This is a genomic window from Serratia sp. A07, assembly GCF_058725505.1.
This window is the reverse complement of the sequence record NZ_JBZXDO010000015.1, coordinates 1-56422: the sequence shown is the minus strand read 5'-3', so window position 1 is coordinate 56422 and position 56422 is coordinate 1. Positions and strand designations below refer to the sequence as shown.

Annotated in this window: 54 protein-coding genes (1 of these 54 cut by a window edge); 32 read left to right on the top strand and 22 right to left on the bottom strand. The window is 59.9% G+C overall.

Annotation, left to right across the window (positions count from 1 at the left end):
- The 6 genes in view from rfaD to AC4PR2_RS15940 are tightly spaced (at most 28 nt apart) and all read left to right on the top strand, a layout consistent with a single transcriptional unit that may run on beyond the window.
- A protein-coding gene (gene rfaD / locus AC4PR2_RS15965) for an ADP-glyceromanno-heptose 6-epimerase (RefSeq protein ID WP_047729609.1) crosses the window boundary here: on the top strand, window positions 1-600 show its 3' portion. Its footprint begins 330 nt before the window's first position; the window shows 600 of its 930 coding nt (coding positions 331-930); its start codon lies beyond the left edge, outside the window; its stop codon occupies window positions 598-600.
- Between the two features lie 22 nt (window positions 601-622).
- Complete coding sequence (rfaF, locus tag AC4PR2_RS15960) at window positions 623-1669, top strand: ADP-heptose--LPS heptosyltransferase RfaF (RefSeq protein ID WP_047729608.1); 1047 nt, start codon at window positions 623-625, stop codon at window positions 1667-1669.
- A gap of 2 nt (window positions 1670-1671) precedes the next feature.
- Window positions 1672-2637 (top strand): lipopolysaccharide heptosyltransferase RfaC, encoded by a 966-nt coding sequence (rfaC, locus tag AC4PR2_RS15955; RefSeq protein ID WP_047729607.1) that lies wholly within the window; start codon window positions 1672-1674, stop codon window positions 2635-2637.
- Window positions 2634-3800, top strand: a complete 1167-nt coding sequence (locus AC4PR2_RS15950; protein WP_492175278.1) for a glycosyltransferase family 4 protein — start codon at window positions 2634-2636, stop codon at window positions 3798-3800. The genes rfaC and AC4PR2_RS15950 overlap by 4 nt, the downstream gene beginning before the upstream one ends.
- A gap of 28 nt (window positions 3801-3828) precedes the next feature.
- A complete protein-coding gene (locus AC4PR2_RS15945; protein ID WP_197803981.1) occupies window positions 3829-5070 on the top strand; it encodes an O-antigen ligase family protein in 1242 nt (413 codons plus the stop codon).
- Window positions 5067-6044 (top strand): glycosyltransferase, encoded by a 978-nt coding sequence (locus AC4PR2_RS15940; protein WP_180547941.1) that lies wholly within the window; start codon window positions 5067-5069, stop codon window positions 6042-6044. Before AC4PR2_RS15945 ends, AC4PR2_RS15940 begins: the two co-directional genes overlap by 4 nt.
- A 36-nt stretch (window positions 6045-6080) precedes the next feature.
- Here AC4PR2_RS15940 and AC4PR2_RS15935 read toward each other — a convergent pair whose 3' ends face one another.
- Window positions 6081-7175, bottom strand: coding sequence for a glycosyltransferase family 9 protein (locus AC4PR2_RS15935; protein ID WP_197803980.1), 1095 nt, complete (start codon window positions 7173-7175; stop codon window positions 6081-6083).
- Window positions 7176-7183: 8 nt separating this feature from the next.
- Window positions 7184-8140, bottom strand: coding sequence for a polysaccharide deacetylase family protein (locus tag AC4PR2_RS15930; RefSeq protein WP_060441451.1), 957 nt, complete (start codon window positions 8138-8140; stop codon window positions 7184-7186).
- A 210-nt stretch (window positions 8141-8350) separates the two neighbouring features.
- On the opposite strand from AC4PR2_RS15930, the gene rfaQ reads away from it, so the two are divergent.
- The 3 genes from rfaQ to AC4PR2_RS15915 are packed head-to-tail and all read left to right on the top strand — an operon-like array spanning window position 8351 to window position 11660.
- Entirely contained in the window at window positions 8351-9433 is a 1083-nt protein-coding gene (gene rfaQ / locus AC4PR2_RS15925) for a putative lipopolysaccharide heptosyltransferase III (RefSeq protein ID WP_060441450.1), read from the top strand.
- Window positions 9430-10557, top strand: a complete 1128-nt coding sequence (locus AC4PR2_RS15920; protein ID WP_049270058.1) for a glycosyltransferase family 4 protein — start codon at window positions 9430-9432, stop codon at window positions 10555-10557. The genes rfaQ and AC4PR2_RS15920 overlap by 4 nt, the downstream gene beginning before the upstream one ends.
- Before the next feature lie 2 nt (window positions 10558-10559).
- Complete coding sequence (locus AC4PR2_RS15915) at window positions 10560-11660, top strand: glycosyltransferase (protein WP_197803978.1); 1101 nt, start codon at window positions 10560-10562, stop codon at window positions 11658-11660.
- 44 nt (window positions 11661-11704) lie between these two features.
- Here AC4PR2_RS15915 and AC4PR2_RS15910 read toward each other — a convergent pair whose 3' ends face one another.
- Window positions 11705-12718 carry a glycosyltransferase family 9 protein gene (locus tag AC4PR2_RS15910; RefSeq protein ID WP_049201837.1) on the bottom strand — a complete coding sequence of 338 codons (1014 nt, stop codon included), beginning with the start codon at window positions 12716-12718 and terminating at the stop codon, window positions 11705-11707.
- A gap of 125 nt (window positions 12719-12843) precedes the next feature.
- On the opposite strand from AC4PR2_RS15910, the gene waaA reads away from it, so the two are divergent.
- Genes waaA through coaD form a run of 3 tightly spaced genes read left to right on the top strand, consistent with a single transcriptional unit; the run spans window position 12844 to window position 15384 of the window.
- Window positions 12844-14121, top strand: a complete 1278-nt coding sequence (gene waaA / locus AC4PR2_RS15905) for a lipid IV(A) 3-deoxy-D-manno-octulosonic acid transferase (RefSeq protein WP_025304695.1) — start codon at window positions 12844-12846, stop codon at window positions 14119-14121.
- The gene (locus AC4PR2_RS15900; RefSeq protein ID WP_038872579.1) at window positions 14122-14895 is read left to right on the top strand and encodes a glycosyltransferase family 2 protein; all 774 of its coding nucleotides are present in this window, start codon (window positions 14122-14124) and stop codon (window positions 14893-14895) included.
- Window positions 14896-14898: 3 nt separating this feature from the next.
- Window positions 14899-15384: a pantetheine-phosphate adenylyltransferase gene (gene coaD, locus AC4PR2_RS15895; protein WP_004931181.1), complete on the top strand. Its 486-nt coding sequence runs from the start codon at window positions 14899-14901 to the stop codon at window positions 15382-15384.
- Window positions 15385-15387: 3 nt separating this feature from the next.
- On the opposite strand, the gene mutM is transcribed toward coaD, so the two are convergent.
- From mutM to radC, 4 genes are all read right to left on the bottom strand, one after another.
- Window positions 15388-16203 carry a bifunctional DNA-formamidopyrimidine glycosylase/DNA-(apurinic or apyrimidinic site) lyase gene (gene mutM, locus AC4PR2_RS15890; protein ID WP_004931185.1) on the bottom strand — a complete coding sequence of 272 codons (816 nt, stop codon included), beginning with the start codon at window positions 16201-16203 and terminating at the stop codon, window positions 15388-15390.
- An 81-nt stretch (window positions 16204-16284) separates the two neighbouring features.
- Entirely contained in the window at window positions 16285-16452 is a 168-nt protein-coding gene (gene rpmG / locus AC4PR2_RS15885) for a 50S ribosomal protein L33 (RefSeq protein ID WP_002442576.1), read from the bottom strand.
- Window positions 16453-16463: 11 nt separating this feature from the next.
- Complete coding sequence (gene rpmB, locus AC4PR2_RS15880; RefSeq protein WP_004931195.1) at window positions 16464-16700, bottom strand: 50S ribosomal protein L28; 237 nt, start codon at window positions 16698-16700, stop codon at window positions 16464-16466.
- A gap of 262 nt (window positions 16701-16962) precedes the next feature.
- Window positions 16963-17646: a RadC family protein gene (gene radC / locus AC4PR2_RS15875; protein ID WP_025304698.1), complete on the bottom strand. Its 684-nt coding sequence runs from the start codon at window positions 17644-17646 to the stop codon at window positions 16963-16965.
- 183 nt (window positions 17647-17829) lie between these two features.
- Here radC and coaBC point away from each other — a divergent pair, with 183 nt between their 5' ends.
- The 3 genes from coaBC (at window position 17830) to slmA (ending at window position 20331) form a co-directional block, all read left to right on the top strand.
- A complete protein-coding gene (gene coaBC / locus AC4PR2_RS15870) occupies window positions 17830-19047 on the top strand; it encodes a bifunctional phosphopantothenoylcysteine decarboxylase/phosphopantothenate--cysteine ligase CoaBC (RefSeq protein WP_049201884.1) in 1218 nt (405 codons plus the stop codon).
- Window positions 19025-19483 carry a dUTP diphosphatase gene (gene dut / locus AC4PR2_RS15865; RefSeq protein WP_016929680.1) on the top strand — a complete coding sequence of 153 codons (459 nt, stop codon included), beginning with the start codon at window positions 19025-19027 and terminating at the stop codon, window positions 19481-19483. The genes coaBC and dut overlap by 23 nt, the downstream gene beginning before the upstream one ends.
- A 251-nt stretch (window positions 19484-19734) precedes the next feature.
- Entirely contained in the window at window positions 19735-20331 is a 597-nt protein-coding gene (gene slmA, locus AC4PR2_RS15860) for a nucleoid occlusion factor SlmA (RefSeq protein ID WP_004931203.1), read from the top strand.
- Window positions 20332-20362: 31 nt separating this feature from the next.
- On the opposite strand, the gene pyrE is transcribed toward slmA, so the two are convergent.
- A complete protein-coding gene (gene pyrE, locus AC4PR2_RS15855; RefSeq protein WP_004931204.1) occupies window positions 20363-21004 on the bottom strand; it encodes an orotate phosphoribosyltransferase in 642 nt (213 codons plus the stop codon).
- 96 nt (window positions 21005-21100) lie between these two features.
- The gene (gene rph, locus AC4PR2_RS15850; protein WP_025160305.1) at window positions 21101-21817 is read right to left on the bottom strand and encodes a ribonuclease PH; all 717 of its coding nucleotides are present in this window, start codon (window positions 21815-21817) and stop codon (window positions 21101-21103) included.
- A gap of 126 nt (window positions 21818-21943) precedes the next feature.
- On the opposite strand from rph, the gene AC4PR2_RS15845 reads away from it, so the two are divergent.
- Window positions 21944-22807: a YicC/YloC family endoribonuclease gene (locus tag AC4PR2_RS15845; protein WP_015379441.1), complete on the top strand. Its 864-nt coding sequence runs from the start codon at window positions 21944-21946 to the stop codon at window positions 22805-22807.
- A gap of 55 nt (window positions 22808-22862) precedes the next feature.
- Here the strand turns inward: AC4PR2_RS15845 and AC4PR2_RS15840 are convergent, their stop codons facing one another.
- On the bottom strand, window positions 22863-23252 hold the full coding sequence (locus AC4PR2_RS15840) for a hypothetical protein (RefSeq protein WP_197803977.1): 390 nt from the start codon (window positions 23250-23252) through the stop codon (window positions 22863-22865).
- A 360-nt stretch (window positions 23253-23612) separates the two neighbouring features.
- On the opposite strand from AC4PR2_RS15840, the gene AC4PR2_RS15835 reads away from it, so the two are divergent.
- Complete coding sequence (locus AC4PR2_RS15835; protein ID WP_004931212.1) at window positions 23613-24797, top strand: NupC/NupG family nucleoside CNT transporter; 1185 nt, start codon at window positions 23613-23615, stop codon at window positions 24795-24797.
- Between the two features lie 34 nt (window positions 24798-24831).
- On the opposite strand, the gene AC4PR2_RS15830 is transcribed toward AC4PR2_RS15835, so the two are convergent.
- Window positions 24832-25266, bottom strand: a complete 435-nt coding sequence (locus AC4PR2_RS15830) for a DUF3574 domain-containing protein (protein ID WP_055317175.1) — start codon at window positions 25264-25266, stop codon at window positions 24832-24834.
- 253 nt (window positions 25267-25519) lie between these two features.
- Between AC4PR2_RS15830 and AC4PR2_RS15825 the strand changes: the two genes are divergently transcribed.
- Window positions 25520-26137 (top strand): TRIC cation channel family protein, encoded by a 618-nt coding sequence (locus AC4PR2_RS15825; RefSeq protein ID WP_197803976.1) that lies wholly within the window; start codon window positions 25520-25522, stop codon window positions 26135-26137.
- Here the strand turns inward: AC4PR2_RS15825 and AC4PR2_RS15820 are convergent.
- Entirely contained in the window at window positions 26131-27027 is an 897-nt protein-coding gene (locus AC4PR2_RS15820; RefSeq protein ID WP_197803975.1) for a LysR substrate-binding domain-containing protein, read from the bottom strand. The genes AC4PR2_RS15825 and AC4PR2_RS15820 overlap by 7 nt on opposite strands.
- Before the next feature lie 115 nt (window positions 27028-27142).
- Here AC4PR2_RS15820 and AC4PR2_RS15815 point away from each other — a divergent pair, with 115 nt between their 5' ends.
- The 6 genes from AC4PR2_RS15815 to recG are packed head-to-tail and all read left to right on the top strand — an operon-like array spanning window position 27143 to window position 34734.
- A complete protein-coding gene (locus AC4PR2_RS15815; RefSeq protein WP_337046961.1) occupies window positions 27143-28921 on the top strand; it encodes an MFS transporter in 1779 nt (592 codons plus the stop codon).
- Window positions 28872-29495: a guanylate kinase gene (gene gmk / locus AC4PR2_RS15810; RefSeq protein ID WP_004931218.1), complete on the top strand. Its 624-nt coding sequence runs from the start codon at window positions 28872-28874 to the stop codon at window positions 29493-29495. The genes AC4PR2_RS15815 and gmk overlap by 50 nt, the downstream gene beginning before the upstream one ends.
- 54 nt (window positions 29496-29549) lie before the next feature.
- Window positions 29550-29825 carry a DNA-directed RNA polymerase subunit omega gene (gene rpoZ / locus AC4PR2_RS15805; RefSeq protein WP_004931221.1) on the top strand — a complete coding sequence of 92 codons (276 nt, stop codon included), beginning with the start codon at window positions 29550-29552 and terminating at the stop codon, window positions 29823-29825.
- A gap of 18 nt (window positions 29826-29843) precedes the next feature.
- Entirely contained in the window at window positions 29844-31955 is a 2112-nt protein-coding gene (gene spoT, locus AC4PR2_RS15800; protein ID WP_019452189.1) for a bifunctional GTP diphosphokinase/guanosine-3',5'-bis pyrophosphate 3'-pyrophosphohydrolase, read from the top strand.
- Between the two features lie 5 nt (window positions 31956-31960).
- Window positions 31961-32656 (top strand): tRNA (guanosine(18)-2'-O)-methyltransferase TrmH, encoded by a 696-nt coding sequence (gene trmH, locus AC4PR2_RS15795; protein ID WP_197803974.1) that lies wholly within the window; start codon window positions 31961-31963, stop codon window positions 32654-32656.
- Complete coding sequence (gene recG / locus AC4PR2_RS15790; protein ID WP_060441442.1) at window positions 32653-34734, top strand: ATP-dependent DNA helicase RecG; 2082 nt, start codon at window positions 32653-32655, stop codon at window positions 34732-34734. Before trmH ends, recG begins: the two co-directional genes overlap by 4 nt.
- 42 nt (window positions 34735-34776) lie before the next feature.
- Here recG and gltS read toward each other — a convergent pair whose 3' ends face one another.
- Window positions 34777-35988 (bottom strand): sodium/glutamate symporter, encoded by a 1212-nt coding sequence (gene gltS, locus AC4PR2_RS15785; RefSeq protein WP_038872558.1) that lies wholly within the window; start codon window positions 35986-35988, stop codon window positions 34777-34779.
- Window positions 35989-36228: 240 nt separating this feature from the next.
- On the opposite strand from gltS, the gene AC4PR2_RS15780 reads away from it, so the two are divergent.
- Both AC4PR2_RS15780 and AC4PR2_RS15775 read left to right on the top strand, forming a co-directional pair.
- Entirely contained in the window at window positions 36229-37629 is a 1401-nt protein-coding gene (locus tag AC4PR2_RS15780) for a nucleobase:cation symporter-2 family protein (protein ID WP_019452186.1), read from the top strand.
- A 128-nt stretch (window positions 37630-37757) separates the two neighbouring features.
- Complete coding sequence (locus AC4PR2_RS15775; RefSeq protein WP_197803973.1) at window positions 37758-39419, top strand: AsmA family protein; 1662 nt, start codon at window positions 37758-37760, stop codon at window positions 39417-39419.
- 38 nt (window positions 39420-39457) lie between these two features.
- On the opposite strand, the gene fabY is transcribed toward AC4PR2_RS15775, so the two are convergent.
- From fabY to typA, 5 genes are all read right to left on the bottom strand, one after another.
- Entirely contained in the window at window positions 39458-40405 is a 948-nt protein-coding gene (gene fabY / locus AC4PR2_RS15770) for a fatty acid biosynthesis protein FabY (RefSeq protein WP_492175277.1), read from the bottom strand.
- 21 nt (window positions 40406-40426) lie between these two features.
- On the bottom strand, window positions 40427-40864 hold the full coding sequence (gene dtd, locus AC4PR2_RS15765; protein WP_025304712.1) for a D-aminoacyl-tRNA deacylase: 438 nt from the start codon (window positions 40862-40864) through the stop codon (window positions 40427-40429).
- On the bottom strand, window positions 40861-41754 hold the full coding sequence (locus AC4PR2_RS15760) for a virulence factor BrkB family protein (RefSeq protein ID WP_049201866.1): 894 nt from the start codon (window positions 41752-41754) through the stop codon (window positions 40861-40863). Before AC4PR2_RS15760 ends, dtd begins: the two co-directional genes overlap by 4 nt.
- 51 nt (window positions 41755-41805) lie before the next feature.
- Complete coding sequence (yihX, locus tag AC4PR2_RS15755; protein ID WP_060425015.1) at window positions 41806-42396, bottom strand: glucose-1-phosphatase; 591 nt, start codon at window positions 42394-42396, stop codon at window positions 41806-41808.
- A gap of 166 nt (window positions 42397-42562) precedes the next feature.
- Window positions 42563-44386: a ribosome-dependent GTPase TypA gene (gene typA / locus AC4PR2_RS15750; RefSeq protein ID WP_004931243.1), complete on the bottom strand. Its 1824-nt coding sequence runs from the start codon at window positions 44384-44386 to the stop codon at window positions 42563-42565.
- Window positions 44387-44755: 369 nt separating this feature from the next.
- Between typA and glnA the strand changes: the two genes are divergently transcribed.
- The 4 genes from glnA (at window position 44756) to AC4PR2_RS15730 (ending at window position 49064) form a co-directional block, all read left to right on the top strand.
- Window positions 44756-46165 (top strand): glutamate--ammonia ligase, encoded by a 1410-nt coding sequence (gene glnA / locus AC4PR2_RS15745; protein ID WP_019452181.1) that lies wholly within the window; start codon window positions 44756-44758, stop codon window positions 46163-46165.
- Between the two features lie 193 nt (window positions 46166-46358).
- A complete protein-coding gene (gene glnL / locus AC4PR2_RS15740; protein WP_004931246.1) occupies window positions 46359-47408 on the top strand; it encodes a nitrogen regulation protein NR(II) in 1050 nt (349 codons plus the stop codon).
- Window positions 47409-47416: 8 nt separating this feature from the next.
- The gene (gene glnG / locus AC4PR2_RS15735; protein ID WP_015379452.1) at window positions 47417-48829 is read left to right on the top strand and encodes a nitrogen regulation protein NR(I); all 1413 of its coding nucleotides are present in this window, start codon (window positions 47417-47419) and stop codon (window positions 48827-48829) included.
- Between the two features lie 112 nt (window positions 48830-48941).
- Entirely contained in the window at window positions 48942-49064 is a 123-nt protein-coding gene (locus AC4PR2_RS15730) for a YshB family small membrane protein (RefSeq protein ID WP_197803971.1), read from the top strand.
- A 34-nt stretch (window positions 49065-49098) separates the two neighbouring features.
- On the opposite strand, the gene hemN is transcribed toward AC4PR2_RS15730, so the two are convergent.
- The gene (hemN, locus tag AC4PR2_RS15725) at window positions 49099-50472 is read right to left on the bottom strand and encodes an oxygen-independent coproporphyrinogen III oxidase (protein ID WP_492175276.1); all 1374 of its coding nucleotides are present in this window, start codon (window positions 50470-50472) and stop codon (window positions 49099-49101) included.
- Between the two features lie 182 nt (window positions 50473-50654).
- Complete coding sequence (gene yihI, locus AC4PR2_RS15720; protein WP_071890410.1) at window positions 50655-51194, bottom strand: Der GTPase-activating protein YihI; 540 nt, start codon at window positions 51192-51194, stop codon at window positions 50655-50657.
- A gap of 148 nt (window positions 51195-51342) precedes the next feature.
- Here yihI and AC4PR2_RS15715 point away from each other — a divergent pair, with 148 nt between their 5' ends.
- Window positions 51343-51732 (top strand): hypothetical protein, encoded by a 390-nt coding sequence (locus AC4PR2_RS15715; protein ID WP_492175275.1) that lies wholly within the window; start codon window positions 51343-51345, stop codon window positions 51730-51732.
- A gap of 196 nt (window positions 51733-51928) precedes the next feature.
- Entirely contained in the window at window positions 51929-52573 is a 645-nt protein-coding gene (yihA, locus tag AC4PR2_RS15710) for a ribosome biogenesis GTP-binding protein YihA/YsxC (RefSeq protein WP_019452177.1), read from the top strand.
- Window positions 52574-52849: 276 nt separating this feature from the next.
- On the opposite strand, the gene spfP is transcribed toward yihA, so the two are convergent.
- Window positions 52850-52897 carry a small protein SpfP gene (gene spfP, locus AC4PR2_RS15705; protein WP_071892919.1) on the bottom strand — a complete coding sequence of 16 codons (48 nt, stop codon included), beginning with the start codon at window positions 52895-52897 and terminating at the stop codon, window positions 52850-52852.
- A 191-nt stretch (window positions 52898-53088) separates the two neighbouring features.
- The gene (gene polA / locus AC4PR2_RS15700) at window positions 53089-55887 is read right to left on the bottom strand and encodes a DNA polymerase I (RefSeq protein ID WP_164268752.1); all 2799 of its coding nucleotides are present in this window, start codon (window positions 55885-55887) and stop codon (window positions 53089-53091) included.
- Between the last annotated feature and the right edge of the window lie 535 nt (window positions 55888-56422).

The following is a 56422-nucleotide window of genomic DNA, read 5'->3' as shown; positions in this document are numbered from 1 at the left end:
TTCCTGTACGCCTCCTCCGCCGCCACTTACGGCGGCCGCGAAGAGTTCATCGAAGAGCGGGAGTATGAAGCGCCGCTCAACGTGTACGGCTACTCCAAATTCCTGTTCGACCAGTACGTGCGCGAGATTCTGCCGGAAGCGGACTCGCAGATCTGTGGCTTCCGCTACTTCAACGTTTACGGCCCGCGCGAAGGCCACAAAGGCAGCATGGCCAGCGTCGCCTTCCACCTGAATACCCAGATCAACCGCGGCGAAAACCCGAAGCTGTTCGCCGGCAGCGAAAACTTCAAGCGTGACTTCATCTACGTCGGCGACGTAGCGGCGGTTAACCTGTGGTTCTGGGAAACCGGCAAATCCGGCATCTTCAACTGCGGCACCGGCCGGGCGGAAACCTTCCAGGCGGTGGCCGACGCGGTGGTGGACTTCCACCAGAAGGGCGCGGTGGAATACATCGAGTTCCCGGAGAAGCTGAAGGGCCGCTATCAGGCTTACACCCAGGCCGATCTGACCAAGCTGCGCGCCGCCGGCTACGACGCACCGTTCAAAACGGTCGCCGAAGGCGTGAAAGAGTACATGGCCTGGTTGAACCGCACCGCATAAGCTGAAGGAATTAACGCTGGGTATGAAAATACTGGTTATCGGCCCTTCTTGGGTTGGCGACATGATGATGTCGCAAAGTCTCTATCGCACCCTGAAGGCCGAATACCCGTCGGCGGAGATCGATGTGATGGCGCCGGCCTGGTGCCGCCCGCTGCTGGCGCGCATGCCGGAAGTCAATCAGGCGCTGGCGATGCCGCTGGGCCACGGCGCGCTGGGGCTCGGCGAGCGTCGCCGCCTGGGGCGGGCCCTGCGCGCCAACCGTTACGATCGCGCTTACGTTCTACCCAACTCGTTCAAATCCGCGCTGGTGCCTTTCTTTGCCGATATCCCGCAGCGTACCGGCTGGCGGGGCGAAATGCGTTACGGCCTGCTGAACGACGTCCGCGTGCTCGACAAGGCGGCCTTCCCGCTGATGGTGCAGCGCTACGTGGCGCTGGCCTATGATAAAGGCCGCATTCAGCGCGCCGACGATCTGCCGCAGCCGCTGCTGTGGCCGCAGCTGCAGGTGAGCGACGAAGAAATCGCCGACACCACCGCAGCGTTCAACCTGACCGGCAGCCGACCGATCGTCGGCTTCTGCCCGGGCGCAGAGTTCGGCCCCGCCAAACGCTGGCCGCACTATCACTACGCGGCACTGGCTCAGCGGCTGATCGAGAGCGGCTATCAAATAGCGCTGTTCGGTTCGGCGAAAGACCACGAGGCCGGCGAACAGATCCGCGCCGCGCTGCAGGAAGACGCGCGCGATTTCTGCCTTAACCTGGCCGGAAAAACCCAGCTGGAGCAGGCGGTGATCCTGATCGCGGCCTGCCGGGCAGTGGTCAGCAACGACTCGGGCTTAATGCACGTTGCCGCAGCGTTGAACAAACCGCTGATAGCCTTGTACGGCCCAAGCAGCCCCGACTTCACGCCGCCGCTCTCCGACAAGGCGCGGGTCATTCGCTTGATCAGCGGCTACCACAAGGTGCGTAAGGGCGATGCCGAGCAGGGGTACCACCAAAGTTTGATCGATATTCAGCCGCAGCAAGTGTTGGACGCGCTGACGCCGTTACTTGTCGCCAGCGAGGAATAGTCATGCAGGTGTTAATCGTAAAAACCTCCTCGATGGGGGACGTGCTGCATACGCTGCCCGCCCTGACCGACGCGCTGCAGGCCATTCCCGATATCCGCTTCGACTGGGTAGTGGAAGAAGGCTTCAGCCAAATCCCCACCTGGCACCCGGCGGTGGATCGCGTGATCCCGGTGGCCATTCGCCGCTGGCGCAAGAACTGGTTCGGCAACGACACCCGGCAACAGCGCTGCGACTTCAAGCGCGCGCTGCAAGAACGCCGTTACGACGTGGTGATCGACGCGCAGGGCCTGATCAAAAGCGCCGCGCTGATCACGCGCATCGCCAAAGGCAACAAACATGGCCCGGACTGCAAGAGCGCGCGCGAGCCGTTCGCCAGCTGGTTCTACAACGTGCGCCATGAGATAGACAAACAGCAGCACGCGGTGGAACGCACCCGTGAGCTGTTCGCCAAAAGCCTCGGTTACGACAAACCGGGCAGCTACGGCGATTACGCCATCGCCGCGCGCTTTCTCAGCCGCCCGCCGGCCGATGCCGGGCAGTATTTGGTGTTTCTGCACGCGACGACGCGTGACGACAAGCACTGGCCGGAGCAGAACTGGCGCGAGCTGATCGCGCTGACGGCCGACAGCGGGCTGAAGATCAAACTGCCGTGGGGCGCAGAGCATGAACATCAGCGCGCGCTGCGGTTGGCGGAAGGTTTTTCACATGTCGAAGTGCTGCCGAAGCTCAGCCTGCAGCAGGTGGCCGAGGTGCTGGCCGGCGCCAAGGGCGTGGTCTCGGTCGACACCGGGCTCAGCCATTTGACCGCCGCGCTCGACAAACCCAACATCACGCTGTTCGGGCCGACCGATCCCGGCCTGATCGGCGGCTACGGGCAAAATCAGCACTCGCTGATTTCGCCGGAAAAAAGCATGGCGACAATCGACGCCGATACGGCATGGCAGGCGTTGCAAAAGGTTATAGCATGAAAAAACTGCATATTATCAACCTGGGTAAAATGGGCGGCGTCGAACGCCTGTTCCTGCAGTACATCAACGATACCACCGACGGCAGCAACCAGGTCTTGTGCATCAGCGGCGACATTGGCGAAGAGATCCGCCGCCAGTTGCCTGCGCATCAGCCCGTCACCTTCGCCAACCGCCTGATCAATGTGCTGCCGTTACGCTGCCCGCAGTTCCTGCGCAAATTTTTGCTGAAGTGGAAAATCGAGCGGGCGAACGCCGACGTGGTGATCGTCTGGGACCTGGTGCCGGGGCTGGCGGCCAAACCCAAACGCGGCAAGCTGGTTTACTACGATCACGGCTGCTCCTGGCGTTACCCCAAGAATAAAAAGACGCTGAGTTTCTTCGCCATGCAGGACGGCGTCATTTCCGCCTCGCACGCGTCGAAGCGGGTGATGGAGCTGCGTTTTAATCTGCCTTGCCCAAATCACGTGGTGATCAACCGCATCAAGACGCCGGCGGGGATCGACACTGCGCCGAAAACGCTGTCGCAGCCGGTCAGGATCGGCACCGCTTCACGCCTGGTCAGCCTGAAAGGCATCAGCGTTTCATTATTGATGATGCAGGAACTGCTGCGGCGCGGGCATGACGTCACGCTGGAAGTGGCCGGCAAAGGGCCGGATCGCGCGGCGTTCGAGGCGCTGGCGGCCCGGCTTCAGCTCGGCGACCGCGTCACCTTCAGCGGTTATCAGGATGACGTCGCTGGCTTCTTCAATCGCACGCACATCTACATGAGCACGCCGATCACCGAGCCGTTCGGCTTGTCCTGCATGGAATCGCTCTATTTCGGCGTGCCGGTCATTTTCCCGCAGGTTGACGGCCAGCCGGAAGCGGTCAAGGACGGCGTCTGCGGCATTGGCCTGACGCCGTCGGTCACCGTCGCACAACACCGGCAGCTCACCGATATCGAGGTCGACTTCCCGCATGAGGTCTACGATCCGTTGACCGACAGCCTGGTGGCGCCCAAGCTGCTGTCGCATCTCGACTGTGCGGATGCCGTTGAGAAATTGCTGGCGCGCGAAACCTACCAGACTCTGAGCCGAAATGCGCAGCGCTACCCTGCGGAACATTTCAACTATGCTCAGTTCAAAGCTGAGTTCGACGACACGCTGCGATCCTTTATCGCTTAATTGAAACGTGAGCCGGAAAACACGCCCGATGCTAAAACACAGAACGCCGCACCCTGCCTTCAGCTATCTGATCTATCTGGGGTGCGCCATCGCTTTTTGCACCATCCCTTTCGGTTCCGCGACCGGACGCAATCTGTTTTACGTTTCCAGCTACATCGCCTTTATCGCCGTTTGCCTGTACCCGCGCTACTACTTCAGCAACGCGAGAAATCTGCTGCTGCCCGCGCTGATGTTCAGCGTGGGCATGGGAACCATCCTCTGGATGCATCACTTCAAACAGCCGGGTGAGTACATCAATATTTATCGCTCTTATATGTCGACCGGCAAACTGCAGCTCGCGACCGCTTTCATTTTGCTGATCGCGCTCAATGAGCGGTTGTGCATGCAGCGCCTGCTGATCGTCGTGGCTCTCGCCACCGGCTTGGCGGTCAACGCCTATTCCCTCTATCAGGGATTGCGGCTGGATATCCCGCGCGTAGAGCTCAACTTCGATCGCGCCACGGTCGCCGCCTACCTGATGACCGCCATCGATCTGGTGATGATGCAAGCCATCCTGATGCTGCGCACCCGCTACCGCCTGGCGTTGTACATCGCTGCGTTCCTGCTGTCCTTCTCTGCGCTGGTGCTCACCGGCACGCGCGCGGCCATGTTGGTCTACCCGGTAGCGGTCTGCCTGTCGCTGCTGGCGACCAAGCAGCTGGTTTCCAGGAAACACAAACTCGCGTTGGTGGCCTCGGTACCGCTGCTGCTCGTAGCCTGCGGCCTGGTGTTTAAACCGCAGATAGAAGAACGCATTCAGGCCTTTGAGACCGATATGCGTCTGATGGATCAGCCACAGACTGAAAACTCGATCATTTCACGGCTGTCGATGCAAACGCTGGCATGGCGCACCGGTTCACAAGCCCCTTGGGGCCAATCCGCCGAACAGCGCGGCGAAGAGATCCGTGCAATGGTCGCACAGCAACCTCGCCTGTCTGGCGTCATGCCCTACATCAACGTCCACCTGCACAACGAGCTGCTGGAAACCTACTCGCTCAAGGGCGTCTGGGGCGTACTGCTGCTGCTGGCGCTCTATGTCTGTCTGTTCTTCTCTTCGTTCCGGCCACAGCGCAACGCGCTGCTGCTGAGCGTTAGCGTCAGCCTGTTCGTTTACGGCCTGAGCGACGTCATCTTCTTCAGCACGGAAGGCACCGCCATGTTCTGCCTGGCGCTGATCGCCGCCGTTCTTTCCGTCACGAAACAGCCCCCTGTTCAGGAGCCCACCCCGTGAATCCTCAGGAGCCGCTGCTCAGCGTTATCGTGCCGTTTTATAATAATGAAGCGTTCGTTATCGCTGCGCTGGATTCGTTATTTGCGCAGATTAGCGACGATATCGAGGTGGTGATCATCGATGATGGCTCCACCGACGCCTCCGGTGCGCTGGTCAGCCAATATCTGGCGCAGCGGCGGCACCCGCGCGTGGTCTTTACTTCACAGCCCAACGGCGGCATTGCGCACGCCCGCAACGTCGGCTTACGGCTGGCCACCGGCCGCTATCTCACTTTCCTCGACGGCGACGATCTGCTGAGCGACGACTATCTGGCGATCCTGCGGCCCCTGCTTACCGCCGGTGAAAATGACCTGATCGACTTTAATTATCAGAAGTTCACCGAACAACCGCCGACTCCGGATAACCGCGCGACTCAGCCCGTAACCTACGACTTTTCACAGTTGGGGCTCGGCTGCCTGCAACCGCTGTTCGCACGCTCGATGTGGCATCTCTGGAGCCGCGTGTATAAACGCACGCTGCTGGAAGGGGAAACGTTCGAAGACGGCAGGCGCTATGAAGACGTGATTTTCACGCCTTTTCAGTATTTCAAAACCCGCCGCATCGCCCATCTGGACTGCGAGCTCTATTTCTATCGGGATAACAGCCAAGGCATCACTCGCAATATCAAACCCAAAGATATTGAAGATCTGCTGTTCGCCATGGAGAAGATGCTGCGTTTTGTGGCGCAGCATCCCGGGGATGAGCCGCTGCGCCGGTTGGCCGCCCTGATGCTGGCCAACTGCTTTTCCGAGGTGAAAAGCATGTCGAAGGCGGTATACGGCTATTATCATTACGCGCCGGCAACGCTGCACATCCTGCGCCGCGCCGCCGATATCTGCCGCAACAGCGACGTGCCGGGCAAAAAAGTCCGCCAGATGCGCTATGCGCGAGTGGATACCTTTCTTTCGAAGCTGCGCGGGCGCAAGCCGCACTAACCGCATCGGCCGGGCGGCCGATGCGTCGTCGCTCCCTCAGTGCGCTAAAGGCACGTGCGCGACCAGCTCCTCATAAATCCGCTGCGGCTGGATGACCCCCATCGGGCTTTCCGCCTCCAGCGGCATCGTATAGCCGGTACGCGACACCTGAATGATGCGGTGCAGTTCAGCATCCTGAATCGGGCCGGTGGAGCGTGAGTCGGCGGTCACGAACAGGCTGATGGTTTTCACCTTCAACGCCACTGCCAGATGCAGCGGCCCGGTATCGCCGGTGACCAGAACATGGAAACTGTCGATCAACGTCAGCAAGCCTTGCAGCCCCGTTTTACCGATCTGGTTATCCACGCAGGCCTGCGTTTGCGGGCCGATCAGGCTCATAAACTGTTTGGCCTTGCCGTCGTCGAACGGTGCGCCAATCAGCACGATGCGCACATTGGAGTGCTTCGCCACCAGCTCATCGGCCAGCCGCGCATAGTGCGAAACCGGCCAGCAACGCGACTCTGTTGACGCCCCCAGCTGAAAACCGATGGTGGGATGCTCGCTGCTTTTGACGCCGCGCTGATAATCCACGGGAATTTCCATCGTCGGATCGTCGCTGCGGCAGCCTAAGATGGAAATCAGCTCCAGTTTGCGGCGTACAAAGTGGCCGTAATAATGGAAGATATAGTTGGTCAGCCAAGGCTCCAGCCCGCAAATGCCCGAGCTGTAGTTATCCCTGATAATGTACTTCGCCCCGGCCAGTACGGCGCTGATGATGTCATAAGGCAGGTGGGAGTGCAGAATCAGCGCCAAATCCGGCTGATGTTCGCGCAGCGATTTCAGCAATGGGCGTATCGTCTTGATCTTGCTGTCCCAATACACCACGCGATCGTAATAACGGCCGTTTTCCACCAGCTCGCGGTTTTTCTTGTGCACCACCAGCGTGATGTGCGCATTGGGGTAGCGTTCCCTCATCGCCCTCAATGCCGGCGTGTTGAACATGAAGTCGCCCAACGCCGTGGTGGAATAGATGACGATATTGTCAAACTGCTGGGCGCCGTCGAACGTCGCCTTGTCCTGAAAACGGCCGTACTTCGCCGTATAGCGCCGCAAGAACCAGTCGGCAACCTTGATTTTCCATTTCTTCGACATGTGCGTGCTTAGTTCGCTTTAAGTTGATAATACTCGGCCAGCGTCATGCCCACCGTACGCTGCTGCAGCCAGTCAAACAGCTGCTCCAGATCGCGGTACAGCCCTTCGATATCCTGCTCGGTTTTGAACGTCGGGCTGCCGCCCGGCATAAATTCGGAGGAGTGCAGCATAAATTCGACGTAGTCATGCCCCTGCGCCAGCGACGCCTCAGCCACGCTTATCATCTTGGCCACGTTGCCACCACTCGGCCGCAGCCAGTTGACGGACGGCGAACGCCGCTTGCCGCGCAGCCGGTCATAACCTTGCTTGAACGCGTTCATCAGCGCCGAGTGCTTGTACTGAATGCTCATCGGCACTTCCAACAGCGGCGAAGCGCCCGGTTTGGCAATGTTCTGCGGATCGATAAAATAAGCCTGCGACGGGAACCGGGTGTAATCGGTGCCGCCGTTGCCCTGCGGATTGCCCGGCGAAAACTGCCAGTTGACCCGCGGCGTCACCGAACAGTCCACCTGATAGCCGTATTCCAGCAGCAGCGAGGCATAATATTCGTTGAACGCCCAGCGGCCGGCGCGATGGCTGAGCATTTTGGTCTGAAAGGCATCTTCCAGCAGCTTGGTCATGTGATCGACCTTGGCGCGTATCTGGTCGGCAGGATACTCAATAAGATAGGGTTTGTGGCGCCAGTCGTCGTCGGTCAGCGGCGTCAAAGGCGGGCTGTTCCAGGCGTGCAAATGCATGCCCACTTCACCGGCGCCGCGGGCGATCACGTCGCGCGCGAACTCGACGTAAGCCGGATCCATCGCCATTTCATAGTTGGTGAGATAAACCGGTTTGAAGGCGTATTTTTCGCACAAGGCCTGAAAGCGCGGCAAAAAACGCGTGTTTTCGGTCGCGATGCGATCGTGGTTTTGCCACAGATTATCGCCTTCGGTATCAATGGTGATGAGAAACGCCGGTTTAGTCATGAATATCGAGCCTGATATCAACAGAATACACTATGTTACGCAGGCCGTTTCGCCAGGGCAAACGACTTTGCTGCCTGGTTTGGACAACGTTGAAGCGCATTCGTCCCCGGCCCGGCGATTTTTTTGCGGCCCGGCAAGAAAACCTTGCAACAGTAGCCACATGCGATCGGGTCATTTAGAATCAAAGATTGGTTTCCCAGAAAGCGACTCATGATGAACGACGCGCCAGCCCCAACTTCCGCCCCATCCGTACAGCGTATTTTGATCATAAAACTGCGCCATCACGGCGATATGCTGCTGGTCACGCCGGTCATCAGCAGCCTGCGGCAAAACTACCCGCAGGCGCAGATCGATGTGCTGCTGTATCAGGAAACGCAGGAGATGCTGGCCAGCAATCCGGAACTGTCGACGCTGTTCGCCATCGACCGCCAATGGAAAAAACAGGGCACCCGCGCGCATCTGGGGCACGAGCTGGCGCTGTTGCGCCGCCTGAAGGCGCAGCGCTACGATCTGGTGGTCAACCTGGCCGATCAGTGGCGCAGCGCCATTATCACGCGCCTGACCGGCGCGCGCATCCGTCTGGGCTTCGATTTCCCCAAACGCCGCGGCTTCCTGTGGCGCCACTGCCATACGCAGCTGGTGCCGGTTGACAATCACGCCCACCTGCATACCGTCGAACAAAATCTCTCGCTGCTGGCGCCGCTGAACCTGCCCGCGCTCAGTGATCATGTGACCATGAGTTACGATCCGCAGGATTGGCAGGCCTGTGAGCAACGGTTGCAGAAACAGGGCGTCGCCGGCAGTTATATTGTGGTGCAGCCCACCTCGCGCTGGTTCTTCAAATGCTGGAGCGAAGAGAAAATGGCCGCCACCCTCACCGCCTTGCAGGCCGATGGCCACCAGCTGGTGATCACCTCCGGCCCCGACGCCAGAGAACAAGCCATGGTAGAACGCATTTTGGCGCTCTGCCCGCCGCAGGGCGTGATCTCGTTGGCCGGCCAGCTGACGCTGCGCCAGCTGGCCGCCCTGATCGACCACGCCAAGCTGTTTATCGGCGTGGATTCGGTGCCGATGCACATGGCCGCCGCGCTGCAAACGCCGTGTGTGGCGCTGTTCGGCCCTTCCAAGCTGACTTTCTGGCGGCCATGGCAGGCTACCGGCGCCGTGATCTGGGCCGGCGACTTCGGCGAACTGCCCGATCCGGACGCCATTGATACCGGCACCGACGAACGGTATCTCGACCTTATTCCTACAGACGCGGTGATTGCAGCCGCGCGGAGCACGCTGGCATGAAAGCATTTCGTTTGGCGATCGTTCGCCAAAAATACCGCCCGGACGGCGGGGCCGAACGTTTCGTTTCCCGCGCCCTGGAGGCGCTGGAGCAACAGGATCTCGATCTGAACGTCATCACCCGCGAATGGCAGGGTGACGCCAATCCCAACTGGCATATCCACCTGTGCAACCCGTTAAAACTCGGCCGCATCAGCCGCGAGCGAGGCTTCGCCGTGGCAGCCAGGGCGCTGTGGCAGAAAGAGCGTTTCGATCTGGTGCAAAGCCACGAGCGCATTCCCGGCTGCGACATCTACCGCGCCGGCGACGGCGTACACCGCCGCTGGTTGCTGCAGCGTGCGCGTCTGCTGCCGGAATGGCGCCGCAAATGGCTGTTCTCCAATCGCTATCACCGCTATGTGATGTGCGCCGAACGCGCCATGTACGCCGCGCCGGAGCTGAAAGCCGTCATCTGCAACGCCGAGATGATCAAGCAGGAAATCATCGCCGACTTTGGCGTGCCCGCCGACAAAATCACGGTGATCTATAACGCCATCGACAATCAAAAATTCCCGCCCGCCGACGAGGCCCTGCGCCAACGTCTGCGCGAGCAGTATCAGATCCCACAACGGGCGCACTGCCTGATCTTCGTCGGCTCCGGTTTCGAGCGCAAAGGGCTGGCCGCCGCCATCCGCGCCGTGGCGGCGACCGACAGCCATCTGTTGGTGGTCGGCAAAGACAAGGCCGAAAAACGCTATCGAGCGCTGGCACAGTCGCTGGGCTGCGGCGAGCGGGTTCACTTTATGGGCGTGCAGAAGCAGACCTTGCCGTTCTATCAGGCCGCGGACGCGCTGCTCCTGCCGACGCTGTACGATCCGTTCCCGAATGTGATTCTGGAAGCGATGTCGTGCGGCCTGCCGGTTATCACCAGCACCACCTGCGGCGGCGCCGAGTTTATCACCCCCGGCCAGAACGGCTTCGTGACCGACGCGCTCGACGTACCGGCCATCACGGAGGCCATTCGGGCGCTGCCGCGCCAGGCGCTGGGATCATCCATGGGCGAAGCGGCGAGATTGCGCATTATGACGGCTACGCCGGCGCATCTGTCCGAACAGCTGATTTCCCTCTATAACCGGTTACTGGATTAGCTATGCGTATTCTGATGATCATCGACGGCCTGCCGGGAGGCGGCGCGGAAAAAGTGGTGCTGACCCTGTGCCAGGGCATGCAGCAACAGGGGCATGACGTCAGTCTCATCTCGCTGCGCGACGTCTGCAATTATCCTATCCCGTCAGGCATTGATTATCAGGTGGTGGCCGATCGCAGCCGTGCCCCCTGGCGCAAGCTGACCGAGCTGTCGCGCCGCGCCGCCGCGCTGGATCGGGCAATAGCCGAACACGAGCGCCAACGCGGCGCGTTCGATCTGGTGTTCTCCAATCTGCATAAAACCGATCGCATCGTCAGCCGCAGTAAGCGGTTGGCCGCGGATCGCCTGTGGTTCTGCATTCACGGCATTCTCTCCACCTCCTATCTCGGCCACCGCAAGGGCCTGGATCGCTGGCTGAAGCAGCGCAAAATCGCCAACGTTTACCAAGGAAGAAATATCGTCGCCGTTTCACGGGCGGTTGGCGACGATCTGCAGCAGAACTTGCCGATTCGCCCACGCCGGCTGGCGGTCATCAACAACCCGTTCGACATCGACGCCATCCAGCAACAGGCGGCGGCGCCTTGCGAACTGGCCGGCCAGGACTATCTGGTGCACGTCGGCCGCTTTCACGCTACCAAACGGCATGACCGTCTGCTGAAAGCCTATGCGCACTCGGGCATTCAGGCACCGCTGGCCTTGATCGGCACCGGGGACGATGCCAGAGTCGCCGAGGTCAAACGTCTGGCGACAGAGCTGGGCATCGCAGAGCGCGTGCTATTCCTCGGTTTCCAGGCCAATCCCTACCCGTTTATTCGCCATGCCTCGCTGCTGGTGCTCAGCTCCGACAGCGAAGGGTTTGGTAACGTGCTGGTGGAATCGCTGCTGTGCGGCACGCCGGTGGTCAGCACTCGCTGCCCGGGCGGCCCTGCGGAAATTCTGGAAAAAGCCGGCATGGCTAACGCGCTGGCGGAATTAAACGAAGCGTCGCTGGCAGAAAAAATGGCGGAAATTTACGCCAATCCGCCCCAGATAAATCAACAGCAATTGCTGAGTTATGGGCTGGAGCCTATTTGCCGTCAATATATTGAGCTGAAAGAAAAATAATAGAGAAATAAATAAGGCAGGGGATACCTGCCTTATTTTATTCGTTAGCTGAGCGCCTGCATTTTCTGCCAAACCTCATCGACAGAAACATCTTCACAGTGCCCCGACTCACTCTGCAAAATATGATGGCGGCCGGTCCATGGATGCCAGGAGGCTTTATCGGTATCGCCAAAGAACACCACCATGTCCTTATTCAGCGCGGCGGCAAGATGCATCTGCCCACCGTCGCTGCACAGCACCCGGTCGCATAAATCGAACCCGCCCAACAGCTCGCGCACCGAGGCCGTCGGGTAAAGCGCGACGCGTTCGTTTTGGCACAGCGCCAACAGCTGTTCGGCGCGCTGCTGGTCACCGATGTCGTCCGGCGCCAGCGTGCCCTGCGGCGACCAGAAGATCAGCACGCCGGTATGGGGATCGGCAACCAGACGGTTGATGATTTCGGCATAGCGTTCAACCGGCCAACGCCTTTTCGGGCTGCGGCTGCTGATGTGCACGGCGCATACGCGTTCGACCGGCGGCAGACGCTCCTGTAGCCGTTGCGCCGCCAATTGCCGCTCTTCAGGCGTCAGAAACACCCGCACCGGCGGGATCGGAATGGATTGGTCGGTTATCGCCGATAAATAGCTGTAGGTATGTTCGACCTGATGTTGACCGTGGAAATCGTCCTTGCGGAACGGGCGATGAATATCTTTCGTGCCCAAATCGGCGCCGATGATATGGGTGGCGCCGGCCATTTTCGCTAAACGCAGGCTGTATTTGCAAGGCACCGGGTTGGCCAGAATGACCGCATCGAACTTTATTTTTCGCAGCTTCAGGAAGATCATCAAGCGTTCGAAATAAACGCCCAACGTCGTTTCATTTTTCGCCTTGTGCTTGGCCTTTTTATAGACAAAGACTTTCTCGAGATGAGGATTGTTTTTAACAACGTCCTGGCTGACTTTATTGATCAGCAGATAAACTTTAGCGTCCGGATAGGCAATTTTCACCCCTTCAATCAGAGGCGTGGTGCAAACAAGATCGCCGATGTTGTCGCGGCGAATAATTAAAATATTCTTCATTCCGAGCCTGTCGGCGAAATCGCTCGCCGGTTGTCTGAAACTGACACCCAAGGTTACCAAATTAGCGCCTTTCCCTTCCAGTTATGGTACTATTCCGAATAACCCATATAAATGAAATTGATAGAATGTTGCTGCGTTTATATCAGGTACTACTCTACCTCATCCAACCCCTGATCTGGCTCCGCTTATTGCTGCGCAGCCGCAAAGCTCCAGCCTACCGTAAACGCTGGGCGGAACGCTATGGCTTCTGCGCCGGGAAAGTCGTGCCAGGCGGCATCATGCTGCATTCCGTCTCCGTCGGCGAAACGCTGGCGGCCATCCCGTTGGTACGGGCACTGCGCCACCGTTACCCCGCTTTGCCGATAACTGTGACCACAATGACCCCAACAGGTTCAGAACGCGTCCAGTCCGCTTTCGGCAAAGACGTACATCATGTCTATCTACCCTACGATCTGCCCGGTTCCATGAACCGCTTCCTCGACCAGGTGAATCCCAAGCTGGTGATCATCATGGAAACCGAGCTGTGGCCTAACCTGATTAACGCGCTGCATCAGCGGCAGATCCCCCTGGTGATCGCCAATGCGCGTCTGTCGGCCCGCTCCGCCGCCGGCTATAAGAAAATTGGCGGGTTCATGCGCGATATGCTGCGCCGCATTACGCTGATCGCCGCACAGAACCAGGAAGACGGCGATCGGTTTATCGAACTGGGCCTGAAGCGCTCGCAGCTGGCCGTAACCGGCAGCCTGAAGTTCGATATCTCCGTCACCCCGGAACTGGCCGCCCGCGCCGTTACGCTGCGTCGCCAATGGGCGCCGCGCCGCCCGGTGTGGATCGCTACCAGCACCCATGACGGTGAAGAAACCATCCTGCTGGAAGCACACCGCAAACTGCTGGAAAAACACCCCGACCTGCTGCTGATCCTGGTGCCGCGTCACCCGGAACGCTTCCCGACCGCCAAAGAGCTGGTGCAGAAGGCCGGCTTCAGCTACACCCTGCGCAGCAGCGGCGAAATCCCGTCCGGCAGCACCCAGGTGGTGATCGGCGATACCATGGGCGAGCTGATGCTGCTGTACGGCATCGCCGATCTGGCCTTTGTCGGCGGCAGTCTGGTGGAACGCGGCGGGCACAACCCGCTGGAAGCCGCCGCGCACGCCATCCCGGTGCTGATGGGCCCGCATACCTTCAACTTCAAAGACATCTGCGCCAAGCTCTCGCAGGCCGAAGGCCTGATCACCGTGACCGACGTGGATTCGCTGGTGAAGGAAGTGGAAACCCTGCTGACCGACGAAGACTACCGGCGCTACTACGGCCGCCATGCGGTGGAAGTGTTGTATCAGAATCAGGGAGCGTTGCAGCGCCTGCTGCAGCTGCTGGAACCGCACCTGCCGCCCCGGAGTCACTGAATGAGCAGCCGCAAAAGCCTGTCGGTGGTGATGATCGCCAAAAACGAAGCCGGGCTGTTGCCGGACTGTCTGCGTTCGGTCGAATGGGCCGATGAAATCATCGTGCTGGACTCCGGCAGCGAGGACGACAGCGTCGCCGTCGCCGAAGGCCTGGGCGCCAAAGTCTTCACGCACACCGACTGGCAAGGGTTCGGCAAGCAGCGTCAGCTGGCGCAAAGCTATGCCAGCCATGACTACGTTTTGATGATCGACGCCGACGAACGCGTCACGCCCGAGCTGCGGCAATCCATCGAGCGGGTGTTGAATGCGCCGGACGACGGCGCCGTCTACAGCTGTGCGCGGCGCAACCTGTTTCTAGGCCGCTTCATGCGCCACAGCGGCTGGTATCCCGACCGCGTCAACCGCCTGTACGCCAACCAACGCTATCGTTATAACGACGATCTGGTGCACGAATCGCTGAACATCGGCGGCGCCAAAGTGATCCCCCTCAGCGGCGATATGCTGCACCTGACCTGCCGCGACTTCTTCGCCTTCCAGCGCAAACAGCTGCGCTACGCCGAAGAGTGGGCCACGCAGCGCCACCGGGCCGGCAAGCGCTGCGGCTACCTGTCCATCCTGACCCACACGCTCGGCGCCTTCGTCAAAACCTGGCTGCTGCGCGCCGGCTTCCTGGATGGCAAACAAGGGTTGCTGTTAGCGGTGGTCAACGCGCAATATACCTTCAATAAATATGCCGCATTATGGGCATTGGGCCGCAACTACTCAGAGAAGTGAATCATGACCAGCAAAGCCATCTATCCCGGGACCTTCGATCCCATGACCAACGGCCACCTGGATTTAGTGACGCGCGCGTCACTGATGTTCGATCACGTGATTCTGGCCATCGCCGCCAGCCCGAGCAAAAAGCCGCTGTTCAGCCTGGATGAACGCGTGGCGTTGGCGACGCAGGTCACCTCGCATCTGGACAATGTGGAAGTGCTGGGCTTCAGCGAGCTGATGGCGCACTTCGCCGCTCACCAAAATGCCAATATCCTGGTGCGCGGCCTGCGTGCGGTGTCTGACTTTGAATACGAATTGCAGCTGGCGAACATGAACCGCCATTTGATGCCGACGCTGGAAAGCGTGTTCCTGATGCCTTCCGAAGAGTGGTCGTTCATCTCCTCCTCACTGGTGAAGGAGGTCGCCCGTCACGGCGGCGATATCGCGCCTTTCCTGCCTGACGTGGTCACCCAGGCACTGATGGCGAAGCTCGCCGCCGAGTAATGCTCAGCGCTGGCAGCGGCGGCAAAAGAAGGTGCTGCGCTGCCCGTGCTTGGCGGATTCGATCGGCGTGCCGCACGCGCGGCACGGTTCTCCCGCCCGCCCGTAAACCTGCAGCTCCTGTGCGAAATACCCCGGTTTGCCGTCCGACTGCAAAAAGTCGCGCAATGTCGTGCCGCCCTGCTCGATAGAGCGCTGCAACACCGCCTTGATGGTCTTCACCAGCAGTTCCGCTTCGGCTTTGCTCAAGGATCCCGCCGGACGATCGGGCAAGATCCCGGCGCTGAACAGCGATTCGCTGGCGTAAATATTGCCGACCCCGACCACCAGCTTGTTATCCATCAGCCACGGTTTAATCAACGTGCGCTTATTGCGTGATTTTTCATACAGGTAGTCGCCGTTGAATGCTTCGCTCAGCGGTTCCGGCCCCAGGTGCGCCAACACGCTGCTGGTCGCCAAATCTTCGCACCACAGCCAGGCGCCGAAACGGCGCGGATCGGTATAGCGCAGGATCATGCCGTTGCTGATCACCAGATCGACGTGGTCGTGTTTGCCGGCTTCATCTTCGTTTTCCTCGCGCAGCATGCGCAAGCTGCCCGACATGCCCAGGTGCACGATAATCCAACCGTTCTCCAGCTCGATCAGCAGGTATTTAGCCCGGCGCTGCACGCTGAGCACCGGCCGATCGCTCAGCGTCAGGATCTGCTCGGAAACCGGCCAGCGCAGGCGCGCGTTGCGCACCACCGCATACTGAATGCTGTGGCCGACAAGATAAGGCTCTATACCGCGTCTGCTCGTCTCAACTTCCGGTAATTCAGGCATCTGGCTTCCCCTCCGACGTTTTCTACCCTTTATAAAACAAAAAACCCGGCCAAGGCCGGGTTTTTCATTAATCCACTAAAATTATTTAATTTTAGCTTCTTTGTATACTACGTGCTGACGGACAACTGGATCGAATTTCTTCAGTTCCAATTTTTCCGGCTTAGTACGCTTGTTCTTCGTGGTGGTATAGAAGTGACCAGTACCAGCAGAAGAAACCAGCTTGATCTTCTCGCGAACACCTTTAGCCATGATTCAGTTCCTTAATACTTCTCACCACGGGCACGCAGATCGGCCAGAACCGTCTCAATACCCTTCTTATCGATAACACGCATACCTTTAGCAGATACACGCAGAGTTACAAAGCGCTTCTCAGCCTCAACCCAAAAACGGTGTGAGTGCAGGTTAGGCAGAAAACGGCGTTTGGTCGCGTTCATTGCGTGGGAACGGTTGTTACCGCTCACCGGGCGCTTGCCAGTAACTTGGCAGACTCGGGACATGTCTATTCTCCAAAAATCAAATCAGCTCGAGCTTCGTATAGGGTATGGCCGCCTCGTCAGGCTTTTAGAGCCCATCTCAGCAAACTTCATACTGAGGAGACTCTCGTCATCAGGTAGAAACCACACATCAGGTCAGAAACCTGCTGAGATAGGCTCTTGCGCCAAACCCAAGATTCTCAAAGGTGGCGTAGTATACGCTCTGAAGCGTAAGTGCTCAAGTCCCGAACAGCTAAAGATCCCACAAGGATCGCGAAAAAATCGCTTAAAGCCATCCGCGCTCGGCAAAAGAGACGCATTCACCCCGACCGATCACCAAATGATCAAGCACTCGGATCTCCAATAACTGACAGGCTTTCACCACCTGTTCCGTTATCAAACGGTCGGCATGACTGGGTTCAGCCTTACCCGAAGGGTGATTATGCGCGAGAATCAGCGCGGCGGCATTAGCCTTCAACGCTTCGCGCACAATTTCTCTCGGGTAGACGACGACGCTGCTGATGGTACCAGCAAACATCTCCTGATGGCGAATAACCCGGTGCTGATTGTCTAAAAACAATACCAAAAAGACCTCTCGCTCGCGATGCGCCAGCAGGCTTTGCAGATAATGCTGGGTGACGCGCGGATTGAGCATGGCGTTTTCCTGCGACAAATGGCTGGAAAAGAAGCGCAGCGCCAGCTCGGCAATCGCCTGCAGCTGCGTATAGCTGGCGTCCCCCAGGCCTTTTTGGCTGCAAAAAGCCTGATGATCGGCCGACATCAGGTGATAAAGCGAGCCGAACCGGCGCAGCAGCTGCTCCGCCAGCTGCATCACGTGCACGCCGGGCAGCCCGGTACGCAAGAAAATGGCCAACAGTTCTGCGTCGGACAGCGCCGCCGCCCCCTGCATCAACAGCTTTTCACGCGGCGCCAGCGCGCCCGGCCAGCACGCCACAATCGGGTTGCTCATCGTGTTCCTCCCTGAAAGGGCTACAGCATGCCATGTGCTGCCCGGCGCGTTCGACAGGTGTTTGATAACATTGCGAAGTGTTTCGCAAAGCACAATGTAACGCCCTGCAGCCATTGCGGAATCGCTCATCTGAACGGCGGATATGCTAAAATGGCGCATCTTTCGGCTTTCAATCGGACAATGATGATGACGGGACTTTCCGGCAAACATATTGTGCTTGGCATCAGCGGCGGCATCGCCGCCTACAAATGCCCAGAGCTGGTGCGCCGCCTGCGCGACAGGGGCGCAGAAGTGCGCGTGGTGATGACCCACGCCGCCAAGGCGTTCATTACGCCACTGACGCTGCAGGCCGTTTCCGGCTACCCAGTGTCCGACGATCTGTTGGATCCCGCCGCCGAAGCCGCCATGGGCCACATTGAGCTCGGCAAGTGGGCGGATCTGGTGATTCTGGCGCCGGCGACCGCCGATCTGCTGGCGCGCGTCGCCGCCGGCATGGCCAACGATCTGCTGACCACCGTCTGCCTGGCGACCGACGCCCCTATCGCCGCCGCCCCGGCCATGAACCAGCAGATGTATCGCGCCGCCGCCACGCAGGCCAACCTGCAAACGCTGCAGGCGCGCGGCATGCTGCTCTGGGGGCCGGACAGCGGCAGCCAGGCCTGTGGCGACGTCGGCCCGGGCCGCATGCTGGATCCGCTGGACATCGTCGACCTGGCGAACGCGCATTTCTCCGCCCCGCAGGATCTGCAACATTTACAGGTTATGATCACCGCCGGCCCGACGCGTGAGGCGCTGGATCCGGTACGTTTCATCAGCAATCACAGCTCCGGCAAAATGGGCTTCGCCATTGCCCGCGCCGCCGCCGCCCGCGGCGCGCAGGTGACGCTGATCGCCGGGCCGGTCAGCCTGCCGACGCCGCCATCGGTCACCCGAGTGGACGTCACCAGTGCGCTGGAGATGGAGCAGGCGGTGCAACAGCGCGCCGCGCAGCAGCAGATTTTCATCTCCTGCGCCGCCGTGGCCGACTACCGCCCCGAGCAGATCGCCGATGAAAAAATAAAAAAACAGGGTGATGAAATCGTCCTCAAGATGGTAAAAAACCCCGATATCGTCGCCGGCGTGGCGGCGATGACCAAAAATCGACCGTTTGTCGTGGGGTTTGCCGCCGAAACCCAGAATGTGGAAGAATACGCGCGGCAAAAACTGGCGCGTAAGAAGCTGGATTTGATTTGCGCTAACGATGTATCGCTTGCAGAGCACGGGTTCAACAGCGACACCAATGCCCTGCATCTTTTTTGGCAGGATGGAGAAAAGCGCCTGGCGCTGAGCGACAAGGCACTCCTTGGCCAACGTTTAATAGACGAGATAGTCAGCCGTTATGATGAAAAAAATCGACGTTAAGATCCTCGACCCGCGCATCGGTCAGGATTTCCCGCTACCGACCTACGCCACGCCGGGCTCCGCCGGTCTCGACCTGCGCGCCTGCCTGGACAGCGCGGTGGAGCTGGCGCCGGGTGAAACCACGCTGTTGCCTACCGGCCTCGCGATCCACATCGCCGACGCCGGCCTGGCGGCGGTGATCCTGCCGCGCTCCGGCCTGGGCCACAAGCACGGCGTCGTGCTGGGCAACCTGGTCGGCCTGATCGACTCCGATTATCAGGGCCAGCTGATGGTGTCCGTTTGGAACCGCGGCCAGAAACACTTCACCATCGAGCCGGGCGAACGTATCGCGCAGATGGTCTTCGTGCCGGTGGTGCAGGCCGAATTCAACCTGGTGGAAGAGTTCGACAGCAGCGAGCGCGGCGAAGGCGGCTTCGGCCACTCGGGGCGCCACTAAGCGCCACCCAATGCACGATGGCCGGCAGGGAAACGTCGCCTGAACCTTGCCTTTCCGGGGAGAAGGATGTCTCTGCGGCAAGGTTTTACCGCGACAATTGCAGCGCACACCAGGCAGCGCGGAAAAAGGCCGTTAAGGCCGCTGACCCCAGCATCGTAAAAAAGCTATCACATAAGCCGCACAGAGCCTGCTCTGCAGCGGCCGGTGCGCGGGTTTCCGTCAGTTAAGTTTTAGCAAGGGTCTAATCAGACATGGCAGAAAAAGAAAAGACGAAAAGGAATCGGCGCGAGGAAATATTGCAGGCGTTAGCCCAGATGCTGGAGTCCAGCGACGGCAGCCAACGCATCACCACCGCCAAGCTCGCCGCGAACGTGGGTGTTTCTGAAGCTGCGCTGTATCGGCATTTCCCCAGCAAGACACGGATGTTCGACAGCCTGATCGAGTTTATCGAAGACAGCCTGATCACCCGCATCAACCTGATCTTGCAGGACGAGAAAGAGACGTTTAATCGTCTGCGCCTGATTTTACTGCTGATTCTGGGCTTTGCGGAACGCAACCCGGGGCTGACGCGCATCATGACCGGCCACGCGCTGATGTTTGAACAGGATCGCCTGCAGGGCCGCATCAACCAGCTGTTCGAACGCATCGAGGCGCAGCTGCGCCAGGTGTTGAAAGAGCGTAAATTGCGCGAAGGAAAAGGCTTTATCGTCGATGAAACGCTGCTGGCGAGCCAGCTGCTGGCCTTCTGCGAAGGCATGTTGTCGCGCTATGTGCGTTCGGAATTCCGCTATCGCCCAACGCAGGAATTTGACGCCCGCTGGCCGCTGTTGGCGGCCCAGCTGCAATAAAGATAACGCCGGGCATGCCCGGCGTTTTTACTTACACCCCGTACTGCTCGCGGTAAGCGCGCACCGCCGCCAGGTGGTCCGCCATTTCCGGTTTCTCTTCCAGATAGGCAATCAGGTCCTTCAGCGTCACGATTGAAATCACCTTGCAGTGATAGTCGCGTTCCACTTCCTGAATGGCGGAGATATCCGCGCGGCCGCGTTCCTGACGGTCGAGGGAGATCAGCACGCCCGCCAGCGAAGCGCCGCTGGCGCCGATGATTTCCATCGACTCGCGGATCGCGGTGCCGGCGGTGATCACATCGTCTACCAACATCACGCGCCCCTGCAGCGGGCTGCCTACCAGCGAACCGCCTTCGCCGTGGGTCTTGGCTTCCTTGCGGTTGAAGCAGTAAGGCACGTCGCGCTCATGGTGTTCCGCCAACGCCACCGCCGTGGTGGTGGCAATAGGAATGCCTTTATAGGCCGGGCCAAACAGCAGGTCGAAATCGATGCCGGAGTCCATCAGGGCTTCGGCGTAGAAGCGCCCCAACAGCGCAAGATCGCGCCCGGTATTAAACAGGCCGGCATTGAAGAAATACGGGCTGGTGCGGCCGGACTTCAGGGTGAACTCGCCGAATTTCAATACCTGCTTGTTAAGCGCGAACTCGATAAACTGGCGCTGATAGGCTTTCATTACTGCTTCTCCTCGTCTGAATCTGCTTGGGTCTTGTCATTACTGCCGCCCGATCGCCGGGCATAAAAAAGGCGACTTCTGAGTCGCCTTAAAAAATCAGTCCGCCAGCGCCGCTTTCTGCGCCTGGAAGATGGTTTCGATGCCCCCTCGGGCCAGCGCCAATAGCGCCAACAGCTCATCGTGGCTGAACGGCTCGCCTTCGGCGGTACCCTGCACTTCAATCATGCGGCCATCTTCCATCATCACTACGTTCATGTCGGTTTCCGCCGCGGAATCCTCCACATACTCCAGATCGCACAGCGCTTCGCCATTGACGATGCCGACGGAAACCGCCGCCACCATGCCCTTCATCGGGTTGGCTTTCAGCTTGCCGTTGGCCACCAGCGTGTTCAGCGCATCGGCCAGCGCCACGCAGGCGCCGGAGATGGAGGCGGTGCGGGTACCGCCGTCGGCCTGCAGTACGTCGCAGTCGAGGGTGATGGTGAATTCACCGAGCTTTTTCAGATCCACCGCGGCGCGCAGCGAGCGCGCGATCAGGCGCTGGATCTCCAGCGTGCGGCCACCCTGCTTGCCTTTGGCGGCTTCACGGGCATTGCGGCTGTGGGTGGAGCGCGGCAGCATACCGTACTCGGCGGTGATCCAACCCTGCCCCTGGCCTTTCAGGAAGCGCGGAACGCCCTCTTCTACCGTGGCGGTGCACAAGACTTTGGTATCGCCAAACTCAACCAGCACTGAACCTTCAGCGTGTTTGGTATAGTGACGGGTCAGTGTCAGGGGGCGAACTTGCTGTGGTGCTCTGCCTGCAGGACGCATGGGCTCTCTCCGGCTTCAAATCAACTATTGGCTGCGCATTATACGGGCTTCGTGACGTAATGCCTATCCTGCCCGCAGCCGCGACGCTATAATCGCCCCATCTTTTCCTATTACGGGTACGCATCAATGATCCGCAGCATGACCGCCTACGCCCGGCGTGAAATCAAGGGTGAATGGGGCAGCGCAGCCTGGGAGCTGCGTTCCGTTAACCAGCGCTACTTAGAAACCTACATCCGCCTGCCGGAACAATTCCGCAGCTTGGAGCCGGTGATCCGTGAACGTATCCGTGGCCGCCTGACCCGCGGCAAAGTCGAATGCAACCTGCGTTTCGAACTGGATCCAAGCGCGCAAAGCTCGCTGATCCTGAACGAAAAACTGGCCAAACAGCTGGTTGAAGCCGCCAACTGGGTGAAAATGCAGAGCGACGAAGGGGAAATCAACCCGATCGACGTGCTGCGCTGGCCGGGCGTGATGTCCGCGCAGGAGCAGGATCTGGACGCCATCAGCGCCGAGCTGATGCAGGCGCTGGACGGCGCGCTGGATGACTTCATCGTCGCACGCGAAAGCGAAGGCGCCGCGCTGAAAACGCTGATCGAACAACGCCTCGACGGCGTCAGCGCCGAAGTGGTCAAAGTGCGCGCCCAGATGCCGAACATCCTGCAATGGCAGCGCGAACGCCTGGTCAGCAAGTTGGAAGAGGCGCAGGTACAGCTGGAAAACACCCGCCTGGAGCAGGAGCTGGTGCTGATGGCGCAGCGCATCGACGTCGCCGAAGAGCTGGATCGTCTGGAAGCGCACGTGAAAGAGACGCACAACATCCTGAAGAAGAAAGAAGCCGTCGGCCGCCGCCTCGACTTCATGATGCAGGAGTTCAACCGCGAATCGAACACCCTGGCCTCCAAGTCGATCAATGCCGACGTCACCGCTTCCGCCATCGAGCTGAAAGTGCTGATCGAGCAAATGCGCGAGCAGATCCAGAACATCGAGTGATCCTGCCCCGCACGCCATCAAGCCCGCGCCAAGCGGGCTTTTTTATGGCTGCAGATCAGCGATAGGCGGCCGCCTGTTCCTCACCGATCAGCCCCATTTTCTGCAGCTGCACCGCAATGCTCCAGGTTGAGCGTTCAAACTCATCGCTCAGCGCTTCCAGCGTCGCCCCGGCCACATGGCTCTCGCGCAGCCGCAGCTTTTCCTCTTCCGGCCAAGGGAAGTAGGCATTGGCCGGCCGCCCCTCGGCCAGATTCTTCTGCCGCTTCTCCTCCGGCGTCAGCCGGGCTTTTTTCTGCAGTTCGGCTTCACCGTCGAACTCGTTGGCCAACGCGAACAGCAGGCGGATAGCCTCCGGCGCGCAGGCCGCCGAAGCCGGTCTCAACAGCTCACCGGTGTCGGGATTAACCCCGTTGGCCAGCGCCCTGAGCAACGTGCCGGTATTCATTGTTCGCCTCCTTATCCGAGAAGATGCGCCGGTCGTGGCGCCTTGTTCAGGCATTTTTCTTTGCCTCCCTCGAGAAAACCACGCTTTACGCCATGAAAAAGCACCAGTTGCGAGCCAGATTCCAGGCGTTTGCACGCGAGTGACAGTGATTGCATCAGGTTGCGAGCCGGCAGGCCCCTGGGGAACCGACTCACCGGGAAGCTTATGAAAAACTGCCGGACAGCGCGTGTGGATGACATTTGGCAAGATATCCCGCATGCCATAAGTATTTTGTTCTAATTATCACGCAAGGTAATGAAAGGACGTCGATGCTGTGGCTAAATGTGTTTTTTCTCTGCCCGTGAACCGTACGGACCGTTTATGCCACAAATTCTGCAATTTATTATGGCTCTGGTGGTGATCATCGCCCTGGCGCTGCTGGTCAGCAATAATCGCAAGAAAATCCGCCTGCGCTATATCATCCAGCTGCTGGTGATCGAAGGCGCGCTGGCCTATTTCTTCCTGCACTCCGCCAGCGGGCTCAGCGTGATCAAACACGTCGCCGGCTTCTTCGACACCCTGCTCGCCTACGCCGCCCAAGGATCGGAGTTCGTGTTCGGCGGCATGAGCAAGGATGGCCTGGCGTTCATCTTCCTCGGCGTTTTGTGCCCTATCATCTTTATTTCCGCCCTGATCGGCATTTTGCAGCATTTCCGCATCCTGCCGCTGATCATCCGCCTGGTCGGCACCCTGCTATCCAAGGTCAACGGCATGGGCAAGCTGGAGTCGTTCAACGCCGTCAGCACGCTGGTGCTGGGGCAGTCGGAGAACTTCATCGCCTATAAAGGCATCATCGGCGATATCTCGCCGCGCCGCATGTACACCATGGCCGCGACCGCCATGTCGACGGTATCGCTCTCCATCGTCGGCGCCTACATGTCGATGATCGACGCGCAGTACGTGGTGGCGGCATTGATCCTTAATATGTTCAGCACCTTCATCATTCTGTCGATCATCAACCCGTATCAGGTCGAAGACGAGCCGGAGCTGAAGCTGAACAAACTGCATGAAGATCAGAGCTTCTTCGAAATGTTGGGCGAGTACATTCTGGCCGGCTTCAAGATTGCGATGATCATCGCGGCGATGCTGATCGGCTTTATCGCGCTGATCTCCGCCGTCAATGCGCTGTTCTCCGCGGTGCTCGGCATCAGCTTCCAGCAGATCCTCGGCTATGTGTTCTATCCGCTGGCCTGGCTGATCGGCATCCCGGCGGAGGAGGCCCTGAAGGCGGGCAGCATCATGGCGACCAAGCTGGTGGCCAACGAATTCGTGGCGATGATTGAGCTGAAGAAAATCGCGGCGGAGCTGTCGCCGCGCGGGCTAGGTATTCTGTCGGTGTTCCTGGTGTCGTTCGCCAACTTCGCCTCCATCGGCATCGTCGCCGGCGCCATCAAGGGGCTGAACGAGCAGCAAGGCAACGTAGTTTCCCGTTTTGGCCTGAAGCTGGTTTATGGCTCGACGCTGGTGAGCCTGCTGTCAGCGGCCATCGCCGGCCTGGTGCTGTAATCCCCACTCCCGGCCGCATGGCCGGGAGTTCGCTTTAAAACGCCACGCACACCGGCGCATCCACCCGCATCACCGAATCCTGCGCAAACTGCTGCTTATAGCCGCTGCGCAGCGCCTCGATATTCGCCTCGCTCTCTTTGCCCGGCGCATGGATCAACAGCAGCGCCTTGCTGTTCTCGCGCGCCAGCTTGCCGTCGTGGCCCAGCCACTGCCCTTTGGCATCAAAGACCGTCAGCCCGTCTTTAAAACGCGGCGTCACCTGGCTGTCGACGAAGGTTTGCCACTCGGCGGCGGTGATCGCCGGCCCCGCCGGGCGATTCAGGCCGAAGTAGAGCGTTGTTTGCATCATCGGATCGCCGGTGTGGCAAGCCGGAGCGGGCGACACAGCCTGATGGCCTGGCGCCACGCAGCCGCTCAGCAGCAGGGCGGCCACCACGGCGCCGGCGGCCAGTTTCGGGGAGTTTTTCATCTGCAGTCTCGGTTTCTCGGTTGAAGGATTAGCTGCAAAAAGCATAGTCAGCGATGGAAACCAGCGCGAAATTTCTAATGCTTTCATCAACAGCCAGATGTTAAAAAAGGCTGGTTATCGGCAATAAAAACGGAGTTTGGATTAGCTAAATTAATCCGAAACACCATCGGTGAAAAAAACTCAGTGGCGCGCGCCATCGGCGGCGATTACCCTGCCGGCCATCATTCTGACGCAAGTACGCTGTGAATCCCTTATGTTACTGAGCATCCTTTATATCATCGGCATCACCGCCGAAGCCATGACCGGCGCGCTGGCGGCCGGCCGCCGCCAAATGGACATGTTCGGCGTGATCATCATCGCTTCGGTCACGGCGATCGGCGGCGGGTCGGTGCGCGATATGCTGCTCGGGCATTTTCCATTGGGCTGGGTCAAACACCCGGAATACATCGTCATCGTCGCGATAGCGGCGATCGTCACCACCTGGGTGGCCCCCCTGATGCGCCATCTGCGCCGCCTGTTCCTGGTGCTCGACGCCGTCGGCCTGATCGTCTTCTCCATCATCGGCGCGCAGGTGGCGCTGGATATGGGGCACAGCGCGATTATCGCCGCCATCGCCGCGGTGATCACCGGCGTCTTCGGCGGGGTGCTGCGCGATATGTTCTGCAACCGTATCCCGCTGGTTTTCCAGAAAGAGATCTACGCCGGCATCTCCTTCAGCGCCGCCTGGCTGTATATCGGCCTGCAGCACCTCAGCCTGCCGCACAATCTGGTGGTGATCCTCACGCTGGTCGCCGGCCTGAGCGCGCGCCTGCTCGCCCTGCGCTTCCGCCTCGGCCTGCCGGTGTTCAACTACCAGCATCCGGATCACTGATCGTCCGGCAGCATGTACCGCGCCAGATAATCCACGAACACCCGGACTTTCGGCAACATGTGCCGGTTAGAGGGCCACACGGCAGAAAACGCGCCGCGCTCGGGCGTGCTGTCTTGCAGCACCGCCGTCAGCTGCCCGCTGCGCAGGGCCTGGCTCAAAGTGAAATCCGGCAGGTAGGCGATGCCCAATCCCTGCTGCGCCGCATGGATTAGCGCCTCAACACCGCTGAAACTCATCGTCACCGGCAACCTTAACGACAACGCCTCATCGTCGGCGCTCAGCCGCCACGCCTGCAACTGCTGCCCGCCCGGGAAGCGATAACGCAAACAAGCATGCTCGAGCAGATCCGCCGGTTTCAACGGCGTTCCGCGCCGGCGGAAGTAGTCCGGCGCGCCGACCAAAACCTGGCGAAACGGTCCAAGACGCCGCGCCATCAGGCGGGAATCAGCCAGCTCTCCGCCGCGAACCGCCACATCAACGCCCTCGGCGATCAGATCCGCGATGCGATCGTTGAAGTCCACATCCAACTCAATCTCAGGATAACGCGCGGTAAAATCAGCCAACAGCGGCACCAGCATGCGGTAACCGATGGCGGGCATGCTGACGCGCAGCTTGCCGCGCGGCGCCTCTGAAATACGTGCCATCTCGGCTTCAGCGTTCTCGATGTCACTAACAATACGCCGGCAGCGTTCGTAAAATAGCGCCCCTTCCTCCGTCAAATTGATGCGCCGGGTGCTGCGGTTGAACAGCCTAACGCCCAACGACGCCTCCAGCCGCGCCACGCTTTTACCCACCGCCGAGGCCGACACCCCCAATCGCTCCCCAGCAGCGACAAAGCTGCACGATTCGGCAGCGCGAACAAACGCCAGCAGCCCGCTCAAACTTTCCATATGGCCCCCATTAGAGCGTTTTTGTCCTGAAAGTGTGGAATTCAGCCTTATTTTTAACCTATTCAGTCTTATTTATCATCCATACCCATCGAAACCACCGCATCAGGAATCGCCCATGAACGCTCATCCATCCCGGAATGTGCCCCCGCAGCGCTGGCTCATACTCTTTTCCGTGTGTCTCGCGGGCCTGATCATGCCGCTGAGCTTTACCGGCCCCGCAGTCGCGCTCACCGCAATCGCCAAAGATTTGGGCGGCGGACTGGTCGCGCTCAGTTGGGTCACCAACGCGTTTATGCTGACCTTCGGTTGCAGCCTGATGCTCGCCGGAGCGCTCGCCGATCGTTTTGGCCGCAAGCGCGTGTTTATCTGTGGATTGGCGGCGCTCGCGCTCAGCGCTCTGCTCATGAGCGCGGCGCAAGACATTATGTCCTTCGACGCGATACGCGCGCTGCAAGGCATCTCCGCCGCGGCCGCACTGGCCGGCGGAACCGCAAGCCTGGCCCAGGTATTTAACGGGCCGGAGAGAAGCAAGGCCTTCAGCCTACTGGGCACCACGTTCGGCATCGGGCTGGCATTCGGTCCGCTGCTGGCCGGCACGCTGACGCAGCTCTTCGGCTGGCGCGCGCTTTTTCTCTGCCTGGCGCTGCTCAGCGCCATTGCGTTGTTCAGCGGCCAGCGCGATATGCCCGAATCGCGCGATCCCGCCGCCTCTCGCCTCGATTGGCCCGGCGCCATCGTCTTTACGCTGGCGCTGTCGCTGTTGACTTACGCCGTGCTGCTGGCGCCCGACAGCGGCTGGAGCAGCGCGCAAGTCATTAGGCCGCTGACCGGCGCGCTGCTGTTTATGCTGGCTTTTATCCTGATTGAACGCCGCACCGCTCGGCCGATGCTCGATCTGTCGCTGTTTCGCTACCCGCGCTTTGTCGGCGTACAGCTGTTGGCGGCAGCGCCGGCCTATTCGTACGTGGTGTTGCTGGTGCTGCTTCCCCTCCGATTTATCGGCATCGAGGGTTACGGCACCGTGGAAACCGGCATGATGATGCTGACGTTGTCCGCACCAATGCTGGCGCTGCCGCTGCTGACCGGGGCATTCGCTCACCGCTTTTCCGCCGGCGCCGTTTCCAGCCTAGGCTTGTTGATTTGCGCCGCCGGGCTGGCATGGCTGGCGTACTATGCGCCGGGGCAATCGCTCGCGCGGTTACTGCTGCCGATGCTGACCATCGGTTGCGGCATCAGCTTGCCCTGGGGATTGATGGACGGTTTAGCCGTCAGCGTCGTGCCACGAGAGCGAGCGGGCATGGCGACCGGCATTTTCAGCACCGTTCGCGTCGCGGGGGAAGGCATTGCATTGGCGATCGTCGGTGCCCTGTTGGCCTTGTTGGTTGGGCGCCATCTCGCTCCCCCAACCGCAAACGCCGCCGGCGCGCACGCCCTGGCCATGGGGGATATGCCGCGGGCGACCGCCCTGCTCAATGCGGACGCCGCACGGCTGAAGCACGCCTACGAACTGGCTTTCCAGAATCTGCTGTACCTACTCGCCCTGACGACGCTGGCGTCCGCCGTCATTATCTTTCTCTTTCTCCGCCACCCCGCACGGGAAACCCCTTCGTCCGCCCCACGCATTACCGACGCGCCGCAATCTGACATGGCCTCGCCGCCGAGGCCAAAACAGCTGAAATGTTGCCCTTCGACGCGCAAATTCGCTCATTCGCCGCTTTTTCCGCGCAAAGCGGCGGGCAAAATGCGAGCTAACGCTGCACCCGGCGCGTTAGCCGTGTATACTGTGCGGAGAAAATACACATCCGCTGTTATTGGCATATCAACCGTTATCAACGAACATCATCATGGCTCAAGGCACGCTTTATATTGTCTCTGCTCCCAGTGGCGCAGGTAAATCAAGTCTGATTCAGGCTTTGTTAAAGACGCAACCGCTGTACGACACGCAGGTTTCGGTTTCGCACACCACGCGCGACAGCCGCCCGGGTGAAAATCACGGCGAACACTATTTCTTCGTCTCGAAAGACGAATTCCGCCGGATGATCGAGCAGGACGCGTTTCTTGAGCACGCCGAAGTGTTCGGCAACTATTACGGCACCTCGCGCGCCGCCATCGAACAAGTGTTGGCGACCGGCGTAGACGTGTTTCTGGATATCGACTGGCAGGGCGCGCAGCAAATCCGCGCCAAAATGCCGCAGGCGCGCAGCATCTTCATTCTGCCGCCGTCGAAGGAAGAACTGGGCCGCCGCCTGCGCGGGCGCGGGCAGGATTCCGAAGAGGTAATCGCCAAGCGCATGGCTCAGGCCGTGGCGGAAATGACGCATTATGCGGAGTACGATTACCTGATTGTGAACGATGATTTCGATCTGGCGCTGTCCGATCTGAAGACCATCATTCGCGCCGAACGCCTGCGTTTGGGCCGCCAGTTGCTGCGGCATGACGCTTTAATCAGCAAACTATTGGCAGACTGAAGGCAGTTTCAGTATCATGCCCAGTCTTTTCGTCACCTGTGGAGTAGCACAAATATGGCACGCGTAACTGTTCAAGACGCTGTAGAGAAAATTGGTAACCGTTTTGACCTGGTGTTGGTCGCTGCTCGTCGGGCGCGTCAGATCCAGACCGGCGGCAAAGATGCACTGGTTCCGGAAGAGAACGACAAGTACACCGTTATCGCCCTGCGCGAAATCGAAGAAGGCCTGATCACCAGCCAGATCCTCGACGTGCGTGAGCGCCAGGAACAGCAAGAGCAGGAAGCCGCAGAGATTCAAGCGGTTACCGCGATTGCTGAAGGTCGTCGTTAATTAGACTGCGAGTCCGCCTTGTACCTGTTTGAAAGCCTGAATCTGCTGATTCAACGTTACCTGCCCGAGGAGCAGATTAAGCGCCTCAAACAGGCATACCTCGTCGCGCGCGACGCGCACGAGGGCCAGACACGCTCCAGCGGTGAGCCTTACATTACTCACCCGGTCGCCGTGGCCTGCATTCTGGCGGAAATGCGTCTCGATCACGAGACGCTGATGGCGGCATTGCTGCACGACGTCATCGAAGACACCCCAGCCACCTATCAAGATATGGAACAGCTGTTCGGCAAGAGCGTCGCCGAACTGGTTGAGGGCGTCTCCAAGCTCGACAAGCTGAAGTTCCAGGACAAGAAAGAAGCGCAGGCGGAAAACTTCCGCAAGATGATCATGGCGATGGTGCAGGATATCCGCGTCGTGCTGATCAAGCTGGCCGACCGTACGCACAACATGCGCACCCTCGGTTCGCTGCGCCCCGACAAACGCCGGCGCATCGCGCGTGAAACCCTGGAAATCTACAGCCCGCTCGCCCACCGTCTGGGTATTCATCACCTGAAGACCGAGCTGGAAGAGCTGGGCTTCGAGGCGCTGTACCCGAACCGCTATCGCGTGATCAAGGAAGTGGTGAAAGCCGCGCGCGGCAACCGCAAAGAGATGATTCAAAAAATCCTCTCCGAGATCGAAGGGCGGCTGACCGAAGCCGGCATCGCCTGCCGCGTCAGCGGGCGGGAAAAACACCTCTACTCCATCTACCTCAAGATGCACCTCAAAGAACAGCGTTTCCATTCCATCATGGATATCTACGCGTTCCGGGTGATCGTGAAAGAGGTCGATACCTGCTACCGCGTGCTCGGCCAGGTGCACAGCCTGTACAAACCACGCCCGGGGCGAGTGAAAGATTACATCGCCATTCCCAAGGCCAACGGCTATCAATCGCTGCATACCTCGCTGATCGGCCCGCACGGCGTGCCGGTCGAAGTGCAGATCCGCACCGAAGACATGGATCAGATGGCTGAGATGGGGGTGGCCGCGCACTGGGCTTACAAGGAAAGAGAACAGGGCGAAACCGGCACCACGGCGCAGATCCGCGCCCAGCGCTGGATGCAAAGCCTGCTGGAGCTGCAGCAAAGCGCCGGCAGTTCGTTTGAATTTATCGAGAGCGTCAAATCCGATCTGTTCCCGGATGAGATTTACGTTTTCACCCCGGAAGGCCGCATCGTCGAGCTGCCCGCCGGCGCCACGCCGGTCGATTTCGCCTATGCGGTGCATACCGATATCGGCCATGCCTGCGTCGGCGCGCGCGTCGATCGTCAGCCATACCCGCTGTCGCAGTCGCTGACCAGCGGCCAGACCGTCGAGATCATCACCGCACCGGGCGCACGGCCCAACGCCGCCTGGCTGAACTTCGTAGTCAGCTCGAAAGCGCGCGCCAAAATTCGCCAGATGCTGAAGAATCTCAAGCGCGACGACTCCGTTGGCCTCGGCCGCCGTCTGCTCAACCACGCGTTGGGCGGCAGCCGCAAGCTGGCCGAAATCCCGCAGGAAAACATTCAGCACGAGCTGGACCGCATGAAGCTGGCGACGCTGGACGATCTGCTGGCGGAAATCGGCCTCGGCAACGCCATGAGCGTGGTGGTGGCGAAGAACCTGCAGGGCGATCAGTCCAGCCTGGGCGCTTCCTCCGGCGTGCGTAACCTGGCCATCAAGGGCGCCGACGGGGTGTTGATCACCTTCGCCAAGTGCTGCCGTCCGATTCCGGGCGACCCGATTATCGCTCACGTCAGCCCGGGCAAAGGGCTGGTGATCCACCATGAATCCTGCCGCAATATTCGCGGCTATCAGAAAGAGCCTGAGAAGTTCATGGCGGTCGAGTGGGATAAAGAGACCGAGCAGGAGTTCATCGCCGAGATCAAGGTGGACATGTTCAACCACCAGGGCGCGCTGGCCAACCTGACGGCGGCGATCAACGCAGCCGAGTCCAATATTCAGAGCCTGAACACCGAAGAGAAAGACGGTCGGGTTTATAGCGCCTTTATCCGCTTGACCACCCGCGATCGCATCCATCTGGCAAACATCATGCGTAAAATCCGTATCATGCCGGATGTGATCAAAGTTAACCGCAACCGAAACTAGCGCTTATGAGTCCTGAACGCTATGCGCGGATTTGTGAAATGCTCGCGACCCGGCAGCCGGATTTGACGGTCTGCCTGGAGCAAGTGCACAAACCGCATAACGTCTCCGCCATTATCCGCACCGCCGACGCCGTCGGCGTGCATCAGATCCACGCCGTGTGGCCCACCACCCGCATGCGCACCCTGGTTTCCTCCGCCGCCGGCAGCAACAGCTGGGTCAGCGTCAAAACCCATCGCTCCATCGGCGACGCGGTCGGTCACCTGAAAGCGCAGGGCATGCAAATTCTGGCCACCAATCTGTCTGCGCGCGCGGTCGATTTCCGCGAGGTGGATTACACCCGGCCCACCTGCGTGCTGCTCGGCCAGGAAAAAACCGGCATCACCGAAGAAGCGCTGGCGCTGGCCGATCAGGACATCGTCATTCCGATGATCGGCATGGTGCAATCGCTCAACGTCTCCGTGGCCTCGGCACTGATCCTGTATGAAGCGCAGCGCCAGCGGCAGAACGCCGGCCTGTATCGCCGCGACAACAGCATGCTGGATGAAGAAGAGCAGCAGCGTCTGCTGTTCGAAGGTGGCTACCCGGTGCTGGCCAACGTGGCCAAGCGCAAAGGGCTGCCACGCCCGCAGATTGACGAGCAGGGCCAGGTGATCGCCAGCGCCGAATGGTGGGCGGCCATGCAGGCGACGGTGCGCAAATGAAAGGCCGCCTGCTGGATGCTGTCCCACTCACCACGCTTTCCGGGGTTGGCGCCAGCCAGGCGGGCAAACTGGCCAAGCTTGGCCTCGAGACCATTCAGGATCTGCTGCTGCACCTGCCGCTGCGCTACGAAGACCGCACTCGCCTCTACCCGATCAACGATCTGCTGCCGGGCATCTACGCCACGGTAGAAGGGGAAGTGCTGCGCAGCGACATCAGCTTCGGCCGCCGCCGCATGCTGACCTGCCAGATCAGCGACGGTACCGGCATCCTCACCATGCGGTTCTTCAACTTCAACGCCGCGATGAAGAACAGCCTGGCCACCGGCCGCCGCGTGACCGCCTACGGCGAGATCAAACGCGGCAACCACGGCGCGGAGATCATCCATCCGGAATACCGCATTCAGGGCGAAGCCAGCGAAGTCGAGCTGCAGGAGTCGCTGACGCCGGTCTACCCCACCACCGAAGGGGTGCGGCAAGCCACGCTGCGCAAGCTGACCGATCAGGCGCTGGAGCTGCTGGATACCTGCGCCATCGCCGAACTGCTGCCGTCGGAGCTGAGCGGCGGCCTGATGAGCCTGCCGCAGGCGCTGCACACCCTGCATCGCCCGCCGCCGGACATCCAGCTGGCGGATCTGGAGCTGGGCAAACACCCGGCGCAAAAACGCCTGATCCTCGAAGAGCTGCTGGCGCATAACCTCAGCATGCTGGCGGTGCGCGCCGGCGCCCAGAGTTACCAGGCGCAGCCGCTGCTGCCAGACGATCGGCTGAAAAACCGTTTTCTCGCCCAGCTGCCGTTCTCGCCGACCGGCGCGCAAACGCGCGTGGTGGCCGACATCGAAGCCGATATGCAAAAAGACTTCCCGATGATGCGACTGGTGCAGGGCGACGTCGGCTCCGGCAAAACGCTGGTGGCGGCGCTGGCGGCGCTGCGCGCTATCGCGCACGGCAAGCAGGTGGCGCTGATGGCGCCGACCGAGCTGCTGGCCGAGCAGCACGCCAACAATTTCCGCCAGTGGTTCGAACCGCTGGGGCTGGAGGTCGGCTGGCTGGCCGGCAAACAGAAAGGCAAGGCGCGCATCGCGCAGCAGGAGGCCATCGCCAGCGGTCAGGTGTCGATGGTGGTCGGCACCCACGCCATCTTCCAGGAGCAGGTGCAATTTAACGGCCTGGCGCTGGTGATCATCGATGAGCAGCACCGCTTCGGGGTGCATCAGCGGCTGGCGCTGTGGGAGAAAGGCGAAGAACAGGGCTTCCACGCCCATCAGCTGATCATGACCGCCACGCCGATCCCACGCACGCTGGCGATGACCGCCTATGCCGATCTCGATACCTCGGTCATCGACGAGCTGCCGCCGGGCCGCACGCCGGTGACCACCGTCGCCATTCCCGATACCCGCCGCGCCGACATCATTCAACGGGTGAAGAGCGCCTGTCTGGAAGAGGGGCGGCAGGCTTACTGGGTGTGCACGCTGATCGAAGAGTCCGAACTGCTGGAAGCGCAGGCGGCGGAAGCCACCTGGGAAGAATTGAAAACCGCGCTGCCGGAGCTGAAGGTGGCGCTGGTGCACGGCCGCATGAAAGCGCAGGAAAAGCAGGCGGTGATGCAGGCGTTTAAACAGGGCGAGCTGCAGCTGTTGGTCGCCACTACGGTGATCGAAGTCGGCGTCGACGTGCCGAACGCCAGCCTGATGATCATCGAAAACCCGGAGCGGCTGGGCCTGGCGCAGCTGCACCAGTTGCGCGGCCGCGTAGGACGCGGCGCCGTGGCCTCACACTGCGTGCTGCTGTACAAAACGCCGCTGAGCAAGACTGCGCAAACGCGCCTGCAGGTGCTGCGTGACAGCAACGACGGCTTCGTCATCGCGCAGCGCGATCTGGAGATCCGCGGCCCGGGCGAGCTGCTGGGCACCCGCCAGACCGGTAGCGCCGAATTCAAGGTGGCGGACCTGCTGCGCGACCAGGCGATGATCCCCGAAGTGCAGCGCGTCGCTCGCCATCTCCATCAGCACTATCCGGAGCACGCCCAGGCGCTGATAGAACGCTGGCTGCCGGAGAAGGCACGCTACTCCAACGCATAAAAAAGGGCGCCGCAGGCGCCCTTTTCATTATGACTCGCGATATCACCCCACCGCCGGGAACACCGGCAGCAGCAGATACAGCTTGATGACGATGGCATTGGCGATATCGATAAAGAACGCCCCCACCATCGGTACTACCAAAAACGCCACGTGCGACGGGCCGAAGCGATCGGTGATCGCCTGCATGTTGGCGATCGCCGTCGGCGTGGCGCCCATGCCGAAGCCGCAGTGGCCGGCAGCCAGCACCGCCGCGTCGTAGTTTTTACCCATCACCCGGTAGGTAACGAAGATCGCGTACAGCGCCATGACCAGCGTCTGCACCGCCAGGATCGCCAGCATCGGCAGCGCCAGCGAGGCCAGCTCCCACAGGCGCAGGCTCATCAGTGCCATCGCCAGGAACAGCGACAGGCTGACGTTGCCCAGCACCGATACCGCCCGCTCGAACACGGTATAAAAACCGGTGAAGGCCAACGTGTTGCTGAGGATCACCCCGACGAACAGCACGCAAACGAAGTTCGGCAGTTCAAACACCGTGCCGCTCAGCAGGCCGGCAATCAGCTGCCCCAGGCTTAGACAGATGGCGATCATGGCGATGGTTTCGATCATCACCAGCGAAGTGATCAGGCGGCCGCTTTCCGGCTTCTCGAAGCCGCTCGGCTGCACGCTGTCTTCCGGGGTGCCTTCCGGCGTGGAAGAGTGCTTGACCAGATAGCGCGCCACCGGGCCGCCGATCAGGCCGCCCAGCACCAGCCCGAAGGTGGCGCAGGCCATGGCGACTTCCGTCGCGTTTTCAAAACCGTAGCGCTCGATGAACAGCTTGCTCCAGGCCGCCCCGGTACCATGCCCGCCCGACAGAGTGATCGACCCGGCGATCAGGCCCATCAGCGGATCCAGCCCCAGCATTTTCGCCATCCCGATGCCGATGGCGTTCTGCACGATAAGCAACCCCAGCACCACGAACAGGAACACCACCAGCACCTTGCCGCCGGCGCGCAAACGCGCCAGGTTGGCGTTCAGGCCGATGGTGGCGAAGAAGGCCAGCATCAGCGGGTCCTTCAGCGACATGTCAAAACTGATTTCCCAGTTGACGAGCTTTTTCAGGGCTAACAGCAGGAGAGCCACCAGCAAACCGCCGGCGACGGGAGCAGGAATGGTATATTTTCGCAGCAGAGGAATGGTTCTGACGCACTTGCCCCCGAGGAGCAAAACCAGCGTCGCCGCGACTAACGTGCCATAAGTATCAAGATGAAACATCCAGGTACTCCATGTAAGGGAAAAGATCCAAATAAAAATAATAAGTTATAGAAAACCACTTAGTTTTTAAACTTGATGAGTGCAGGATTAAAAGTAAAAAACGCTGAGATGACAAGAAAAAATGAATGAAAATGCGACATAAGCGAGAAAGTCGGCAACATAATATTTACGCGCAACCGTTTGCTTTTGCGGGGCGGAGCATTAAAATGCCTGCTTTGCCGTATCTGGAAACGCCACACCATGAGCATGTCATCCTCCGAGCTTGATGCCGCGCGCCAAGCCGCCTCAGAACCCCGCGCCAGTGAACTGATTTATCGCCTGGAAGATCGCCCGCCGCTGCCGCAAACGCTGTTTGCCGCCGGCCAGCATCTGCTGGCGATGTTCGTCGCGGTGATCACTCCGGCCCTGCTGATCTGCCAGGCGCTGGGCCTGCCGGCACAGGATACCCAGCACATCATCAGCATGTCGCTGTTCGCCTCCGGTCTGGCTTCCATTCTGCAAATCAAAACCTGGGGGCCGGTGGGTTCCGGGCTGCTGTCGATTCAGGGCACCAGCTTCAACTTCGTTTCGCCGCTGATCATGGGCGGTCTGGCGCTGAAAAACGGCGGCGCCGACGTGCCGACCATGATGGCCGCGCTGTTCGGCACCCTGATGGTCGCTTCCTGCACCGAAATTTTGCTGTCGCGCGTGCTGCATCTGGCGCGCCGCATCATCACCCCACTGGTTTCCGGCATCGTGGTGATGATCATCGGCCTGTCGCTGATTCAGGTCGGCCTGACCTCGATCGGCGGCGGCTACGCCGCGATGAACGATCACAGCTTCGGCTCGCCGAAAAACCTGCTGCTGGCCGGCGCGGTGCTGGCGGTGATCATCCTGCTGAACCGCCAGCGCAACCCTTATCTGCGCGTGGCTTCGCTGGTGATCGCCATGGCGGTCGGCTATCTGTTGGCCTGGGCGATGGACATGCTGCCCGCCGACGCACCGGCGGCCCCCACGGCGGCGATCACCATCCCCACGCCGCTCTATTACGGCCTGGGCTTCGACTGGAACCTGCTGCTGCCGCTGATGCTGATCTTTATGGTCACCTCGCTGGAAACCATCGGTGACATCACCGCCACCTCCGACGTCTCCGAACAGCCGGTCAGCGGGCCGCTGTACATGAAGCGCCTGAAGGGCGGCGTGCTGGCCAACGGCCTGAACTCAATGCTGTCGGCAGTGTTCAACACCTTCCCCAACTCCTGCTTCGGCCAGAACAACGGCGTGATCCAGCTGACCGGCGTCGCCAGCCGCTACGTCGGCTTCGTGGTGGCGCTGATGCTGATCGCGCTGGGGCTGTTCCCGGCGGTGGCCGGCTTCGTACAGCACATTCCCGAGCCGGTCCTGGGCGGCGCGACCATCGTGATGTTCGGCACCATCGCCGCCTCCGGCGTGCGCATCGTGTCGCGCGAGCGTCTGAACCGCCGCGCCATCATGATCATGGCGCTGTCGCTGGCCGTCGGCATGGGCGTCTCCCAGCAGCCGCTGATCCTGCAGTTCGCGCCGGACTGGCTGAAAACCCTGCTCTCTTCCGGCATCGCCGCCGGCGGTATTACCGCCATCGTGCTGAACCTGGTGTTCCCGCAGGAACACGAGAAAAAGTAACCCGTCCATTGATGTTCAAACGGCCGCTTGCGGCCGTTTTTTATTGTCTATCAGACCATTGCCCTTGAGATGCCCGGCCAATTGCGGCATAAACAGGGTATCTTTTTTGACCGATGCGGATGTAGACGATGAAATTTATCGGAAAGCTGTTGCTGACGTTGCTGCTGCTGATCGTGTTGGCGGTGGTGGTGCTGTACCTGGTGGGGCAAACTCGCTGGGCGGCAGGCCGCCTGAGCGCCTGGATCAGCGACAACAGCGAATACCGCCTGTCGATAGGAAAAATCACCCATTCGTGGAGCCAGCCGGACCAGATCGCTCTGGAAGACGTGCAGCTGGCGCGCAACGGCCAGCCGCAGGCGCTGGTCGCCAAACGCGTCGATCTCGGCCTCAGCCTGCGCCAAATCACCGAACCGCGCTATTTCCACAGCGTCACGCTGCGCGACGGCACGTTGAACGTGCAGCCGCAGGCGGCGGCGCTGCCTGTACAGGCCGACGTGCTGCAGCTGAGCAACATGGCGTTGCAGTCCAACGATAGCGAGTGGCAGCTCAACGCGCAGCAGGTCACTGCCGGCATCACGCCGTGGCGCCCGCTGGCCGGCCATCTGCTGGGGGACAACAACCAGTTCCAGTTCAGCGCCGGTTCGATGACGCTGAACGGCATACCCGCCTCGAAGGTGTTGGTGCAGGGGGAGCAAAAACAGGGCCAGCTGCTGTTGAACAACTTCGGCGCCAATCTGGCGCAGGGCGACCTGACCGGCGTGGCCAGCCGCGCCGCCGACGGCAGTTGGCAGGTGGATCGCCTGCGGCTGAGCGGCGTACGCATGCAGACCCCGTTGACGCTGGCGGAATTCATGCAGCGCTTTACCACGCTGCCGCCGGTCACCTTCAAGCGTTTCGATCTGATCGACGCGCGCCTGGAAGGCAAGGCATGGGCGTTTAACGATCTCGATCTGTCGCTGCAAAACGTCAGTATCGAAAAAGGCGACTGGCGCAGCGAAGACGGCTCGCTCAACGTCAACGCCGGTGACGTGATCAACGGCAGTTTCCACCTGATCGATCCGATCGCCACCCTGCGGCTCTCTTCCGCTGGCATCGCCATTCAGCAATTCACCACCCGCTGGGAAGGCGGGCTGCTGCGCACCTCCGGCAACTGGCTGCGCGCCGGCAAACGCCTGCAGCTGGATGAAGTGGCCATGGCGGCGCTGGAGTACACCCTGCCGATCGACTGGCGCGAGCTGTGGCTGAAACCGCTGCCGGACTGGCTGGCGGAGGTGTACGTCACTAAACTGACCACCAACCGCAATCTGATCATCGATATCAACCCGGCATTCCCGTTCCAGATCACCGCGCTGGACGGCTACGGCAGCAACCTGCTGCTGGCGCGCGATCGCCAATGGGGCATCTGGTCCGGCTCGCTGAACCTGAACGGCAGCGAAGCGACCTTCAACAAGATAGACGTGCGGCGCCCTTCGCTGGCGCTGAACGCCGACGCCAATCAGATCGCCGTCACCGAGCTCAGCGCCTTTATGCCTAATGGGTTGCTTGAGGCCAAAGCGACCGTCGATCAGCTGCCGGGCAAGCCGTTCCAGCTGACGCTGCACGGCCGATCGGTACCGATCAACACTTTGCAGCAATGGGGATGGCAGCCGGTGCCGCTGACGGGCGACGGCAACCTTGAGCTGCAGTTGAAAGGGCGGCTGAACAGCGACGGGCCGTTCAAAGCCTCGTTGAAGGGCAATCTGCAGGCCACCGCCGGCGACGGCCAAGCGGTGAACCAACAACTGCCGTAATGCACTGCGCGGCCCGCCCTCAGGGCAGGGCCGCCGCCTTATTCTTCCAGCGCTTCAGAACCGCCCTGATCCAACGGCACATCCGGCTCGGCCGGCAACACCATGTAGGTGCCTTCGAACACCGCGCCTTTATCCTCGTCGCCGAACAGATGTACTTCGGCGTGTACGCGCGCGCGGCGGCCGCGCGCCAGACGCGCCAAATCGCCGCTCAGCGAGCCGAGATCCGCCACCGCCCGCGGCCTGCCGGTGATCGGTTTACTGTAGCGAATGTGCGCGTCCGCCAGAATGATGGTGCCGCCGAGATGGCGCTCGCGCAGCAGCAGCCAAATCAGCCCCCAGGCGGTCAGCGTCGCCAGCGAGAACAGGCTGCCGGCGAACAGCGTATGGTGTGGATTCTGGTTGCCGATCTCCGGCATGGTGGTGACGAAGCGCTGGCCGGTGTATTGGCTGATGCGCACGCCCATCTTTTCGCTCTGCGGGATATGTTCATACCAGGCCTGCTGCAGTTGGCCGCACCAGTCGGGGCGATGCAGGATATCGTCCAGCGTCGCTACCGGTTTGATCATCAAAAAGTGGCGGATCGGGGTGGTCTGCGGCGCAGTGATCTCCCCCTGATTGACGAACCCCAGCTTGGCGAAGAAGTCCACCGCGTCCTCACGGGCGCTACACACCACCCGCTTCACGCCCTCCTGCCGCGCAACGGACTCCAGCGTCATCGCCACCAGCGTCCCCAGCCCTTTATCCTGCAGCGTCGGGTCTACCGCCAGAAAACGGATCGCCGCCTCGTTGTCGGCATTGATGTACAGCCGCCCGATGGCGACGATTTTACCGGCCTCGTCCACCACCATTTGGTGATGGGCCATGGCGTCATAGGCATCCTTTTCCGAACCCACCGGCTGGTGCAGCGGCTTGCGCAGCATTTCCCAGCGAAACTGGTAATACTCCTTCAGTTCTTGCTCTGTTACGGGTACTCGTAGGTGATACATAGACGCCTGTTCTCCGAATGCTTAGACCTGTAGCCAGAATGTCACCGGACCATCGTTGACCAGCGCCACCTGCATGTCGGCGGCGAACTCGCCGGTCTGGGTCTCTACGCCGCGTTCGCGGCACTGGCCAACAAAATATTGATACAACCGATCGGCTTCCTGCGGCGCAGCGCCGCGCGAGAAGCTGGGCCGCATGCCCTTTTGGGTGTCCGCCGCCAGGGTGAACTGCGAAACGACCAGCACGCTGCCCCCGGCCTGCTGGACGTTGAGATTCATCTTGTCGTTCTCGTCGCCGAAAATGCGGTATCCCAACACGCGTTCGCACAGGCGCTGCGCTTTTTGCTCGTTATCGCCCTGCTCCACGCCCAATAACACTAACAAACCGGGGCCAATCTTGCCTACCGTCTCGCCACCCACCGTGACGCTGGCGTTTAACACCCGTTGAATCAACGCAATCATTCCTGCTGCCCTTCTGGTTTCTGTTCCTGTTGCTCCGCCTTCTGCCGGCGGTAGTCGCGGTATTCGCCGATGGTCACGGTGATTTCCGCGCCGAGTAACACGATACACCAGCTCCAGTAGACCCACAGGAATAAAATCGGGATCACCGCCAGCACGCCGTAAATCAGCTGATAGGAGGGGAACATGGTGACGTACAGCGCGAATCCCTTCTTGCCCAGCTCGAACAGCAATCCGGCCACCACCGCGCCAATCAGCGCGTCTTTGGGCGGCACCCGCACCGTCGGCACGATGCAATACAGCAGCCAGAAGGAGATGCACGACAAAATCAGCGGGAAGATGCGCAGCACCTGATCCACCAAACCGTTGACGCCGGTCTGTGCCAGCCAGTTGAGCGACAGCAGGTAGGAGCTGATGGCCATGCTGGCACCCACCAGCAGCGGCCCCAGCGTCAGCACCATCCAGTACACGGCGAAGGAGAAGACGATCGGCCGCTTGTTCTTGCTGCGCCAGATGGTGTTCAGCACGCTGTCCACCGAGGAGATCAGCAGCAGCGCGGTGACGATCAGCCCGCAGGTGCCGACGGCGGTCATCTTGTTGGAGTTGGCGACGAACTGTTCCAGGTAGTTCTGTATGACGTTGCCGGCGGCCGGCACGAAATTGGAAAAGATGAAGCTCTTCAGCTGTTCGCTGATGTCGGAAAACATCGGGAAAGCGGCGAACAGCGCGAACACCACGGTGACCAGCGGCACCAGCGACAGCAGGGAAACATAGGCGAGATGGCCCGCCAACATCGTCAGGCCATCGTGATCGATACGCTGGTACAGCAACCGTCCGAAGGTGACGCCGGGCTTAATCGCAGAGGGCAGCTTCTTGCGGCGGAAAAACGACATGGTCACTCCTTGATGTCAGTTGATACGCCTTAAGCTTAACGCGCCCTGCGCTCATTGGGCAAAATAGGCCGGCACCACGTCGCGATCGGTGACGTGCACCGTCTTGATCCCCAGCGCCTGCGCGGCGAGGACGTTCGCCGGGTGATCGTCGAAGAACACCGCGTCGGCGGCGGCGGTGTTTTCCGCAGCCAGCACATGTTGATAGATATCGGCCTCCGGCTTGCGCATGCCGAGATCTTGCGACAGATAAAGATGATCGGCGGCGGCGGCCACTTCAGGATAGTGCTGCGGCCAGTAGTTGCAGTGCAGACGGTTGGTGTTCGACAGCACCACCACCCGGTGACCCTCGTTGCGCAGGCGCTGCATGATGTCGATTACTTCCGGGCGCAGCGCGACAAATACCGCCTGCCAGCCGGTGGCGAATTGCTCGAAGCTGAGCGCGATGCCCATTTCATCGCACAGCTTGCCGGCGAAGTCTTCGTCGCTGATTTCACCGCGTTCATGTTGCTGGAATACCTCACCCATGGTGAAACGATCGGACAGCACCGCCAACGGCGTGCCGCTCAAATTGCTCCACACGCCCAGCACACGCTTGAAATCGATATCGACGATCACATTACCTAAATCAAAGATATACAGCATAGTCCTCTCCTGATGGGCCGGTGAGATTTCACTGTAGCGGGAAAAGGAACAGCTGAACAGGGAGCGAACGGAAAAGCGCATAGCGCGCCGCACAAACGAGGAACAACAGAGGAAAAAACTCAGGGCGCGAGAACCGCGCCCTAAGCATGAGACACTCAATCAGCGATTAAGCGTCTTTAGGACCGCGGCTGGCACGCTTACGATCGTTTTCCGTCAGGTGACGCTTACGGATACGGATCGAGGTTGGCGTCACTTCTACCAGTTCGTCGTCATCGATGAACTCCAGAGCTTGCTCCAGGGTCATTTTGATGGCCGGAACCAGGGTAGTCGCTTCGTCAGTACCGGAAGCACGCATGTTGGTCAGCTTCTTACCGGTCAGGCAGTTTACGGTCAGGTCGTTAGAGCGTGAGTGAATACCGATGATCTGGCCTTCATACACTTCTGCACCGTGGCCCAGGAACAGCTTGCCGCGATCCTGCAGGCCGAACAGCGCGAACGCTACCGCTTTGCCCTGGCCGTTGGAGATCAGCACGCCGTTCTGACGCTGGCCCACTTCGCCCGGACGCACGTCGTCGTAGTGGCTGAAGGTGGAGTACAGCAGGCCGGTACCCGAAGTCATGGTCATGAATTCGTTACGGAAGCCGATCAGACCGCGGCTTGGGATCACGTAGTCGAGACGCACGCGGCCCTTACCGTCCGGATCCATGTTTTTCAGGTCGGCTTTACGCTCACCCATCGCCTGCATCACGGAACCCTGATGCTGCTCTTCGATATCCAGCGTTACGTTCTCGAATGGCTCCTGCTTGCGGCCATCGATTTCACGGAAGATAACTTTCGGACGGGAAACCGCCAGCTCGAAACCTTCACGACGCATGTTCTCGATCAGCACCGACAGGTGCAGTTCGCCACGGCCGGATACGCGGAAGGCGTCCGCATCGTCGGTTTCTTCAACGCGCAGCGCCACGTTGTGCACCAGCTCTTTGTTCAGACGGTCAAGGATCTGACGCGACGTCACGTACTTGCCTTCTTTACCGCAGAATGGCGAGGTGTTGACGTTGAAGAACATGGTGACAGTCGGTTCGTCGACGGACAGCGCCGGCAGCGCTTCTACGGCGTTGGTGTCGCAGATGGTGTCGGAGATGTTCAGCTCGCCCAGGCCGGTGATGGCGATGATGTCGCCCGCTTCCGCCAGGGTGCTGTCGATACGTTCCAGACCCAGGTGGCCCAGCACTTTGCCCACTTTACCGTTGCGAGTTTTACCTTCGCTGTCGATGATGGTGACCTGCTGGTTCGGCTTCACTTTACCGCGCTTGATGCGGCCGATGCCGATAACGCCCAGGTAGTTGTTGTAGTCCAACTGGGAGATCTGCATCTGGAATGGCGCTTCCAGCTCAACCTGCGGCGCAGACACGTGGTCGACGATCGCCTGATACAGCGGGGTCATGTCTTCCGCCATGTCGGTGTGGTCGACGCCGGCGATGCCGTTCAGCGCAGAAGCGTAGATGATCGGGAAGTCGAGCTGCTCGTCGGTCGCGTCGAGGTTCACGAACAGGTCGAACACCTGATCCACAACCCAGTCAGGGCGCGCGCCAGGACGGTCAACCTTGTTGATGACCACGATCGGCTTCAGACCGTTGGCGAAGGCCTTCTTGGTCACGAAGCGGGTTTGCGGCATAGGGCCATCCATTGCATCCACAACCAGCAGCACCGAGTCAACCATCGACATCACGCGCTCTACCTCGCCGCCGAAGTCGGCGTGTCCTGGGGTATCCACGATGTTGATACGGTAACCGTTCCAATTAATGGCGGTGTTTTTTGCGAGGATGGTAATCCCACGCTCTTTCTCCAAATCGTTGGAGTCCATTACGCGTTCGGTCGCTTCCGCACGCTCTCCGAAAGTACCGGATTGTTGCAGCAGCTTATCAACCAGGGTGGTTTTACCATGGTCAACGTGGGCAATAATGGCGATGTTACGCAAATTTTCGATCACAGCTTTGCCTCGGGCATTAGAAATAGCGCGCTATTGTACACGTATTAAGCGAGGGACTAAACAAGATCACAACCATCTCTTATAAACAACCGCGTACCGGTCAGTTTGTGATCCCTTTCACGGTGCAAAAAGCCGCAATCGTTGCACTTTTGCACCATTTCGGTGCCCGCGCCACCCTTATTGCACCATAACAGTGCAATTTATCGTTGATGGTGCATACTGTGGCTGGGTAAAACCCGCGCAGAGAGGCGATAAAAGCCTTTTCTAAAAGTTGGCACGCTTTTCGCTTTAGTCTTTTCAAGGCGAAAAAAAGCCAGTTCCACAGATTCGTTCCACGACGACGACAATGATAAACCGGGAGAGTTAAGTATGTCCGCTGAACACGTTTTGACGATGCTGAATGAGCATGAAGTGAAATTCGTAGACCTGCGTTTCACTGACACCAAGGGTAAGGAACAGCACGTGACTATCCCGGCTCACCAGGTAAACGCCGACTTCTTCGAAGAAGGTAAAATGTTTGACGGCTCCTCTATCGGTGGTTGGAAGGGCATCAACGAATCTGACATGGTGCTGATGCCGGACGCCAGCACGGCGGTTCTGGATCCGTTCTTCGAAGAACCTACGCTGATCATTCGCTGCGACATTCTCGAGCCGGGCACCATGCAAGGCTACGATCGCGACCCGCGCTCCATCTCCAAACGCGCCGAAGACTTCCTGCGCTCCTCCGGCATCGCGGATACCGTGCTGTTCGGGCCAGAGCCTGAGTTCTTCCTGTTCGACGACATCCGCTTCGGCAGCAGCATCCGCGGTTCCCACGTGGCCATCGACGACATCGAAGGCGCCTGGAACTCCGGTACAAAATACGACGGCGGCAACAAAGGCCACCGTCCGGCGGTGAAAGGCGGTTACTTCCCGGTTCCACCGGTCGACTCTTCGCAGGATCTGCGTTCCACCATGTGTCTGACCATGGAAGAGATGGGCCTGGTGGTTGAAGCGCACCACCACGAAGTGGCAACCGCCGGTCAGAACGAAGTGGCAACCCGCTTCAACACCATGACCAAAAAAGCCGACGAAATTCAGATCTACAAATACGTGGTGCACAACGTGGCGCACGCCTTCGGCAAAACCGCGACCTTCATGCCGAAGCCTATGTTCGGCGACAACGGTTCCGGCATGCACTGCCACATGTCGCTGTCCAAGAACGGCACCAACCTGTTCGCCGGCGACAAATACGGCGGCCTGTCTGAAACCGCGCTGTTCTACATCGGCGGCATCATCAAGCACGCCAAAGCGATCAACGCCCTGGCCAACCCGACCACCAACTCGTACAAGCGTCTGGTGCCAGGCTACGAAGCGCCGGTGATGCTGGCTTACTCCGCCCGTAACCGCTCCGCGTCCATCCGTATCCCGGTGGTCTCCAGCCCGAAAGCGCGCCGCATCGAAGCCCGCTTCCCGGATCCGGCGGCTAACCCATACCTGTGCTTCGCCGCGCTGCTGATGGCCGGCCTGGACGGCATCATCAACAAGATCCACCCTGGCGACGCCATGGACAAAAACCTGTACGACCTGCCGCCGGAAGAAGAAGCCGAGATCCCAAAAGTGGCCGGCTCGCTGGACGAAGCAATGGCCGCACTGAACGAAGACCGCGAGTTCCTGACCCGCGGCGGCGTGTTCACCGACGATGCGATCGATGCCTACATCGAACTGCGCAAAGAAGAGATGGACCGCGTTCGCATGACGCCACACCCGGTTGAGTTCGAACTGTACTACAGCGTCTAAGCCCTACCCGCGCCGTCTGCACAGGCGGGCGGCGCCCACATTTTTGTTATCGCTTTTTTGTTGCCGTGGAAACTTTCAGCCCATCTTCGGATGGGTTTTTTTCTCCACCGTATTTTCTGCAAAACTATTCCATACCGCGCCGATCCCGGATGGAGTAGGATAGATGCACTAAAAAGGTGCAGGAGTCTGCTGTATGGCAACTGGCAAGCTGCCCGATGCTGGGCAGATCCTCAATTCACTCATCAACAGCATCCTGCTGTTGGATGACTCACTGGCGGTTCACTACGCCAACCCGGCGGCACAGCAGTTGCTGGCGCAAAGCTCCCGCAAGCTGTTCGGCACGCCGCTGCCCGATTTGCTCGGTTATTTTTCGCTGAACGTCTCTTTGATGCGCGAAAGCCTGCGCGCCGGTCAGGGCTTCACCGACAACGAAGTGACCCTGGTGGTCGACGGCCGCGCGCATATCCTTTCCCTGACCGCTCAGGCGCTGCCGGAAGGCTATATCCTGGTCGAGCTGGCGCCGATGGACAATCAGCGCCGCCTGAGCCAGGAACAGCTGCAGCATGCCCAACAGGTGGCGGCCCGCGATCTGGTGCGCGGTTTGGCGCACGAGATTAAAAATCCGCTGGGCGGCCTGCGCGGCGCGGCGCAGCTGTTGGCCAAGGCGCTGCCCGATCCGGCGCTGACCGAATACACCAAGGTGATCATTGAGCAGGCCGATCGGCTGCGCAATCTGGTGGATCGCCTGCTCGGCCCACAGCGGCCCGGCCAGCACATTACCCAGAGCATTCATCAGGTCGCGGAGCGCGTCTGCCAGCTGGTGTCGCTGGAAATGCCGGATAACGTCACGCTGGTGCGCGACTACGATCCGAGCCTGCCGGAAATGGCCCACGACCCGGATCAGATTGAACAGGTGCTGCTGAACATCACCCGCAACGCGCTGCAGGCGCTGGGCGAAGCGGGCGGCACCATCACGCTGCGCACCCGCACCGCGTTTCAGATTACGTTGCACGGCACCCGCTACCGCCTGGCGGCGCGCATCGACGTCGAAGACGACGGCCCCGGCGTACCGGCGCAGCTGCAGGACACGCTGTTCTACCCGATGGTCAGCGGCCGTGAAGGCGGTACCGGCCTGGGATTATCCATCGCCCGCAATCTTATCGATCAGCATTGCGGAAAAATTGAATTCAACAGTTGGCCAGGTCATACCGAATTCTCGGTCTACCTGCCCATTCGTCAGTGAGGTTTGCTATGCAACGAGGGATAGTCTGGATCGTCGATGACGATAGCTCCATCCGCTGGGTGCTTGAGCGTGCGCTCACCGGCGCGGGCCTGAGCTGCGCCACCTTCGAAGGCGGCAATGACGTGCTGGAAGCCTTGGCCACGCAAACCCCCGACGTGCTGCTGTCCGATATCCGCATGCCGGGTATAGACGGCCTGGCGCTGCTCAAGCAGATCAAACAGCGCCATCCGATGCTGCCGGTGATCATCATGACCGCGCATTCGGATTTGGACGCCGCCGTCAGCGCCTATCAGCAAGGGGCCTTCGACTACCTGCCGAAGCCATTCGACATCGACGAAGCGGTGGCGCTGGTCGAGCGCGCCATCAGCCATTATCAGGAGCAGCAGCAGCCGGTGCGCAGCCAGCCGGCCAGCGATCCGGCGGCGGACATCATCGGCGAAGCGCCGGCGATGCAGGACGTGTTTCGCATCATCGGCCGGCTGTCGCGTTCGTCGATCAGCGTGTTGATCAACGGCGAATCCGGCACCGGCAAGGAATTGGTGGCGCATGCGCTGCACCGCCACAGCCCGCGCGCCAAGTCGCCGTTCATCGCCCTGAACATGGCCGCCATCCCCAAGGATCTGATCGAGTCGGAGCTGTTCGGCCACGAGAAAGGCGCCTTCACCGGCGCGAACCAAATCCGTCAGGGCCGCTTTGAACAGGCCGACGGCGGCACGCTGTTCCTCGACGAGATCGGCGATATGCCGCTCGACGTGCAAACGCGCCTGCTGCGGGTGCTGGCGGACGGCCAGTTCTACCGGGTCGGCGGCTATGCGCCGGTGAAGGTCGACGTGCGCATCATCGCCGCCACGCACCAGAACCTGGAGCTGCGGGTGCAGGAAGGCAAGTTCCGCGAGGATCTGTTCCACCGCTTGAACGTGATCCGCGTACACCTGCCGCCGCTGCGCGAGCGCCGTGAAGACATCCCGCGGCTGGCGCGCCACTTCCTGCAGATCGCCGCCAAAGAGTTAGGCGTCGAAGCCAAGAACCTGCACCCGGAAACCGAAACCGCGCTGACCCGCCTGCCCTGGCCGGGCAACGTGCGCCAGCTGGAGAACACCTGCCGCTGGCTGACGGTGATGGCCGCCGGGCAGGAAGTGCTGATCCAGGATCTGCCGGGTGAACTGTTCGAAACCGCCGCGCCGGAAAGCCCCAGCCACAGTCTGCCGGACAGCTGGGCCACGCTGCTGGCGCAGTGGGCCGATCGCGCGCTGCGTTCCGGTCATCAAAACCTGCTGTCGGAAGCGCAGCCGGAAATGGAGCGCACGCTGCTCACCACCGCCCTGCGCCACACCCAAGGGCACAAACAGGAAGCCGCGCGCCTGCTGGGCTGGGGGCGCAATACCCTGACCCGCAAGCTTAAAGAGCTGGGCATGGAATAGGAGCAGGATGGATGATGAAAAACGCAGTCCGGCGCACAAAAAAACGCCAATCGCAGGCTTTACAGCCGGTGCGGGCGCAGTATGATCGTGTCGCACACTCTGGAGGTTGACGATGCTGGACTCTTTCATCGTATTCATTTCTCAGGGCGCGGAGCTGGGCTCCGCTGCCAGTCACACCCCGCAGGTGGCGGTTGCCGCGGTGTTGTGCGCCGCGCTGATTAACTTCTTCAGTTAAAAAAACAGCCGCATCAGCGGCTGTTTTTTCATCCTCAAATCACCCGTGAGAATTGCTGGCTGCGCGCCTGTTGCCGCAGATAGCGGTCAAAACACATGCAGATATTGCGGATCAGCAAACGCCCGCGCGGCGTGACGCGGATGCCCTGCACGTCCCGCTCCACCAGCCCATCGCGTTCAAACGGCGCCAGCAGCTGCAGGTCTTCGGCGAAGTAAGCGGTAAAGTCGATGCCGTATTGCCGTTCGAGCGGCTGATACGCCAACCGGAAATTGCAGATCAGGGTTTTGATCAGATCGCGCCGCAGGCAATCGTCGTCCGTCAACGCCAGCCCGCGCCACAGCGCATTACCCTGCGCCTGTACGCTGTCATAGTAATGCTTCAGCTCTTTCTGGTTCTGCGCATAGCTGTCGCCTAGCATGCTGATGGCCGACACGCCCAGCCCCAGCAGATCGCTGTCGCCCTGGGTGGTATAGCCCTGGAAATTGCGGTGCAGCTTGCCTTCGCGTTGGGCGATTGCCAGCTCGTCGTCCGGGCGCGCAAAGTGATCCATGCCGATGAACTGATAGCCGGCGCCGGTCAGGAAAGCGATGCTCTGCTGCAGGATATCCAGCTTCTGCTGCGCGCCCGGCAGATCGGCGTCTTTGATTTTGCGCTGGGCGGCGAACAAGTTCGGCATATGCGCGTAGTTGAACACGCTGAGGCGATCGGGATTCAGCTCAGCCACCCGCTGCAGCGTGAAAGCGAAGCTTTCCGGCGTCTGTTTCGGCAGGCCGTAGATCAGATCGATATTGGTCGAGCGGAAGCCCAGCGCTTTGGCCCGCTCAATCAGGGCGAAGATAAAGGCCTCGTTCTGCTCGCGGTTGACCAACTGCTGCACCTGCTTGTTGAAATCCTGCACCCCCATGCTCAGACGGTTAAAGCCTTCTGCACGTAAATGATCGAGCACATCCAGCTCTATCTCGCGCGGATCGACCTCGATCGACATCTCCGCATCGGGCAGGAAATCAAAGTGTTCGCGCAGCAACGCCACCAGCCGGCTGATTTGCGCTTTATCCAGGTAGGTCGGCGTACCGCCGCCCCAGTGCATCTGGCCGACCTTACGGCCGGCGAACAGCGGCGCACGGCTGGCGATCTCTTGCGCCAAAACGTTCAGGTATTCGTCGGCCTTGTGCGTCTGGCGCGTCACCAGCTTATTGCAGCCGCAGAAGTAGCACAGCTTATGGCAGAAAGGGATATGCACGTACAGCGACAGCGGCCGCTCAGGGTAGCGCGCAGCGGCGCGTTGAAACGCCGCTTCGTCGTAGCGCTGGTTAAACTCCAGCGCCGTGGGGTATGAGGTATAACGCGGCCCTGAGTAGTTATATTTTTGGATCAGGGCCAAATCCCAGACAATCGTCTGCTCTGACATGCTCACTCCTTCCGATATCTTTTTCTACCGGGCCGGGAGAGGGGCGGTTGTCTGCGCTGTCTGGCCACGGAAGCGCTGCGAAAACGCGCTTTGCGCTTAGACAGCCGCCATAGTTTACCGAATAACCACAGCAGATAACACATCAAGAGTAGGGCTATTGTCGGGATTAGCCACATAGCGCGTTAAAAGGCGTCTTTCGGATTGCCGCCTTTCAGCAGCTTCAGAATATCTTCCTGCTTCTCTTCTTCTTCGTCGTCGTCTTCGCCCAGTTCGATGCCCAGCACGTCCATCAGCACATCGATGCGATCCAGCGTCTTGTCGACATACGCTTGCTCTTCCGCGTTCAGCGTTTCGCCGTCGTCGATGCGATCCAGCAGCGCGTTCAGGCGCTCGTCATTTTCCAGCTTCGCCAGCTCTTCTTCCGGCGACAGGCGCGGTTTCGCTTCGGCCTTTGGTTTCGGCTGCGGTTTGGCCTTCACTTTGGTCTCGTCGACCACCAGCGCAACCGGCACTTTACTGCCGATACGCGGATCTTTGGCTGCCGCCGCCGATTTGTTTTTCTGGCTGCCGGACTCGACCTGGGTGCGCGAACCGGAAGCGAGGCCACGGCGCTTTTTCAGGCGTTTGCGCTCGCGCGCTTCCTGATCGAGCTCCATACGGCTTTTCTTTTTCGTTTTTGACTTCGCCGCGCTGCCGCGAGGTGCTTTTGATGGCTGGTTCATAGCGTGTGCTCTTAGGTATGTAGATTCAGTATAGAATTGCGGCGGAATCTAGCAGAAAGCGGACAAAGAAAAAAGGCGGCAGGTTAAACCTGCCGCCTATTTCGCACCTTCTCGCGAAGGGTATTCCTGTTACGCGCTCCTTGCGTACATGCAACATCCCGGTTTTTCCCTCTGCTATAACCGCATTCCCTGCCACTACGTCCTTCATCCTGAAAGAAAAATCGTCCATGGCGCAATCCATTCGCATCCGCTCTTCCCGAGCGCGCTTCCTGCGGGCATCCAAATTGCCGATACTTCACCATCCGATGTGCCTGCCGCCTATTCCGGTGCGAAAGGGTCACTTCCTTTTGCGTTCATCCTGGCACTCATTGCACGCCCTGTGCATTCCCTGAGATTTGTCATCCTTCCCGGATGTTCCCTAATCCTGCGCAACCCTGCGTTAACGACTACTTTACGTTATTATTGCGAAGGCTCAAGGCACCTGACGCCGATTTGGACGACATTTCCCTACAACGAAAAAACAACATGTTGTTTTTAAAATAAAAACAGAAATATCACTTTCGAATAAAGCGACATTACCCGCGATTCGAATGGCAAATGTCTCACAACCTACGCGCGGTATAACTGTCGTTTTATCGCGTCCCGCCGCTTAAAAACCGAGAAACACGCCATTTTTACCGCTGATGCAGTTATAATCGCCAACCAGTTAGCCATCCTCACGGAGACGAAAAATTTTGACCAGCAAGAATTACAACTATCATGTGACCCATTTCGTCACCAGCGCACCCGATATTCGCCATCTGCCGGGGGATGCAGGAATTGAAGTCGCCTTTGCCGGCCGTTCCAACGCCGGGAAATCCAGCGCGCTGAATACCCTGACCAACCAAAAAAGCCTGGCGCGCACCAGTAAGACGCCGGGGCGCACCCAGCTGATCAACCTGTTCGAAGTGGAAGACGGCATCCGCCTGGTCGACCTGCCGGGTTACGGCTACGCCGAAGTGCCGGAAGAGATGAAGCGCAAATGGCAGCGCGCGCTGGGCGAATACCTGCAGATGCGCAACAGCCTGAAGGGCCTGGTGGTGCTGATGGATATCCGCCATCCGCTGAAAGATCTCGACCAGCAGATGATCCAGTGGGCGGTCGACGTCGGCACCCCGGTGCTGGTGCTGCTGACCAAGGCCGACAAACTGGCCTCCGGCGCACGCAAGGCGCAGCTCAATATGGTGCGTGAAGCGGTGCTGCCGTTTATGGGGGATATCCAGGTTGAAGCCTTCTCGTCGCTGAAGAAGATCGGCGTCGACAAGCTGCGCCAGAAGCTGGATACCTGGTTTAACGAGATCCCGCCGGAAGTGCTGCCGGAAGACGAAGCCGGCGAATAAGCCCAGGCTGAACGCCAGAGCCGATGCCTCACCGCATCGGCTTTTTTATGCCCGCAGTTCAGCCACAGGCGGGATTTTTTGTTATCTAATTACAGTTCTGAAATAAAGCCATCATAAAAACTTATCGCCAGGCAGGCTGATATCACCAAATCACGGCGTTGAGGGAGCGGGAGCGGGAACGAAAAACGGTGCGAAGAGATAGGAAAAAAGTATGGTTTGCTGCTGTTTTTACAATAAAAAACGCCCCAGTCAATACTGACTGGGGCGGCTAAATATTCAGCCAAATCCGATTACGTGAAGTAAAAGGTCTGAAAGATAGAACATCTTACCTCTGTACCCTACACCTGTAACTCTACATCATTTTTTCGCAGGGAAAAAGAATTTTTTGTAGTTTACTTACACAATTTGCGGCGCAAGAACGGCGAAGTTGGGGAAACTATCGCCGCATCTTGTAGCTTAATTACGAAAAATGCTTAGGTTCTCGCCAGTTAGCACATCCGGCGATAAACCGGCGATCAGTGCGCCTCATCCCAGTTCATGCCGACGCCCACGTCGACCTTCAACGGCACCGCCAGCGTCATGCTGCCCTCCATCAATTGGCGGATACGTTGGCTGGCTTCTTCGATCACCGACTCGTGCACCTCAAACACCAATTCATCGTGCACCTGCATGATCGCGCGCACCAGCGGCTTCTCCTGCCCTTGCAGCCAGGCGTCGACCTCGATCATCGCACGTTTGATAATGTCGGCCGCCGTGCCCTGCATCGGGGCGTTGATGGCGGCACGCTCGGCCGCCTTGCGGCGCATGGCGTTGCTGGAGCGGACGTCCGGCAGATACAGGCGGCGCCCATCCAGCGTGCTGACATAGCCCTGTTCGGAAGCCTGCTGGCGGGTGCGCTCCATGTAGTCCAGCACGCCCGGGTAACGCTCGAAGTACAGATCCATATAGCGCTGGGCTTCCCCACGCGGGATCCCCAGCTGACGCGCCAGGCCGAAGGCGCTCATGCCGTAAATCAGACCGAAGTTAATCGCCTTGGCGCTGCGGCGCTGTTCGCCGGTCACTTTATCCAACGGCACGCCGAAGACTTCCGACGCCGTGGCGCGGTGAATGTCTTTCCCTTCGGCGAAGGCCTTCAGCAGCCCTTCATCCTGTGACAGATGCGCCATGATGCGCAGCTCGATCTGCGAGTAGTCGGCCGCGACGATGCGGTAACCTTCCGGCGCGATAAAGGCCTGGCGAATGCGTCGCCCTTCGTCGTTGCGCACCGGGATGTTCTGCAGGTTCGGATCGCTCGAGGAGAGACGCCCGGTCGCGGTCACCGCCTGATGATACGAAGTATGCACCCGGCCGCTGACCGGATTGATCATCAGCGGCAGCTTGTCGGTATAGGTGGTCTTCAGCTTCGCCAGGCCGCGGTATTCCAGGATCACCTTCGGCAGCGGGTAGTCCAGCGCCAGCTCGGCCAGCACTTCTTCGTTAGTGGAGGGCGCCCCGCCCGGGGTTTTCTTCAGCACCGGCAGCTTTTGTTTTTCGTACAAGATAGCCTGCAGCTGCTTGGTCGACGCCAGGTTGAACGGCTCTTCCGCCAGCTCATGGGCCTGCGCCTCCAGTTCCGCCAGACGCTTGGCCAGCTCCTGGGAGTGGGCCGACAAAATGGCCGGATCGATCAGCACCCCGGTGCGTTCAATATGCGAGAGCACCGGCAGCAGCGGCATTTCAATCTCGTTGAACACCGTCAGCAGCTCTGCGCTCTGCTTCAGCTGCGGCCACATCGCCAGGTGCAGCTGCAGCGTGACATCCGCGTCTTCGGCAGCGTAAGGCGCCGCCTGCTCCAGGGCGATCTGGTTGAACGTCAGCTGGTTCTTGCCCTTGCCGGCGATTTCTTCGAAGGTGATGGTTTTGTGGCCCAGATAACGATCGGCCAGGCTGTCCATATCATGACGGCCGCCGACGCTGTCCAGCACATAGGACTCCAGCATGGTGTCGTAGGCGATACCGCGCATCTCAATGCCGTAGCGCGCCAGCAGGCTCATATCGAACTTCAGGTTTTGCCCGACCTTCAGCGCTTTATCGTCCTCCAGCAGCGGCTTGAGCGCTTCCAGCACGTAGGCGCGGTCCAGCTGTGGCGGGGCATCCAGATAATCGTGCGCCACCGGCAAATAAGCCGCTTCGCCCGGTGCGATCGCGAAGGACAGGCCGATCAGGTTGGCGGTCAGGGTATCCAGGCCGTCGGTTTCGGTATCGAAGGCAAACACGTCGGCCTTTTTCAGCCGCGCCAGCCAGTCGGTAAAGGTCGCTTCATCCAGGATAGTGACATACCCCTCCTGGGACAGCTTGGCCTCCGCCAGCGCCTTCGGCGCTTCCGCCGCGGCGGCCGGTTTGGCGGCGCCGGCAGCTTTCGCACCCGCGCCTTTCTTGTTTTCCAGCCATACGCCGGCTTCCACGTCCGCCAACCAGCGTTTGAACTCGTACTGTTTGAACAGCTGTTGCAGCGTATCGACATCCGGCTCGGACACCGTCAGCTCAGCGCAGGTCAGATCCAGCTCGACGTCGGTTTTGATCGTCGCCAGCTTATAGGAGAGATACGCGACCTCTTTATTCTGCTCCAGCTTGGCCGCCATGGTTTTGGCACCGCGGAAGCTCAGCGTGGCGATGCTCTCCAGATTGCCGTACAAAGCATCCAGCCCACCGATGCCCTGCAGCAACGCCTGGGCGGTTTTCTCGCCCACGCCCGGCACGCCGGGAATGTTGTCCGATGAATCGCCCATCAACGCCAGGAAGTCGATGATCAGCTCCGGCGGAATACCGTACTTGTCGCACACTTCCTGCGGGCCGAGGATCGTGTTGTTCATGGTGTTGATCAGGGTGACGTTCGGTGTCACCAGCTGCGCCATGTCTTTGTCGCCGGTGCTGATCAGCACCGCGTGGCCGGCCTTTTCGGCCTCCAGCGCCAGCGTACCGATAACGTCGTCCGCCTCAACGCCGGGCGTCACCAGCAGCGGCAGGCCCATCGCCTTGACCATGTTGTGCAACGGCTCGATCTGCGCTCGCAGATCGTCCGGCATCGGCGGCCGGTGCGACTTGTATTCGGCGAACAGCTCATCGCGGAAAGTCTTCCCTTTGGCATCAAACACCACGGCAACGTGGCTCGGTTGATACTGCAGCAACAGGCTGCGCAGCATATTCAGCACGCCGTACATCGCGCCGGTCGGCTCGCCCGCCGAGTTGGTCAGCGGCGGGAAGGCGTGATAAGCGCGGTAGAGGTAGGAGGAACCGTCAACCAGGATTAGTGGGTTTTCTGCAATCTGGGCCATAGCGTTTCTTTATCGTGATCGGACATAGGGGTAAGCATGCCATAGCTGGCCGCCGGAGACGAACCTTAGCGTGCATTACGGACGAAAATGATGTGATGGTGCGGGAGGATCCGCAAGATCTTACCTGTGGATAACTTTGTGCATAGAAAAGAGACCGAATTATAACGCCCCGATTATCGTTATAACGGCGAATAAAATTCCTATTTAAATCACCGCGTTAAAAGAACGAATTCCGGCGACGCTTTATTACTGGCTTTTATTGGATTTGTGGATATAACTTTCGCCGGATTTTAATCGCACTATTAATCAAATTCGGCGCCTCAATTACCCTAGCACAAGCTGGGAAAGTTGCACGAAAACTCAGCAAATGGTTATCCAATGAGACGAAAAACAGTCATTTTTAGCGGCGCTTTACCCCGGCGATTTCTGTTAAAATATGTTTTTGTTCATGCGCTTCGGTATCTCGCGTCAATTATTTTGGCCGGTCGGCGACAATTAAAATGGCCGGTTCACTACGGCGCCAGTGATGCCGCCT

Excerpts from the sequence above, each read along its gene's own strand:
- hemN (WP_492175276.1), bottom strand. The coding sequence starts at position 50,472 with ATGTCAGAGCAGACGATTGTCTGGGATTTGGCCCTGATCCAAAAATAT.
- rpmG (WP_002442576.1), bottom strand. The coding sequence starts at position 16,452 with ATGGCTAAAGGTGTTCGCGAGAAGATCAAGCTGGTTTCTTCTGCTGGT.
- AC4PR2_RS15815 (WP_337046961.1), top strand. The coding sequence starts at position 27,143 with ATGAACGCTCATCCATCCCGGAATGTGCCCCCGCAGCGCTGGCTCATA.
- dtd (WP_025304712.1), bottom strand. The coding sequence starts at position 40,864 with ATGATTGCGTTGATTCAACGGGTGTTAAACGCCAGCGTCACGGTGGGT.
- rpmB (WP_004931195.1), bottom strand. The coding sequence starts at position 16,700 with ATGTCCCGAGTCTGCCAAGTTACTGGCAAGCGCCCGGTGAGCGGTAAC.
- coaBC (WP_049201884.1), top strand. The coding sequence starts at position 17,830 with ATGATGACGGGACTTTCCGGCAAACATATTGTGCTTGGCATCAGCGGC.
- glnA (WP_019452181.1), top strand. The coding sequence starts at position 44,756 with ATGTCCGCTGAACACGTTTTGACGATGCTGAATGAGCATGAAGTGAAA.
- AC4PR2_RS15820 (WP_197803975.1), bottom strand. The coding sequence starts at position 27,027 with ATGGAAAGTTTGAGCGGGCTGCTGGCGTTTGTTCGCGCTGCCGAATCG.
- AC4PR2_RS15760 (WP_049201866.1), bottom strand. The coding sequence starts at position 41,754 with ATGTCGTTTTTCCGCCGCAAGAAGCTGCCCTCTGCGATTAAGCCCGGC.
- waaA (WP_025304695.1), top strand. The coding sequence starts at position 12,844 with ATGTTGCTGCGTTTATATCAGGTACTACTCTACCTCATCCAACCCCTG.
- slmA (WP_004931203.1), top strand. The coding sequence starts at position 19,735 with ATGGCAGAAAAAGAAAAGACGAAAAGGAATCGGCGCGAGGAAATATTG.
- polA (WP_164268752.1), bottom strand. The coding sequence starts at position 55,887 with ATGGCCCAGATTGCAGAAAACCCACTAATCCTGGTTGACGGTTCCTCC.
- AC4PR2_RS15730 (WP_197803971.1), top strand. The coding sequence starts at position 48,942 with ATGCTGGACTCTTTCATCGTATTCATTTCTCAGGGCGCGGAGCTGGGC.
- AC4PR2_RS15825 (WP_197803976.1), top strand. The coding sequence starts at position 25,520 with ATGTTACTGAGCATCCTTTATATCATCGGCATCACCGCCGAAGCCATG.
- gmk (WP_004931218.1), top strand. The coding sequence starts at position 28,872 with ATGGCTCAAGGCACGCTTTATATTGTCTCTGCTCCCAGTGGCGCAGGT.
- pyrE (WP_004931204.1), bottom strand. The coding sequence starts at position 21,004 with ATGAAAGCCTATCAGCGCCAGTTTATCGAGTTCGCGCTTAACAAGCAG.
- rfaC (WP_047729607.1), top strand. The coding sequence starts at position 1,672 with ATGCAGGTGTTAATCGTAAAAACCTCCTCGATGGGGGACGTGCTGCAT.
- yihI (WP_071890410.1), bottom strand. The coding sequence starts at position 51,194 with ATGAACCAGCCATCAAAAGCACCTCGCGGCAGCGCGGCGAAGTCAAAA.
- AC4PR2_RS15715 (WP_492175275.1), top strand. The coding sequence starts at position 51,343 with ATGCAACATCCCGGTTTTTCCCTCTGCTATAACCGCATTCCCTGCCAC.
- rfaQ (WP_060441450.1), top strand. The coding sequence starts at position 8,351 with ATGATGAACGACGCGCCAGCCCCAACTTCCGCCCCATCCGTACAGCGT.
- AC4PR2_RS15835 (WP_004931212.1), top strand. The coding sequence starts at position 23,613 with ATGCCACAAATTCTGCAATTTATTATGGCTCTGGTGGTGATCATCGCC.
- recG (WP_060441442.1), top strand. The coding sequence starts at position 32,653 with ATGAAAGGCCGCCTGCTGGATGCTGTCCCACTCACCACGCTTTCCGGG.
- AC4PR2_RS15900 (WP_038872579.1), top strand. The coding sequence starts at position 14,122 with ATGAGCAGCCGCAAAAGCCTGTCGGTGGTGATGATCGCCAAAAACGAA.
- rpoZ (WP_004931221.1), top strand. The coding sequence starts at position 29,550 with ATGGCACGCGTAACTGTTCAAGACGCTGTAGAGAAAATTGGTAACCGT.
- AC4PR2_RS15780 (WP_019452186.1), top strand. The coding sequence starts at position 36,229 with ATGAGCATGTCATCCTCCGAGCTTGATGCCGCGCGCCAAGCCGCCTCA.
- mutM (WP_004931185.1), bottom strand. The coding sequence starts at position 16,203 with ATGCCTGAATTACCGGAAGTTGAGACGAGCAGACGCGGTATAGAGCCT.
- AC4PR2_RS15935 (WP_197803980.1), bottom strand. The coding sequence starts at position 7,175 with ATGTCGAAGAAATGGAAAATCAAGGTTGCCGACTGGTTCTTGCGGCGC.
- dut (WP_016929680.1), top strand. The coding sequence starts at position 19,025 with ATGATGAAAAAAATCGACGTTAAGATCCTCGACCCGCGCATCGGTCAG.
- AC4PR2_RS15830 (WP_055317175.1), bottom strand. The coding sequence starts at position 25,266 with ATGAAAAACTCCCCGAAACTGGCCGCCGGCGCCGTGGTGGCCGCCCTG.
- radC (WP_025304698.1), bottom strand. The coding sequence starts at position 17,646 with ATGAGCAACCCGATTGTGGCGTGCTGGCCGGGCGCGCTGGCGCCGCGT.
- coaD (WP_004931181.1), top strand. The coding sequence starts at position 14,899 with ATGACCAGCAAAGCCATCTATCCCGGGACCTTCGATCCCATGACCAAC.
- AC4PR2_RS15910 (WP_049201837.1), bottom strand. The coding sequence starts at position 12,718 with ATGAAGAATATTTTAATTATTCGCCGCGACAACATCGGCGATCTTGTT.
- AC4PR2_RS15930 (WP_060441451.1), bottom strand. The coding sequence starts at position 8,140 with ATGACTAAACCGGCGTTTCTCATCACCATTGATACCGAAGGCGATAAT.
- trmH (WP_197803974.1), top strand. The coding sequence starts at position 31,961 with ATGAGTCCTGAACGCTATGCGCGGATTTGTGAAATGCTCGCGACCCGG.
- AC4PR2_RS15945 (WP_197803981.1), top strand. The coding sequence starts at position 3,829 with ATGCTAAAACACAGAACGCCGCACCCTGCCTTCAGCTATCTGATCTAT.
- AC4PR2_RS15845 (WP_015379441.1), top strand. The coding sequence starts at position 21,944 with ATGATCCGCAGCATGACCGCCTACGCCCGGCGTGAAATCAAGGGTGAA.
- gltS (WP_038872558.1), bottom strand. The coding sequence starts at position 35,988 with ATGTTTCATCTTGATACTTATGGCACGTTAGTCGCGGCGACGCTGGTT.
- AC4PR2_RS15840 (WP_197803977.1), bottom strand. The coding sequence starts at position 23,252 with ATGAATACCGGCACGTTGCTCAGGGCGCTGGCCAACGGGGTTAATCCC.
- glnL (WP_004931246.1), top strand. The coding sequence starts at position 46,359 with ATGGCAACTGGCAAGCTGCCCGATGCTGGGCAGATCCTCAATTCACTC.
- rfaF (WP_047729608.1), top strand. The coding sequence starts at position 623 with ATGAAAATACTGGTTATCGGCCCTTCTTGGGTTGGCGACATGATGATG.
- rph (WP_025160305.1), bottom strand. The coding sequence starts at position 21,817 with ATGCGTCCTGCAGGCAGAGCACCACAGCAAGTTCGCCCCCTGACACTG.
- glnG (WP_015379452.1), top strand. The coding sequence starts at position 47,417 with ATGCAACGAGGGATAGTCTGGATCGTCGATGACGATAGCTCCATCCGC.
- fabY (WP_492175277.1), bottom strand. The coding sequence starts at position 40,405 with ATGTATCACCTACGAGTACCCGTAACAGAGCAAGAACTGAAGGAGTAT.
- AC4PR2_RS15920 (WP_049270058.1), top strand. The coding sequence starts at position 9,430 with ATGAAAGCATTTCGTTTGGCGATCGTTCGCCAAAAATACCGCCCGGAC.
- yihX (WP_060425015.1), bottom strand. The coding sequence starts at position 42,396 with ATGCTGTATATCTTTGATTTAGGTAATGTGATCGTCGATATCGATTTC.
- AC4PR2_RS15915 (WP_197803978.1), top strand. The coding sequence starts at position 10,560 with ATGCGTATTCTGATGATCATCGACGGCCTGCCGGGAGGCGGCGCGGAA.
- AC4PR2_RS15950 (WP_492175278.1), top strand. The coding sequence starts at position 2,634 with ATGAAAAAACTGCATATTATCAACCTGGGTAAAATGGGCGGCGTCGAA.
- AC4PR2_RS15775 (WP_197803973.1), top strand. The coding sequence starts at position 37,758 with ATGAAATTTATCGGAAAGCTGTTGCTGACGTTGCTGCTGCTGATCGTG.